This is a genomic window from Ruegeria sp. CG3, assembly GCF_056537205.1.
In genome coordinates this window covers 897,458-953,778 of record NZ_JBQFRC010000001.1, presented here as the reverse complement: position 1 = coordinate 953,778, position 56,321 = coordinate 897,458, and the positions used below count along the sequence as shown (strand labels likewise).

The following is a 56,321-nucleotide window of genomic DNA, read 5'->3' as shown; positions in this document are numbered from 1 at the left end:
CTGCCGACGGCGCTTCTGGCGCTTCCGTTTGCGATCCTGGGGTGCATCCTTCTGGTGCTGATCACCGACAGGCTGGTCTATCGGTTCTACCGCGAGCAAAAGGCCAAACCTGTGATCCTGGTGATCGTGTCCATGGGCGTGATGTTCATCATGAATGGGCTGGTGCGCTTCATCATCGGCCCCGATGACCAAAGGTTCTCGGATGGGGCACGGTTCCTGATTTCTGCGCGGGATTTCAAAAAGATGACCGGGCTGGATGAGGGGCTTGCGATCAAGACCTCGCAGGGTATCACCGTGATCGTCGCCGTCGTTGCCGTCGCCTTGCTGTTCTGGTTCCTCAACAAGACCCGCACCGGTAAGTCGATGCGCGCTTATTCCGACAACGAGGATCTGGCCTTGTTGTCCGGCATCAACCCGGAACGTGTGGTGATGATCACCTGGATCATCGTTGCGGCACTGGCCACGACGGCCGGGGTTCTCTATGGGCTGGACAAGAGCTTCAAGCCATTCGTCTATTTCCAGCTGCTTCTGCCGATCTTTGCCTCGGCCATCGTGGGCGGATTGGGTAACCCGATTGGGGCTATCGCAGGCGGATTCATTATCGCCTTTTCCGAAGTCACGATCACTTATGCCTGGAAGAAGGTGCTGACCTACCTTGCCCCGGAAAGCCTCGAACCTTCGGGCCTGGTGCAGTTCCTTTCCACCGATTACAAATTCGCCGTCAGCTTCGTCATTCTGCTGATCGTGCTTCTGTTCAAGCCAACAGGTCTGTTCAAGGGGAAAGCGGTATGAACGAAGCAGTCAAAAACACCCTGCTTTTCGTGATTGTCGGCGGGCTGATCCTGCTGACCGGTTTCGTTCAAAGCTGGAACACGGCGATCTTGATTCTGAACATGGGTCTGATTTCCGCGATCATGGCGATCGGTGTGAACCTGCAATGGGGCTTTGCCGGACTGTTCAATGTCGGCGTCATGGGTTTTGTTGCGCTGGGCGGACTTGCGGTTGTGCTGGTCTCTACCCCTCCGACACCCGGAGCCTGGTCCGCGGGCGGATACGGGATCGTGCTGGCGCTTCTGCTGGGGGCGGCGACCGTTGTCGCAGCCGTGATGGCCGCGCAAAAAATGCCCAAGGGCCGGGCACGAACGCTGGCGATCATCGCAATCCTCGTCGTCGGGTTCTTCGTCTATCGCGCGGTGTTCGACCCGAGCATCGCAGCCGTCGAAGCCATCGACCCAGCCATTGCCGGAAATATCGGCGGGCTGAATCTTCCAGTGCTGCTTGCATGGCCGGCGGGAGGGCTGTTGGCCGCGGGCGCTGCCTGGCTGATTGGCAAGACGGCGTTGGGTCTGCGCTCGGACTACCTTGCGATTGCCACGCTGGGCATCGCCGAGATCATCATTGCGATCATGAAAAACGAGGACTGGCTGGCCCGAGGGGTCAAGAACGTCTACGGCATCCCCCGCCCCTCACCTATCGTGGGCTATGAGATTGACCTGCAGAGCGACCCGTCCTTCGTCGAACGTGCAGCCTCATTCGGGCTGGACCCGGTGACCGCTTCGACCCTGTGGGTGAAACTGGGTTATGCATTCCTGTTCCTGATCGTGCTTCTCATCCTGCTCTGGATGGCTCAGATGGCGCTCAAAAGCCCGTGGGGCCGCATGATGCGCGCGATCCGCGACAACGAGGTCGCCGCCGAAGCCATGGGTAAGGACGTCACCCGCCGTCATCTGCAGATCTTCGTTCTGGGCTCGGCCATCTGTGGCATTGCCGGGGCGATGATGACGACGCTGGACGGCCAGCTGACACCCAGCGCCTACCAACCGCTCCGGTTCACCTTCCTTGTCTGGGTGATGGTGATCGTCGGCGGTTCCGGTAACAACTTCGGCTCGGTCCTGGGGGCCTTTCTGATCTGGTTCCTGTGGGTCGAGGTCGAACCGATCGGTCTGTGGCTTATGAACCTGATCACTTCCAGCATGCCAGATGGCAGCGCGCTTAAGGCCCACCTGATCGAAAGCACGGCACATATGCGCCTGTTCACGATGGGGCTTATCCTGCTGATTGTTCTCAGATTCAGCCCAAGGGGCCTGATCCCCGAGAAGTAGACATCTTTCATCACGAAACCGTCAGGCCGCGCCATGCGAATGGCGCGGTTTCTTGATTGCGGCTTGAAAAATCAATAGACGCATTCACACTCTATGAACCATATCGGCGCATATTGTTCGAAACACCACTCACCTGATGCGCCGATCTTAACGAGTAAACTCTGACCCAGAAGAAAAGTTCTTGCACCATGAAGACTTCCACAAAGAAAATTGCCCTTATGGTTCCGGTACTGGCTGTTGTGGCCGGATGTATCCCGAGCCCACGTGAACTGGAAACCACACCCGTCCAGGTACAGACGCCCAAGGGCGTCGTGACCTGCCAACTGTATCGTCAGGATCGGGTTGACTGGGATCGTGCGATTGATTTCCCGGCCACCAAGATGTCGGTTCCCGAAGCTGACGCCTATTGCCAGCAGGAAGGACAGCGGCGCCTCAAGCGCTGACGCGGCACGCCCCGCCAGTTCCGGCTGGCAGGGCGATGAAACTCAACGGTTGCGAAACAGCCCGCCCAGAATGCCGCGAACGATGCGGCGTCCTGTGGTTCCTTTCAGCTCTTTGATGACTGCCTCGCTCATGGCAGAGGCAAAGCTGTCCTGCTTTCGGACCGATCGCGCAGACGATCGCCCTACCCTGCTGCCGCTGTATCTGCGCGCCGCCGAATACTCCCGCTCGGACACCGACCGGGTGTCGTCTTGCTCCTCGGGTTCGGCTTCCTCGGCCTCGGCCGCGGCCTTCGCCGCGCGCGCCTGCAGGATTTCGAATGCCGATTTGCGATCTAGAAACGTTTCGTACTTTCCGGCCATCGGAGACGCCGCCATCACAGCCTTGCGCTCGGCGTCGGTAATCGGGCCCAGTTGTGAACCCGGCGGACGTATCAATGTTCGCTCGACCATACCGGGGGCGCCCTTTCGTTCGAGCATCGAGGTCAACGCCTCGCCCACTCCGACCTCCCGGATCGCGGTTTCCGTGTCGAAGGCCGGGTTTTCCCGATAGGTTTCCGCGGCCAGCCGCAAATTCTTGCGATCCCGCGCGGTGAAGGCGCGCAAAGCATGTTGGACGCGATTGCCCAACTGCCCGAGGATATCTTCGGGAATGTCGGCCGGGTTCTGAGTAATGAAGTAAACCCCAACGCCTTTGGATCGGATCAATCGCGCGACCTGCTCGACCTTGTCCACCAGAACCTTGGGCGCATCGTCGAACAGCAGATGAGCTTCGTCGAAGAAAAAGACCAGCTTGGGCTTGTCGGGATCGCCGACTTCGGGAAGTTCCTCAAACAGTTCGCTCAGCAGCCACAAAAGGAACGTGGCATACAGCCCGGGCGCGCCCATCAGCTTGTCAGAAGCCAGGATGTTGACCATCCCGTGGCCGTTTTCATCCAGGCGCATCAAATCCGACAGTTCGAGCGCGGGCTCACCAAACAGCCGTGCGCCGCCTTGGTTTTCCAACACCAGCAATCGTCGCTGTATGGCACCGATCGAAGCGGTCGAGACATTTCCATAACGCAAGGACAGCTGCGACCGGTTTTCACCAATCCAGACCAGAAGAGCCTGCAGGTCCTTGAGATCCAGCAGCGGCATCCCTTCTTCATCCGCAACCCGGAAGGCGATGTTCAGCACACCTTCCTGCGCTTCGCTCAGGTCCAGAAGCCGGGAAAACAACAGCGGCCCCATCTCGGTAACCGTTGTCCGGACAGGGTGGCCCTGCTCACCAAACAGATCCCAGAACGTGACTGGGCACGCGGCATAGGAATAGTCGGCAAACCCGATGCGCTGGGCGCGGTCCATGAAGGCCTGGTGCAACTTGTGATCGGGGCTGCCGGGACGCGCCAGTCCGGACAGGTCACCTTTGACGTCAGACAGGAAAACAGGAACGCCCTGCTGCGAGAACCCTTCGGCCAGGATCTGCAGGGTCACGGTCTTGCCCGTCCCCGTTGCACCGGCAATCAGACCGTGCCGGTTTGCATATTTCAGCGTCAAACCCTGCGGCTGCTTGTATTCAACACCGCCACCGCCGACAAAAACGTTTTCCGTCATATTGATACGTCCCAAAACTTAGCGTCCCGGCACCACCATACAAACTTAACCTTTGACTGCGATAGTGATTTTGCCCGCCTCGCAATTCCCTCGTGTGGTGGGCAAACTTCCTCCCTGTCGACTGGCTGTGCTTTCGGGCACAGCCCTTTTTTTGAAATTGCCAAGTTTCTGCTTGTGGAAACATTAAATTTCGCTGTTAGCAGTTGACCACTGGGTTCGCCTCTCGTAACGTTCGGGCATAACTAAGTCGGCCAGTCCGACGGGGAGATACATTGATTGAAGGGAGCCGTACGTACGGCTCCCTTTGTCGTTTGTACTCAAAGGCTTCTCGGCGTCACTTCAGGTGGCCTATGATGGGTCGGCGAAAATCCGTCCAATCCCGCGTGCAGCGCGCGCTTTGCAACTGACATGGCCGAGCAGGAATGCTAGAGACGTTTGAAAAAGCTGTATCAGCACAATGAGGCACTGATGATCACCAAACTTGTTCCAGCCACCCTGGTAACGGCTGCATTGCTGGGCTCAGGCGCGTTCGCCCAGGAAGCCACGACTGAAACTCAAGAGCAGAGCCAAGCCGGTCAGACCACGGATACCGGCTCCGACTTGGATCTGGGTCAAAGCGGCCCGCGTGTCGGCGAGCAATATGTCCGCGAGAAGTCGGGCGACTGGGAGATCTCCTGCATCAAGGCGCAATCCGGCGATGACCCCTGCGCGATGGTTCAGATTCTCAACGGTGCGCAGAATGAACCTTTGGCCGAAATTACCGTTGGCAAGCTGCCCGCCGGTGGTGCCGCCGCAGCCTGGGCAAACGTCATTGTTCCGCTGGAAACCCTGCTGCAGGCACAACTGGCCATCTCGATCGATGGCGCACCGCGCAAGCTGTACAACTATCACCATTGTGTTCCGGTCGGTTGCGTTGCACAGCTGGGTCTGACCCAAGGCGACATTGACGCGATGAAAGCAGGAACGAAGGCTACCATTTCACTGGTGCCCGCACGCGCGCCCGATCAGGTTATCAACATGGATCTGTCGCTGAGCGGATTTACCGCTGCCTTTGACGGCCTGGAGGTCAACACCAACTGATCACGCCAAGATGAATGACCAAAGCCGCCATCCCCCGATGGCGGCTTTTTTCATACCTTCTTGAGGGCCAACACCGCGTTCAGACCGCCAAACGCAAAGGCGTTGCTCAATGCCACATTCACCTCGGCCTCGCGCGCCTCGTTTGGTACGACGTCCAAAGCGCATTCCGGGTCGGGTTCTTCATACCCGATGGTCGGAGCAATCACGCCGTCACGGACGGCCATGATACAGGCCAACAATTCAACCGCGCCGGTTCCGCCGATAAGGTGGCCGTGCATGGATTTGGTCGATGAGATCATCAGATCGTCGGCATGGCGTCCGAACACATCCGCGACTGCTGCGCATTCGGTCTTGTCATTGGCGGCGGTTCCGGTGCCGTGGGCGTTGATATAGCCCACGTCACTTGCGTTCAGCCCGGCGTCCTTCAAGGCCCCTGCCATGGCACGGGCCGCCCCCTGCTTGCTGGGCATTACGATATCCGTCGCGTCCGATGACATCGCATAGCCCGCAACCTCACACAGAATTTCAGCGCCGCGAGCACGCGCATGTTCGTATTCCTCGAATACGAACACACCGGCGCCCTCGCCCTGAACCATGCCATTGCGATTTGCGCTGAACGGCCGGCAGGCGTCCTTCGACATAACCCGAAGGCCTTCCCAGGCCTTGACCCCGCCAAAACACAACATGGATTCCGACCCGCCGGTAATCATCGCCGGGGCGGCGCCACTGCGCACCATCTGGAACGCCAGCGCCATCGCGTGGTTGGACGATGCACAGGCCGTCGAAACGGTGAAGCTGGGGCCTTTGAGGTTGTGCTCCATCGAAATGTGGCTTGCTGCCGCGTTGTTCATCAGCTTCGGCACGACGAATGGATGGACCCGGTTCTTCCCGTCTTCGTAGACAGAGCGGTAGTTGTCATCCCAGGTGGAAACACCACCGCCGGCCGTTCCCAGTACGACCCCCGACCGCACTGCCAATTCGCCGTGAAACTCCAGCCCCGACTGGTCGATCGCCTCTTTGGCCGCAGTCAGCGTGAATTGCGTGAACCGGTCATACAGCGCCATTTGCTGGCGATTGAACCGGCCTTCGGCCTCGAACCCGCGAACCTGGCCACCAATTTTGATGCTCAGTCGGTCGACGTCACGAAATTCAAGCTCGGAAATGCCGCAACGGCCTTCGCGCATCGCTTCCAGGGTGTCGGGCACGGAATGGCCCAGCGAATTGATCGTGCCAGCGCCGGTGATGACAACCCGTTTCATGACCGCGGATCAAACCTTTTCCGCGACCAGCTTTTCGATCCCGGCGATGATCGCCGCAACATTCGAAATGTCGAAATCACTTGCCGTCGGTTCGTTGGCGTTGAAGGGGATCGAGATGTCGAATTCTTCCTCGATGGCAAAGATGCTTTCAACGAGGCCCATGCTATCGATCCCGAGATCTTCCAAAGAGCTTTCGGGCGTCACGTCGGACGGCTCCAGCACGGCCTGCTCTGCAATGATTGCGATGACGCGGTCGCTGATGCTCATGTCGTTCCCCTGATTGTCGCGTTGCGGTTGATTTAGTCGCTCGACGAGGGTTTGAAAACCGTCTTTTTAAGCGCCTCTACGTCACGGGCCATGCGTGGAAGCCGACGCTGCGCCTTGTAGATTTCGGTGTGCGTTTCCATTTTCACGCCCGGATAGCCCATGATCACACGACCTGCCGGGACATTCGAAAGTATCTTGGTTCCACCGCCCGCGATCACGCCGTCACCGATGAAAATATTGTCGACGACTCCGGTCTGGCCACCCAAAACCACGTTGTTGCCGATCTCGACCGAACCGGACACTCCGGTTTGACCGCACAGCAGACAGTCTTTGCCGACCTGGGTGTTGTGCCCGACATGAACAAGATTGTCCAACTTGGAACCGTCTCCGATGACGGTGTTGCGGATAGTACCGTTGTCGACGGTGCAGTTCGCGCCAACCTCGACATCATTGCCGATCTGGACCGCACCGAGCGAATGGATGCGCAACCAGCTCTGCGCCTTGGCGTCTCCGGCGTCGCCCATGGTCTTGCGCACGTTTTCTACACCCGACACCTCGGGCGTGACAAAGCTGAACCCATCCCCGCCGATCCTGGCTCCGGGTTGCGCAATAAAGCGATCGCCGATGATGGAACGCGCGCCGATGCTGACCATTTCGCGCAACAGGCAGTTCTCGCCCAGCACGACATCCATACCCACGTGGCACTGGGCGCCGATCACCGTTCCGGACCCGATGCGGGCCCGGGGGCCGACAACGGCCAGAGGCCCGACGGACACATCTCCGGCGATCTCGGCCGTCGGGTCCACGACCGCCGAGGGATGGATCCCGGGCGCGACACCCTGCCCCCGGTCCAGCATCGTGGTAATTCCGGCCATTGCCATACGGGGGCGGCCAACGAACACGGCGCCCTCCAGACCCAGTGCGCGCCAGTCGGCACCCTCCCACAGAACGGCACAACGCGCCTGACCCTCAGCCAGGGCTTCGGCGTATTTCGGAGCCATCGCCATAGCCAAATCGGTCGGACCGGCATCCTTGGGCTCGGCCGCCCTCAGAATCGTCAGGGTGGTGTTTCCCTCGGCCGGCGCCCCCAGAGCATCGGCGATTTGCTGTAAGGTGAACTGCATCGCGGGCTTCCTTGTCGCAGGATTTTGCGCCCTGTGCTTACCCCTGAACGTTCGGCAGGGCCACCCCTGCTTTTTGCAGGGCATCCCAAATCTTCTGATCCCGCCCATAGACATCGCGCCGATACTGCACGTCGCCCTTCGGCCCGACGAACGCGGTGCGGTAAATCAGATGAACCGGAACCGGCTGTTTGAGGTCAACCTTGGTTTCACGTCCAGTACCCAGCACCCTGTGGAAAAAGGCCTTGGGATCCTCTTCCTGTTTTGCCAGCAAAGCATAGGCGAAATCAAAAGGTTGCGCCAAACGAATGCACCCGTGAGAGAAGGCGCGCACTTCCCGTGCGAACAGGCTCTTCTGCGGGGTGTCGTGCAGATAGATGTTGTACTTGTTGGGGAACATGAACTTGACCAGCCCCAAAGCGTTGCTCTGCCCCGGAGGCTGGCGCATCGCAAACGGGAAGCTGCGAGCCGTGAACTGGTTGAAGTCCACCGCATTGCGGTTCACCTGGCGCCCGCGCCGATCGGTGATCTCAAGATGCCGGACGGCATTGGGGTTGGCCCGCAACTTCGGCAGGTATTCCTTGGTGATGATCGAGCGCGGCACATGCCAGCTGGGATTGATCACCATGTGCTCCATCACATCCGAAAACTCGGGGCTTTGACGATCGCTGGTGTTTTTGCCGATCACCGCACGTGTTTCAAATGTCACCCGACCATCGTCGACGATTTTCGCGGAAAAGTCGGCCTGATTGACCAGAACATGCCGTGCCCCCCTCTCGCGAGGGAGCCAGCGTTCACGTTCCATCGCAACCATCACCGCCTTGAGCCGGTCAGAAGGTGAACGGTTGATTTCGGCAATCGTTCCCTGGCCAGCGACACCATCTGGTTCAAGTCCATGGGCGCGTTGGAAGGCTTGCACCGCTGCCACCATGGAGTCGTCATATTCCGGGCTGGCCGTGGGCTTGAGGAACCCCATCGCAACCAGACGGTTACGCAGCTTTATGACGCTCGGCCCCGTATCGCCGCGTTCGTATTTTCCGGTTGGTACGGTCGGCCCCCATTCACCGTGTTCGTTAAGTGACTGCAGCGCCATCTTCTGCTTGAGCAGCGCCCGGTACTGACTGGACTGCGGCGGAAGCTGCGCGAGATAAGAGCCGTCAGTGGATCTCATCATCGCCGCAAGATGATCCGAAGCCGGCTTCCGTTCGACCGCACGCACGAGGCCGGCATCGATCTGAGCCGGGCGCAGCAGCCCGGACTGAATATCCTGCGCATAGCGGACAAACGCCTCGCTCAGAGCCGCCTCAAGCGCCCCGAGATCGCGGTTTGACCGAGCGCTTTCCATCTTCGCCATCAGGCCGTCGACGTCATATCGTTCGGCCGGAAGCCCGTGCATCTGAGCATGGGACAATGCTTTGATAAGTGCCGACCGACGCGCCGCATGATCAGAGGTAGGACCGACCCAAATCGGCGCGAATTCCTGTTCTCGATAAAAGGACGCGATATCCGGGGTTGTCTCTGCGCTTTCCGCGACAGCCATCCGAAACGCGAAACTCTCAGCCTGGGTCGGAGCCGCCTGAACGGATGTGGCCGACACGGCGATGCTTGCGGCAAACAGAAAAATCGTACAGGTCCGACGGACAGAATTCATGGGATAGCCTTGGTTTTCAATAACTTGGAACACTAGTTTTCGCGCCCGACAATTATGTTTCACGCCTCGGGGGATTGTCCACTCACATTTCCAACAGCACATCACACCGCTGGCCCCCTGATGCGCGTTTGCATCGTCTGGAAAAAACGAAAGGGATTCAGGCCTGTCCGCCACATTTTTTGTCACTTGCGCAGATTTTCGCCGAAAATTCCCCGTAAGAAAGCACAAGACCAAAAGATCACTTGGCGCAAGAATCCCTCTGTGGCATAAAATCCGCATCTGGGATGGGAAAGAATTAAGAAAGCGCACGTAACATCGTGTGCAGGCAGGAACTGTACGGGACGAAACACGCTATGACCAAGAGCAGTACCTCGGGGATGACCCGGCGTGCCCTATTGGGCGCATTCGCGGCAACGGCAGTTGTTGCAGCACCAACCTACTCAAACGCAGCAGGCTTCCTTCGCGGGGGCGGAGACATCCGCAGGATCCGTATGTACTCGGGTCGTACGGGCGAGCGTTTGGATATGATCTACTGGGTCGATGGCAAATACGTCAAAGACGCGGTCAAGGAAATCAACCACTTCATGCGTGATTGGCGCACCGATCAGTCAAAGGACATGGATCTGCGCACGATCGACATCATGGCCGCGGCCTACAACCTGCTGGATGTGAACGAGCCCTACATGCTGTTGTCGGGCTACCGCTCTCCGCAGACCAACGCCATGCTGCGCCGTCGGTCGCGCGGTGTCGCCAAGAACTCTCTCCACGTCAAAGGTCAGGCTGCGGACCTGCGGCTTGCCTCCCGCTCGGTCTCACAGATGGCCAAGGCAGCCATTTCGTGCCGTGCCGGCGGTGTCGGCCAATACTATGGATCAAATTTCGTGCACATGGATTGCGGCGACGTTCGCTCCTGGCGCGGCTAATACACTACCACTCACCAACCCCGCAAAAAGCCCCGGCGCATCACTGCCCGGGGCTTTTTGCTGCGCAGCGCCTATCTGGCAATGACGGACACAGGCGCAGAAGCGCTACGCCTTGAAACGCTGGAAGAAAGTGGCGCACCTGAGAGGATTCGAACCTCTGGCCTCTGCCTTCGGAGGGCAGCGCTCTATCCAGCTGAGCTACAGGTGCGTTGGCCGTTAGCTAACCTTGTTCCGATCCGGGTGCAACTGGATTTTGCATGTCGGAACTCGGTTTAGCGACGAACAATCAGGCAAACAATTCGTGCGCCAGTTCCAGCGCATCGATCAGTGTGTCGACCTCATCGGTTGTGTTGTACAGACCAAAACTGGCGCGGCAGGTGGCCGTAACCCCGAGATGATCCATCAACGGACCGGCGCAATGGTGCCCCGCCCGAACGGCGACGCCCTTCTTGTCGAGAATGGTGGATACATCGTGCGCGTGGCCCGCACCATCCAGCGTAAAGCTGAAGATAGCGGCCTTGTCGGGCGTCGTCCCCTGAACCTGCAGCCAGTTCAGCCCGGTCAGGCGCTGCATTGCATAGTCGCGCAAGCCCGCCTCATGGGCCGCGATGTTGTCCATCCCCAAACTCATCATGTAGTCCAGCGCAACGCCCATGCCGATTGTCTGGACGATACCCGGAGTGCCGGCTTCGAATTTCATCGGCGGATCGTTGTAGATCACCCTGTCTTTCGACACTTCCTTGATCATATCGCCTCCTCCGATGAAGGGGCGCATCTCGGCCATGCGTTCCGATTTGATAAAGATCGCGCCGGATCCCGACGGGCCGTACAGCTTGTGTCCGGTAATAGCATAGAAATCACACCCGATATCCTGCAGATCCACCGGCATGTGAACCGCGCCCTGGCTTCCGTCGACCAGCACAGGCACGCCTTTGGCATGGGCGCCTTCGGTGATCGCCTTCACGTCAACCACGGTACCCAGAACGTTGGAACACTGGGTCACCGCCACCAGTTTGGTCTTGGGCCCGATGGCGTCGATCACGGCCTGCGGATCCAGCGCACCACTTGCATCCACGTCCACCCATTTCAAAACGACGCCCTGTCGTTCGCGCAGAAAATGCCAGGGTACGATGTTGGCATGATGCTCCATGACGCTCAGAACAATTTCGTCGCCGGCCTGCATCCGCGGCATGGCCCACCCATAGGCGACTAGGTTGATCCCCTCGGTCGTCCCGGAATTCAGGACGATCTCATCCTCATTCGCGACATTCAAAAACCGGGCGACGGTTCCGCGCACGGATTCGTACTTTTCGGTCGCCAGGTTCGACAGATAGTGCAATCCGCGATGCACGTTCGAATACTCGTGCGCATAGGCATTGGTGACTGCATCTATCACCACCTGAGGTTTCTGCGCCGAGGCCCCATTGTCGAGATACGTCAACGGCTTCCCGTTCACCTCACGCGAGAGGATCGGGAAATCGGCGCGGATTTTCTGGACGTCATACATGAACGAATTCCCTAAACAGGCCCGCTTGGGGTCATCAACAGGACGAAAGGTATCGCCAGCAATCCCGAGATGAGGATGACCACGAAGGATTTGCCCAGCGAGTTGAAGTGATGCGCCTGATTGATGAAATGCAGGCTGATGTAGAGGCTGTACAGGCTCATCCCCAATACGAGGATCAGGAACATCGTCGGCGCAACCATCACCATGACGAAGATGATCAATTGGCCCAGAATCTGCAGAAATTGCAGCCAGACCATTAGCAACATCATGCCTTCCAGGCTACCGGTGCCGCCAAGAATCCTGCCGACAAAATGGAACGCGAAGATGCCCAAGAGAACGGCCCCGGCCGAAGTCGCCAACGACTGCACAACCGGTTCAAACGCCATATCCAGCGATGGATCAAGCGCCGGAAACACAAGGGTCGACAGTGATTGAGACAAAGCGTTCAGGACAACGACCAATGCCAGCGCTGTCCAAAGCACATCCCGACCGGGTACACTGGTCAACAGACGCCTTGCCGCCTCGGCCGGATTTGCCAGTGTCAGAACGGCCAGATGTCCCAGAAATGCGGCGTTCATGCCGGCGCCCTTCGTGTTTGAGAAAACCCGGAAAACCAGAACCAGACGAATACCGCAACCCACAGGGCCCCGGTCAGCGTCTGGACAGGGCCCGGACCGATGAAACCCGCCACCAGCCCGTTCAACAACACCAGCGGCGATGAGGCGAGCAGAGCCCAGAACAGCGCAAGCCGCGCCTGATAGGACGTGGTTGCACCGCCGAACATGCGAGAAATCAGATAAGTCCCCCAGGCAAGGACGTAAAGCAGTAACGGCAGAATGAAGACCGACCCCAGCAAGGCCCCACCCATCAGCATGTTCAGGTCCAACCCCTCAAGATGGGCACGGCGCGCAAGGCCCGGCAACTGTGCGATAAAGCCAATCACACAGAACGCCATGACAAAGGCCAGCGCGCGGTCTTCGCGCGGGCCCATGTCCAGCAGTCGACGCACCACCCGACCGGGCCCGCGATACGAGGCGACGATATCGGTGGTCACCGGCATCAGCTGTGCCGCGCCAACCAGCCTTCCAGCCGCGAGACGATGTCCTCGGCCAGCGCTTCGTCTTCGATCTCTTCCACGGCTTCGGCCAAAAAGGCCAGCGTCAGCATGTTGGTCGCCTCCTTTGCCGGAACCCCGCGCGAGCGCAGGTAGAACAGCGCGGTCTCGTCGATCGCACCCGAGGTCGACCCATGCGAACAGGCCACGTCGTCGGCATAGATCTCAAGCTCGGGCTTGGCCAGGAACTGACTGTCGTCATCCAGCAGCAAAGACTGGCTGATCTGGTAGCCATCGGTCTTCTGAGCGCCTTCCTTGACCAGGATCTTGCCTTGGAACACGCCGGTCGCGCCGTTGCGCAGAACCTTCTTGAACACCTGACGGCTTTCGCAGTTCACCGCGTCATGGGTGATGAACACCGTGTCGTCATGGTGGAAGTCGCCATCGCCCACGCAGGCGCCGGCCACATGCGCCACCGCATCGTCGCCGGTCAGCTCGACCACCTGTTCATTGCGCGTCAGCACACCATTCACGGTCAGGGTGAAAGACTTGTAGACGGAGTCCTTGCCCAGCCGAGTGAACATATGCGTCGCGGCACGGCGCTGATGGTCCCTGCCCTGCGCCCGGACATGGTGCAGCCTGCCGCCATCGGCGATGTCGATCTCGATGCACTTGTTGAACCGCGAGGCCGCCGGGCCATTCTCGAGAATCGTCACCTCGGCGCCGCTTTCCACGCGGATCACGTGGTGCAGGATCGCGTCCGAGGTCTCGGAGTCGTGGCGATAGATCAGACTGATCGGCTTGGACGGGTTGCCGGTCACATTGATCGCCACGCCGTCCTGCGCAAAGGCGGTGTTCAGCGCCGCCAGCGGGCGTTGAACCGGGGTCTGGCCCCGCTCCTCGAGCACGCCGTACAGTTGCTTGGCCCAGTGGATGTCCTTGCAGCAGATATCCTCGAGCCGGTCGATGCTCACGCCTTCCAGCGTCAGGTCATCGCTGTCCTCGGGGCTGAACACGCCATCGACGAAGACGATTTTAAGGCGGTCGAACCCGTCAAAGACCATCGGTTCGTCGGTGTGGAATACCTCGGCCGTTGGGGCCTCGGGCGAGGTAAGCGTATCGGGACGCGTGTATTTCCAATACTCGTCGCGCCGCCCGGGCAAACCCGTGGCGCGCAGCCGGGCCAGGGCCGCCTCGCGTGCGTCGCGGGTGCAGCCGGCTTCGGGCATGCGCAGCGTGGCTAGCCGCGCCTCGGTCGCGGATTGTTTCACGTCGGGCAAGGCCATCAGTTCACCTCGGCAAGAATGTCGGCGTAACCGTTGTTTTCGACTTCCAGCGCCAGCTCGGGCCCGCCGGTCTTGACGATCCGGCCATCGGCCATGATGTGCACCACGTCGGGTTTGATGTGGTCCAGCAGACGCTGATAGTGGGTGATCACCAGGAATCCACGGCCTTCGTCGCGCAGCGCGTTCACGCCTTCTGCAACAAGTTTCATGGCATCGACATCCAGACCCGAGTCGGTCTCGTCCAAGATACACATCTTGGGCTCGAGCATCGCCATCTGCAGGATTTCGTTGCGCTTCTTCTCGCCGCCCGAGAAGCCCACGTTCACCGGGCGTTTCAGCATGTCGGCGTCAATCTTCAGCGACTTGGCCTTTTCGCGCACCAGCTTGAGGAAATCCGCGGCCGAGAGTTCTTCCTCGCCGCGCGCCTTGCGCTGGGCGTTCACGGCGGTGCGCAGGAACGTCATGTTGCCCACGCCCGGGATCTCGACCGGGTACTGGAACGCCAGGAACACGCCGGCGGCGGCACGCTCTTCCGGCTCCATCTCCAGCAGGTCGGCGCCATCCAGAGTCGCCGAACCCTCAGTGACCTCATACCCGTCACGGCCCGACAGCACATAGCTGAGCGTCGATTTGCCCGAGCCGTTCGGCCCCATGATCGCGTGCACCTTGCCGGCCTCGACCGTCAGATCCACGCCCTTGAGGATCTGCTTTTCCTCTTCCTCAAGTTTGACGTGCAGGTTCTTGATTTCCAGCATGATTTGTCCTTTTGCGTATCGTCGGGACGCGCCGGCCCCGGTCTGTTCCTATCCCAGCATCCTGCGCAGCAGCCGCGCCGCGATCCATCCCAGGACCGCCCCGCCGCCGATTGCCCAGACCGGGTTGATGAAATCGGTGTAGTTGACGTTGACATAGGCCACGCCCAGCAAGCCGCCCAGAACAGGCAGCGCATAAGACGCCGCGGTCAGGACATCATCCCTGCGGGTGCGCGGCGAGCGAGCCATCAGCCGACCGAGCCTTCCAGCGAGATCGCGACCAGCTGCTGGGCTTCCATGGCGAACTCCATCGGCAGCGCCTGCAGCACGTCCTTGCAGAAACCGTTGACCACCAGCGCCACGGCCTCTTCCTCGTCCATGCCGCGCTGGCGGCAATAGAACAGCTGATCGTCATCGACCTTCGAGGTTGTGGCCTCGTGCTCGACCCGGCTGCTGTTGTTCTTGACCTCGATATACGGAACGGTGTGCGCCCCGCATTTGTCGCCGATCAGCAGGCTGTCGCATTGGGTGTAGTTCCGGCTGTTCTTGGCCTTGGGGTGCATCGACACCAGCCCGCGATAGGTGTTCTGGGCCTTGCCCGCGCTGATGCCCTTGGACACGATGCGCGACTTGGTGTTCTTGCCCAAATGGATCATCTTGGTGCCGGTATCGGCCTGCTGCATGTTGTTGGTGATGGCGATCGAGTAGAACTCGCCTTGGCTGTCATCGCCCCGCAGGATGCAGGACGGGTATTTCCAGGTCACGGCACTGCCGGTCTCGACCTGCGTCCACATCACCTTGGACCGGTCGCCCCGACAATCGGCACGCTTGGTCACGAAGTTGTAGATGCCGCCCTTGCCGTTCTCGTCACCCGGGAACCAGTTCTGGACGGTCGAGTATTTCACCTCGGCGTCTTCTTCGACGATGATCTCGACCACTGCGGCGTGCAGCTGCGCGGTATCACGCTGCGGCGCGGTGCAGCCTTCCAGATAGGACACGTACGAGCCCTTGTCGGCGATGATCAGAGTCCGCTCGAATTGGCCCGTGTTTTCCGCGTTGATGCGGAAATAGGTGCTCAACTCCATCGGGCAGCGCACGCCCGGCGGCACATAGACGAACGACCCGTCCGAGAACACGGCCGAGTTCAGCGTGGCATAGAAATTGTCCGACACCGGAACAACCGAGCCCAGATATTTCTTCACCAGTTCGGGGTGTTCCTTGATCGCCTCGGAAATCGAGCAGAAGATGACGCCGGCCTTCTTCAACTCGGCCTGGAAGGTCGTGCCCACCGAAACCGAGTCGAACACCGCATCCACGGCGACCTTGCGGCCCTCGGCCGGGGCATCCTCGGCGCCTTCGACGCCTGCCAGAATCATCTGCTCTTTCAGCGGGATACCCAGCTTTTCGTAAGTAGCCAGCAGCTTGGGATCGACCTCGTCCAGAGACTTGGGCTTGGTCTCCATCGACTTGGGCCGGGCATAGTAATACTGGTCCTGAAAGTCGATTTCGGGATAGTGGACCATGGCCCATTTGGGCTCTTCCATCTGGGTCCAGCGCTCGAAGGCCTTCAGACGCCATTCGGTCATCCACTCGGGCTCTTCGTTCTTTTCCGAGATCAGTTTGACGATATCGGGGTTCACGCCCTTGGGCGCGTATTCCATCTCGATATCCGTATCCCACCCGTATTTGTAGGTTCCGACCTCGCGCACCGCGTCAACGGTTTCCTGATCGACACCTTCTTTTACCTGGGTCTGGTCCAAAGCGGCCATGTTCCACCCTCCGTCAGATCACGCGGCCCGCGCGCGATGCTTTTTCTCTTTTTCCAGCCACGTTTCGGCGAAACGTAGCACGTCTTCTTCACTCGTCTCGGGGCCCAGCGAAACGCGTACTGCGCTGGCTGCCGTGGCCTCGTCATATCCCATCGCGGTCAGTACCGCGCTTGCCTTCACCTTGCCGCTGGAGCAGGCCGAACCGGCGCTGATCGCAAAGCCCGACAGATCCATCTGCATCACCTGCGTTTCGCCCTTCCAGCCGGGCGTCGCAAAGCACAGGGTGTTGGGCAACCGATCCTGATCTTTCCCGACAAAAATAGTAGATTTAGAACCAGCCTCAAGGGCCTTTTCTAGAATATTTCTAAGTTCTGCAACCTTTTCCCAAACCCCGTTTGCCAGATCCCGCACCGCCGCTTCAGCCGCAGCGCCGAACCCCGCGATTCCAATGACATTTTCCGTCCCCGACCGGCGACCCATTTCCTGCCCGCCGCCCTTGATCCGGGCCTCCAGATCCGTACCGCGTTTCATAACCACGGCGCCCACACCCTTTGGCCCGCCCAGCTTGTGCGCCGAGACCAACGCGATCTGCACATCCAGCCAGTTGAACGCGATCGGCAGTTTCCCGAACGCCTGCGTTGCATCGGTGACGGCCAGACCCTTGGGCAAGGCCTGAATGATTCCGGTTTCCGAATTGGCAAGTTGCAACGTGGACCGGGCCGGGTCGGCAACGGTAACAGCGCCTTGGTTCGAAACCGGCAAATCCTCAACGGTCCAGGCCCTTACGGCATCATGTTCGATCGCCGCGCCATGCAGGTCGCGCCCTTCCAAGACCAACGCCGCGCCTTCGGTGGACCCGGATGTGAATACGACATCGGCCCCATCCGCGCCAAAGGCCGCGGCCACCTGAGCACGCGCCTTTTCGATGACGGCTTTGGCCGCTCGCCCCTCGGCATGGACCGAGGAGGGGTTGCCGCAGACCTCCATCGCGGCGATCATTGCGTCGCGCGCCTCGGGGCGCAGCGGGGTCGTGGCGTTGTGATCCAGGTAAACACGTTTCATGGACTCACCTTTTCATCCACGGCCACACCCTTCGAGATTCCCAATCCACTCACCGGTCAATCATCCACGACCGAGAACAGCCCCGGCACCGCTGGACACGGCGCAAGGTCGTTCTGGATCACATCGGACAAGCGTGTCTGGTGCAGGAACACGTAGACATGCGCGCTGAGACTTTCCCACAGGCGGTTGGTCAGCGACTGCGCCCGGCTGCCCGAGGATCCCCCCGAAGCCCCGGCCCCCTTGTGCATGGCATCAACTGTTTCATCCACGGCTGACAGAATCTCGACCACGCGGATCTCCGACGCCGGCCGCGCCAAACGGTAGCCGCCGCCCGGCCCGCGCACGGATGCAACCAGATCGGCACGGCGCAGCTTGACGAACAGCTGCTCCAGATAGGGCAGCGAAATGTCCTGACGCTCGGAAATCTCTCCCAGGGTCACCAGCGTGTCGGCGGGTTGAAGCGCGATGTCCGCCAACGCCACCATCGCGTAACGGCCCTTGGTTGACAGCTTCATTCTTCGATCCTCGTGGCTTGAACCGCGTGAAAACATTGACGTCGCCGCGGTCAGTGCGTATCTCCGACTGACAGCGTGTTCACGCTGCGATACTCAATTAGAACCGTTCTAAGGTGCCTGACGATAACCGTCAAGTATATCCCGGCGCCCGCGAGAAAAAGACAGGACAACCGCACACATGCCCGAGGTGATTTTTCCCGGACCAGAAGGCCGACTGGAAGGCCGTTACCACCCCCAAAAGGAAAAAGACGCACCGATCGCCATTGTGCTGCACCCGCACCCCCAGTTCGGCGGGACCATGAACAACAAGGTCGTCTACAACCTGCACTACGCGTTCTACAACATGGGTTTTACGGTCCTGCGCTTCAATTTCCGGGGCGTCGGCCGCAGCCAGGGCGAGTATGACCAGGGAGTCGGAGAACTCAGCGACGCGGCATCGGCGTTGGACTATCTGCAGTCGATGAACAACAACTCGAAACATTGCTGGGTTGCAGGCTTTTCGTTCGGAGCCTGGATCGGCATGCAGTTGCTGATGCGTCGCCCCGAGATCACCGGCTTCATCAGCGTGTCGCCGCCCGCGAACATGTATGATTTTTCGTTCCTTGCCCCCTGCCCCTCGTCCGGGCTGATCATCAACGGAACGGCTGACCGGGTGGCACCGCCGGCGGACACCACCGCACTGGTCGGAAAGCTGCACGAACAGAAGGGTATCACCATCACCCACACCGAGGTTGAAGGAGCCGACCACTTCTTCCAGGGTGAGCACATGGATACGCTGATGACCAACGTGACCGACTACGTCAAACGCCGCCTGACCGAGAACACACGCTGATGTCCGACACCATCACCATTCTCGCGGCGAAACTGGCCGAGGATACGATGAAGGTCATGGACGAAACCGGCCAGGATCGGTTCTATGTCGAAGTCGGTGACGTGCTGGGCGCGGCCTCCCAATCGCTTGAGGAGGCTTTCCTTACCGAAATCCGCGTCCGGTTGGCCGAGCGCAAGGCGCGGCAGTTCCTGATCAAGAGGCTGTCGGATCACCGGTCCAAGGTAAAGGCGATCGAAAAGCAATAGGCGCACAAAAAAGGAGCCCGCAGGCTCCTTTTTCGTTTCATTCGTGGCGTTCAAACTGTTGTTGCGCTTGACCTATCAACCAATTTGGCTGCGTCAGTATCGACGGACCCCCCGTCAGCAAGCCACCCAATCGCCACGATTATTGCCGAAGCAAACACGACCGTTTTTGCAAATGTCGTCATGAAACACACTCGTTAAAAAAGTAATCGAAAACGTGGAGTAGTTTACACGCTTTCCGGCCTTGCCATAGTCGGGTTTACCTGACCCTAGGTGAACCAACGAAAGGGGCGGCTGCCTGAATTTCCTTGCGCCGTTTCTGAATTCTGTGCTCAACGTCCCAGCAGATGCATCAAGGGTTCAAGAACCATGCCCCACGCCTACCTGATCCTCCTTCTCGCCGTTATTGCCGAGACAATCGGAACGACCGCATTGCAGGCCAGCCAGCAATTTACCCGGTTCTGGCCCTCGGTGCTGGTGGTGGTGGGCTATGGCTTTGCCTTCTACCTGATGGCGCTGACGCTGAAGGTAATGCCCGTCGGCATCGTTTATGCGATCTGGTCCGGGCTTGGCATCGCTCTGATTGCGCTGATCGGCTTTGTGGTTTTCGGCCAACGGCTGGACTGGCCCGCGGTTCTGGGCCTTGCGATGATTCTGGGCGGCATTCTGGTCATCCACCTCTTTTCGCAAACTGCGGGCCACTGATCGCGCGTTAGGGCTGGTAACTTGTGCCGCGCCGCGTTATGCGCGCGGCAACTTCCCGTTCAAAGGCTGACCTCATGGACATGCGCAACATCGCAATCATCGCTCACGTGGACCACGGTAAAACGACCCTGGTGGACGAGCTTCTGAAACAATCCGGTGCATTCCGGGAAAACCAGGCCGTGGCCGAGCGTGCCATGGACAGCAACGATCTCGAACGTGAACGCGGCATCACCATTCTGGCCAAGGCCACCAGTGTGGAGTGGAAAGGCACGCGCATCAACATCGTCGACACCCCCGGACACGCCGATTTCGGCGGCGAGGTCGAGCGTATCCTCAGCATGGTCGACGGTGTTGTGCTGCTGGTTGATGCCGCCGAAGGCCCGATGCCTCAGACCAAGTTCGTGACCTCGAAGGCGCTGGCGCTGGGCCTGCGCCCGATCGTGGTGTTGAACAAGGTCGACAAGCCCGATGCCGAGCCCGACCGCGCCCTGGACGAATGCTTTGACCTGTTCGCCAACCTCGGCGCCGACGATGACCAGCTGGATTTCCCGGCCATGTACGCCTCGGGGCGGTCGGGCTGGGCCGACATGGAACTGGACGGCCCGCGCAAGGACTTGTCCGCTCTGTTCGACCTGGTAGTCGACCACGTTCCCGCCCCCAAACAAGCTGAGCGCAAGGATGAACCCTTCCGCATGTTGGCGACCACTCTGGGCAGCGACCCGTTCATCGGTCGCATTCTGACCGGCCGTGTGGAAAGCGGTACGCTCAAGGCGGGTGACAGCCTCAAAGCGCTCAGCCGTGACGGCAAGCTGATCGAGAATTTCCGGGCCACCAAGATCCTGGCCTTCCGTGGTCTCAGCCAGCAACCGATCGACGTTGCCGAAGCGGGCGACATCGTAACCATCGCGGGCATGAGCAAGGCCACCGTCGCGGATTCGCTGGTGGCGCCCCAGGTGGTCGAGGCCCTGCCCGCCCAGCCGATTGACCCGCCGACCATCACTGTGACCTTCGGCATCAACGACTCGCCCTTGGCGGGGCGTGACGGCAAGAAGGTCCAGTCGCGCGTCATCCGCGACCGCCTGATGAAAGAGGCCGAATCGAACGTGGCGATCCAGATCACGGACACCCCCGGCGGCGAAGCCTTCGAGGTCGCGGGCCGCGGTGAACTGCAGATGGGCGTTCTGATCGAGAATATGCGTCGCGAAGGGTTCGAGCTCAGCATCTCGCGCCCGCAGGTTCTGTTCCGCGAGGAAGACGGCCAACGCCTGGAGCCCATCGAGGAAGTCACCATCGACGTGGATGACGAATTCTCGGGCGCAGTCATCGAAAAGGTGACAGGCGCGCGCAAGGGCGAGCTGGTTGAGATGCGCCCCGCCGGAGTTGGCAAAACCCGCATCATTGCGCATGTCCCGTCGCGTGGCCTGATCGGCTATCACGGTGAATTCCTGACCGACACCCGCGGCACCGGCGTTCTGAACCGCGTGTTCCACGGCTGGGCACCGCACAAGGGCCCGATCCCCGGACGGCGCGCCGGCGTTCTGATCTCGATGGAGAACGGACAGGCCGTCGCATACGCGCTGTGGAACCTGGAAGAGCGTGGGCGGATGTTCGTCGGCCCCCAGACCGATGTGTATCAGGGCATGATTATCGGCGAACATTCGCGGGACAATGACCTTGAGGTGAACCCGCTGAAAGGCAAGAAACTGACCAACGTGCGGGCCAGCGGTTCGGACGATGCCGTTCGCCTGACACCGCATGTCCAGTTCTCGCTGGAGGAGGCCATTGCTTACATCGACGACGATGAGCTGGTCGAAGTAACCCCGAACGCGATCCGACTGCGAAAGCGGTTCCTTGATCCGCACGAACGCAAGCGTATGGCCAAGTCAGCCTGACCCCCGGTCCGTTCGATTTTGGACGGGTCGGAAACAATGGCGCGAATGTGACATTTTTGCGTCCATCTGAAACGGTGTTTTCTCAGGGAAGCCATGAATGGTTCATGGCTTCCCTTTTGTTTTACCTGCAATTTCGTCCATAAGATGAGTTAATTCCGCATCGCTATCGCGGTGTTGCCCTTGAAAATGCGACGTGATAGGGGTGTATTTGTGTTCAAAGTGTGTCATCGCCAGGTTGTTCGGTGATGAGTTTAACGAGTTTAAGGAGGCGCGATATGCGCATCAAATCCCGTCTACTGACAATAGTATTTGCTTCAGCTTCATTGCCTCTGATGTCCGGTGGACCTGTTGTCGCCGCGGACAAGTGTACGATCCAGACAGCCCGGCAGTCGGTTTCCACAGAAACCCTGTGTGCCTGTACGGTCGTGGATGCACGGATGCTGCGTTACATCCAGCGTCGTGCCGATTTCGAAGATATTCTTGCCCGCACTTTGCAGACCTGTCCTGCCTTTGCGGCCGTACTGACGGATTTCCCGACCGCGTCGATTGGTACGGTTGATCAAAGATCCGGCGACGGCCCTTCGGAACAGAGCGGGAGCTCAGGCGGTGGTAGCTCCAGCGGCGGTAGCTCCAGCGGTGGCGGTTCCAGTGGTGGCAATCCTCCACCGGCGGCACCTCCGGGAGGTTCAGGCGGTAGCTCCAGTGGTGGCAGCTCCAGCGGTGGTAGCTCCAGCGGTGGTAGCTCCAGCGGTGGTAGCGCCAGCGGCGGCAGCTCCAGTGGTGGGTCCGGCGACGGCGGTGGCAGCTCCAGCGGCGGCAGCTCCAGCGGCGGTTCTGGCGATGGTGGAAGCTCCAGCGGAGGCAGCTCCAGCGGCGGTTCTGGCGATGGTGGAAGCTCCAGCGGAGGCAGCTCCAGCGGCGGTTCTGGCGATGGTGGAAGCTCCAGCGGAGGCAGCTCCAGCGGCGGGTCCGGCGATGGCGGTGGCAGCTCAAGCGGCGGTAGCTCCAGCGGTGGGTCCGGCGATGGTGGTGGCAGCTCAAGCGGCGGTAGCTCCAGCGGTGGATCTGGTGACGGCGGCTCTGGTGGTGGCGACGGCGGTGACGGCGGCGGCTCCGGCGATGGCGGCTCGGGCGGTGGCGACGGCGGTGACGGCGGCGGCTCGGGTGATGGCGGCTCGGGCGGCGGCGACGGTGGCAGCTCAAGCGGCGGCAACGGTAACGGCGGCGGCAACGGTAACGGCGGCGGCAACGGTAACGGCGGCGGCGTTAACGGCAATAATGGCGGTGGAAATGGATCGGAAGGCGCAAGCCCTGGTCAGGGCAACAACGCCAACAACGACGAGGACTAACCGCCTTTGGTCGTGATGCCACGTTTGAGTGGCAGTCTGGCATACAAATGACAAAGGGCGATGAATTCATCGCCCTTTTTTGCTGGAGCCTTCAAGAAACTCAAATTCGCTGTTGCTTCTTAGCTTCGCCCGTAGATCCCAACCCAACGCTGGGGCTGTTTCGGGTCCTGCATCCGCAGGAACAAATAGCGTGTGGCCGACCAGGGTTTGATCCGATTGGTCAGGTTGTCCAGCACGAGATCACCTTGATTGGAGCGGTAAACCAGAACCGCGTGAGGGCCGCGGCGGGTGTCCAAAACGGTCGCCAGCAAAAGCTTGTTGGGATCAATTCCAGCCTTGATCAGGTCACGCTTTTTCAGCAGCGCAAAATCCTCGCAATCACCGCCGCGCGATGTTGGCAGGGCCCAACGCTCCCGCGTCTTGTACTGCACTTGGTCCGTGACCTCACGCGTTGTCGCATTGACCTGGGCATTGATTTGCTTGACCAGTCGCAATTCCTGATGGCTGGGCAGCGAAACCGATTTCTTGTTCGCACAGGCCCACGCATACTGTCGGCACAGTGTCCGTGCGCCCGACGGCGGTGGCGAAGCCGAAAATCCCGAAATGAAAGCTGTCTCTGAAGCGCTGGCTTGTCCTGTCGTAAGAACGGCACCGCCGATCACTCCCAACACACCCAGAGCCAATGTGGCCTTTCTGGCTGCGCGACTTGCCACTGCGTTGAACCTGTCCAAAACCCGATTCATGCCTGTCCCTCGATCCCATACGTTCGACTGACTGCCGCTTCTGAGGACCATATTCTGCTTTTGGAAACTATCCGTTAACAGACTGGCTCTGGCAATCCTCGGTCAGGTTGTCGGCAAAAAACGGCGGAAATTCGTAACTCAATATGACCTTTTCTGCGCAAGAAAATGGCGAAGCCTGACACAATTAGAGGTAAAGCGTCATAATTTCACCGCCACAAAAAATCTCAACCAATTGAAAACATGAGGAATTTTTATTGCGGGACGTGATCACCGGAACAATTTTGGCCCAATTCCCGGATCGGCGTCGCAGCTTTGTCTGACGTTGCGTCATCCAAAGCGGGTTCCGGAGCCGATCCAAAACCGGCTCCGGTTGATTCTCACTCAGTCGTTTCGACGACCAGCAATTCACGTTCGCTTGCGCCCCGGGCGTGGCTCAGGGCTTCTTGGTATTCAGCCGAGTTGTAACAGGCGACGGCGGCTTCAACCGACGGGAACTTGGCCACGACATTGCGGGGCCGCTCTTTGCCTTCCAGTTGGACGTAGCGTCCTGCACGGGCAATGAACGTGCCCCCGTGTTTGGAAATGGCCGGGCCAGCAAGCTCGGCGTATTTGCCATAAGCTTCGGCATCAGTAACCGTGACATGTGCTATCCAGAGTGCTGGCATCTTATCCTCCCAAAACCTCTTCCGCGGCCTTGATGGCCGCCGCGGCGTTGGCGGCGTCGCGACCACCGCCCTGCGCCATGTCGGGACGCCCGCCGCCGCCCTTGCCGCCCAGTTCCTGCACCGCAGCCTTGACCAGATCGACGGCCGATATCGACTGCGTCAGGTCGCTTGTGACACCGGCGGCGACTGCAGCCTTGCCCCCCGTGTCGGCGATCAGAAGAACGGCGCCCGATCCCAGCCGCGCTTTGTGCTCATCAATGAGGGCCGGCAGATCCTTGCCCGACACACCATTCAGAGCCTGTGCCAGGAACTTGACGCCATTGATCTCTTTGGCCTCAGCGCCGCCGCCTTGACCGGCTCCACCGGCCATCGCCAGATCGCGGCGCAACTGCGCCACTTCGTTCTGCAACGACTTGCGCTCGTCCAGCAGAGCTTTGATGCGATCGACGACATCATCCGGCTGCGCCTTCAACTCGGCAGCAATCTGGCCAAGCCGCCGATCCTGCTCGGTCAAGTACCGCAATGCAGAGTCCCCGGTCAGAGCCTCGATCCGCCGCACGCCCGCGCTGCTTGCACTGTCACCCAGAATGACAAAGGTCCCGATATCTCCTGTCTGGCGCACATGCGTACCGCCACACAGTTCGATCGACCAGGTTTGGCCGTCATGGCCCTTGCCGGTCTGGGCCTTGCCCATCGAGACGACCCGGACTTCGTCGCCGTATTTCTCACCGAACAACGCCTGTGCCCCCAAGGCGCGGGCATCGTCCGGGGTCATGATACGGGTTTCGACCGTCGAGTTCTGACGAATGAACTCATTCACCTCGCGTTCCACGGTCTGCAACTCAGCCTGTGTCAGCGCTTTGGCGTGGCTGAAATCAAACCGCAGACGGTCGGCAGCATTCAACGATCCGCGCTGTGCAACATGATCGCCAAGCGTTTCTCGCAGCGCTTCGTGCAGTAGGTGGGTCGCCGAGTGGTTCGCTCGGATGGCCGAGCGCCGGGCGTGATCGACTTCGAGCTCGACGGCATCACCTTTGGCGATCGCACCGCTGTCCACGACGATCTTGTGTGCATAGACCTTGCCATCCGCGAACTTCCGGGTGTCTTCGACCGTCGCGCTCTGGGTGCGATCTTCAAGACGGCGGATGCTGCCGGAATCGCCAACTTGGCCACCGGCCTCGCCGTAGAAGGGTGTCTGGTTTACGACCACCCAGCCGGATCCGCCCTGCTCGATACGGTCCACAAGGTCACCGTCGACCACCAAGGCCACAACCTGACCCTCAGCCATTTCGGTTTCGTAGCCCAAGAAATCGGTCGCACCGCTTGCGTCCAGTATGTCGAACCAGACCGCCTGATCTGCTGCCTCGCCCGAACCAGCCCAGGCGGCGCGCGCCTTCGCCTTCTGCTCGGCCATGGCGGTATCGAACCCGTCGGTATCAACCGTCCGACCTTTTTCGCGCAGGGCATCCTGGGTCAGGTCAAGCGGGAAGCCATAGGTGTCATACAGCTTGAAGGCGGCATCCCCGGGCAGTGGCGCCCCGTCCGGCAGGCCCGCCACTTCGTCATCCAGCAGCTTGAGCCCCCGGTCCAACGTCTGCTTGAACCGGGTTTCCTCCAACAACAACGTCTCTTCGATCAGAGCCTGAGCACGACCCAGTTCGGAATACTGCGCGCCCATCAATTGAACCAGTGTCGGAACAAGCTTGTGCATGACCGGATTCTTGGCGCCCAGAAGATGCGCGTGGCGCATGGCCCGGCGCATGATCCGGCGCAGGACATATCCGCGACCATCATTCGAAGGCATGACCCCGTCAGCAATCAGGAAAGAGGTCGACCGCAAGTGGTCGGCAATCACCCGATGGTGCACATTCTGATCGCCATAGGGGTCCACATGCGTGACTTCGGCCGAGGCCTCGATCAGTGTCTTGAACAGGTCGGTGTCATAGTTGTCATGGCTGCCCTGCAGCAACGCGCCGATCCGTTCCAGCCCCATGCCTGTATCGATCGACTGCATGTCCAGTTCACGCATCGAGCCGTCTTCGAACTGCTCGTTCTGCATGAAAACGATGTTCCATATCTCGATGAACCTGTCACCGTCTTCCTCGGCTGATCCCGGAGGTCCGCCCCAGATGTGGTCGCCGTGATCATAGAAGATCTCGGTACAGGGGCCGCAGGGGCCGGTCGGGCCCATCTGCCAGAAATTGTCGCTGGTGGCGATGCGGATGATCCGGTCTTCGGGAACGCCGACTTTCTTCCATATCTCGAACGCCTCGTCATCGGTATGATAGACCGTCGTCAGCAGACGGTTCTTGTCGATCCCGAACTCCTTGGTGATCAACTCCCAAGCGAACGGAATCGCTTCCGATTTGAAATAGTCGCCGAACGAGAAGTTGCCCAGCATCTCGAAGAACGTGTGGTGGCGGGCCGTGTAGCCGACATTGTCCAGGTCGTTGTGCTTGCCGCCGGCGCGCACGCATTTCTGCGCCGTGGTGGCACGTGTGTAGTCGCGGGTCTCAAGGCCGGTGAACAGGTTCTTGAACTGCACCATGCCCGAGTTGACGAACATCAGCGTCGGGTCGTTGCGCGGCACAAGCGGGCTCGACGCGACCACTTCGTGCCCTTGTTTGGCAAAGTAGTTCAGAAAGGTTGAGCGGATATCGTTCAGCGTGGGCATTGGGCTCTCTCAGCGCGCATTCATGATCTATCGCGACGGTTTAGCCCCCTGCCCGCCGATAGTCCACAGGATTGCTGCACCGCAAACGAAACAAGGTGAACCCGAAGGCTCACCTTGCCAGTGTTCTCTCGGATCTTCCGATCAGGCTTCGAGGATATCATCCTCATCCGCCGCAGGCGGCATGTCGAAATCAAGCCCGTGCGCGGCACGGATCTTATCCTCGATTTCCAGCGCAACCCGGCTGTTGTCCCGCAGGTATTGCTTGGCGTTTTCACGCCCCTGCCCGATCCGCTCATCCCCATAGCTGAACCACGAGCCGGACTTTTCGACCACTCCGGCTTTGACGCCAAGATCCAGCAGTTCGCCCATCTTGCTGATGCCCTCACCATACATGATGTCAAATTCCACCTGCTTGAACGGCGGGGCCACTTTGTTCTTGACCACCTTCACGCGGGTCTGGTTGCCGACCACCTCATCGCGGTCCTTGATCGCGCCGATCCGGCGGATGTCCAGGCGGACCGAGCTGTAGAATTTCAGGGCGTTGCCCCCGGTCGTGGTTTCCGGGCTGCCGAACATGACGCCGATCTTCATGCGGATCTGGTTGATGAAAATCACCATGCAGTTGCTGCGGGCGATCGAGCCTGTCAGTTTGCGCATCGCCTGGCTCATCAGCCGGGCCTGCACACCCACGTTGCTGTCGCCCATGTCGCCCTCCAGCTCGGATTTCGGCGTCAGCGCCGCCACCGAGTCCACCACGACCATGTTGACCGCCCCGGAACGCACCAGCGTATCGGTAATCTCCAGCGCCTGCTCACCCGTATCGGGCTGCGAGATCAGAAGCTCGTCCAGATCCACCCCAAGCTTGCGGGCGTATTGCGGGTCCAGCGCGTGTTCCGCATCGACGAATGCACAGACGCCGCCGCGTTTCTGCTGCTCGGCGATACAATGCAGGGTCAGGGTCGTCTTGCCCGAGCTTTCCGGGCCGTAGATTTCGACAATCCGACCCATCGGAAGTCCGCCGATGCCAAGGGCAATATCCAGCCCAAGCGACCCGGTCGAACTGGCTTCGATCTCCTGCCGGGCGCCATCTCCCAGTTTCATGATCGAGCCCTTGCCGAACTGCCGCTCGATCTGCGCCAACGCGCTGTCCAGCGCCTTTTGCTTGTCGGGGTTTTTCTTGTCGTTCATTGTCAGAAGATCCGCCATTGTCCTGTCGCCTTCCCTTTTGTCACACCCATCACCGGGCGGCAATCGCTGCTTTGTTCGCCTCTTGTTCCTTATGAGATCAAAAAGAGAACATTTCAACAAAAACTTTCATTCCTTACCTTTCGATGAAGAGGTTAAAGAGTCGTTTACTCTGATCTCGAAACTTCTCAATCATGCCCAAGGCTCTGTCTTTGCAATGAAACTTTGCTTGCACAGGCTGGCGATTTTGTGCGGAAGCAATTGACCTCGGCCGCCGGGGCGGACAATCATGTGGCACGACAGCCTTCGGCGCAGGAAAGACATGAAATGCTGATCTTCTTCAAGGAACGCCTTGCGCTTCTGTCCCTGCCCAAAACCGGAAGCACCGCCTATCAGGTCGCGTTGCGGGACCGGGCGGATATCGTGGTGTCGGGTCCACCGGATCTGAAACATGCGCCGGTGCGTCGCTACGACCGTTTCTTCCAGAACATTTTCCGCAAGATGTACGACACGGAAATGGAAATCATGGCCGTCGTGCGCGAACCCGTCGATTGGCTGGGCAGCTGGTACCGGTACAGGACGCGCACCGAATTGACGGGCCACCCGCATTCGACCGACGGCATGTCTTTCGACAAGTTTGTCCAGGCCTATATGCAATCGCCCCGTCCCGCGTTCGCCGATGTCGGCAGCCAAACTGAATTCTTCCGGACCCGCAGCAATGGCGCCGGTGCTTCGCATATCTTTCGCTACGAACACCAGGACGAGATTCTGGACTTCCTTCAAGATCGACTGAACGCCCGGATCGATCTGACCCGCGAAAATGTATCGCCCAAGCGGGAACTGATACTTTCGGACCAGACCATGGATACATTCCGCAAGGCTCATGCCGCCGAGTTTCGTCTGCATCAGCAGGCGCGTTAGTTGAGGTGCTGAAACACCGCCTCGGTCAATTGTGTCAGTGAAAAGGGCTTGGGCAGGAAGGTCGAGTGTCTGATCTCAGGCCCAGCTTCCCCAAACGCGCCTTCGGTATAGCCCGACATGAAGACCACCCGCACATCGGGCCGACTTTCCAGCGCCTTGGCAACCCAGGTTGGACCATCCATTCCGGGCATGACCACGTCCGTAACGAAGACGTCGACGTGCAGGTTCTGATCCTCGAGAATGCGCAACGCGTCCTCGGCCGAGCCCGCCTCAAAGACGGTATAGCCCTTGAGGCGCAAGGCACGGGTGGCAAAGGCGCGTACCGGCGCCTCGTCCTCGACCAGCAAAACGACACCTTCGCCTTGATGCGCGTTCGGTTCCGGTTGTGCCGGCGGTTCGATCGCAACCTCGGTGTCCCGTGCCAAGCAGACCGGCAGCATGACGTTGAACTCGGTCCCACGCCCTTCGGTGCTGTCCACGAAGATGAAGCCGCCGGTTTGCTTGACGATGCCATAGACCGTCGACAAACCCAGCCCGGTCCCCTCGCCTGTCCGTTTGGTTGTGTAGAATGGTTCGAAAATCTTCTGCAGCTTGTCTGACGGAATACCCACGCCACTGTCGATGACCTTGACCGAAACATATTCACCCACCGGAACCGTCGCCCTGTCCCGCATCAGCGGCTCGGTCAAAGAAAACACCTCGGTTTCGATACGGATTTCTCCGCCGTCGGGCATCGCATCGCGCGCGTTCACAACAAGGTTCATGACGACCTGTTCCAACTGCCTTTTGTCTGCGCGGACGGGCTTGAGAACCGGATCATGACTGAGGATCAGCTTGACCTTCTCGCCCACCAGGCGGTTCAACAAGTGGATCAGGTCGGAAATGGTATCGCGCAGATCCAGCACTTCCGGTCGCAGAGTCTGTTTTCGGGAAAAGGCCAGCAACTGGCTGACCAACGCAGCGGCCCGGTTGGCATTCTGGTTTATCTGGACGAGATCGCCGTAGTTCGGATCACTTTGATCATGGCGCAGCAGCAGCAGGTCGCAATGTCCGGAAATGGCGGTCAGCAGGTTGTTGAAATCGTGCGCCACGCCGCCCGCCAACTGCCCGACCGCCTGCATCTTTTGCCCCTGGACGAACTGAGCCTCCAGCGTCTTGAGTTCGGTCGCGTCGTTCAACACGGCAACAAGGCGCACCTCACCGTTCTTGACGATGCGGGTCAGGGTCAGTTGCACGAAGACCTCTCGGTCCTTTCCACCCAGCCGCAGGAATTCGGAACGTGGTGGCCCATCACACGCGGCGACCTGAAGCAGCCAGTCCCGCAAGGGATGCCCCAATCCGCTCAGAATCGTGTCGATATTGGTCTGACCAGGTTCAACATCACCGATCAGCTTGCGCGCCAATCGATTGGCATCCAGAATCTCTCCGGCAGGAGCAAGGTGCATCATGGGCACCGGGACGTCAGCGAAAGTCGTGGTCCACTGATCTACAGGCGCGTCGTCAAGCACGATCAGCGCTATATCCCGGCCCGCGCTGGTTTTTTGAACCTCGCAGACGAGTACTCGCCGCGAACCTTCTTGAGCAGGCAGGCGCAGAACCGTTTCACCGGATATGACCTCCGGCGTCAGAGCCTCGGCCGCGCCAACCTCGCTGCCTCGGAGCATCGCCTCGGCCGCAGCATTCATGTTCAGGACCACGTCATTTCGCCCGAGCGTCACGATCGGAAGCGAAGTATACGCCCAAGGTTGCCGACCCGAGGCCTTGATCCGCCACAGGTACAGATCATCGCCAAGGTCGATCGCCAGAACTGGAATTGTCGTACCCTTTGTCACGATGTCTTCTGCCGCGCGCCCTTCGACTTGCGCCAATGACTGCATCCGAACCAGTATCGCCGCAGGATTGGCGAAAACGGACCGCAAACACATGTCCAGCCTTGCGCCTGTCGAGGCGTTGAACCTGTCCCGCGCTGCGGAGTTCACGATCAGCACCCGCCCGTTGGCATCCGTGATGAAACCCGGAGCGGGCTCTTTTTCCAGAAACGACGCGAGAATGGTCTGCGCCTGTTTGTCAACGCGATACGAGAACCATCCGCGCAACAGAACAAACGCGCCAACGGCCAGAAAAGACCCTCCAACCGCCAGCAGGCCCGAAACCAACTGGGGCGAGATCGGAAAGAGCTGTGCGAGAATGACCAACAAAAGCGCGACACCGACCAGAGAAATGGCCCGCGACCAGCTCGGAAAATGTCGTCCGGTCAAACTTGGCGTAAATTGAGCGACTTCGGTCATCAACAACTCGATTCAAAATCAATCCACGGCATATCGTGGCACAAAGAGTTAATATCCGCTTAAGGAATCCAGCGGATATTCTCCTTTAAGTTGTTTTCAGCGTATCAGCGTCGCGTCAAGTGGGCGGAGTAGAAGCCGTCGGTGCCGTGTACAACCTGCCACAATCGGCTGAACGTGCATTGCCATTCCGGATGCGACGACAGGAACGTGTCTATGACGCCTCTGTTTTCGACATCCAGCATCGAACAGGTGGCGTAGGCCAATACACCGCCATCACCGACGAGGGGTGCGGCTGCGTCCAGAATGGACAATTGTGTCTGAGGCAACTGGGTCAATTGCTCGGGCGTCAATGCCCATTTGCCCGCAGGTGCGCGCCGCCACGAGCCGCTCCCGGAACAGGGGGCGTCAGTCAGCACCACGTCAAACGGGCTGAGTTTTTCCAGGTCATCTGTGGACAGGATTGTAATACGCGCTCCCGCCCGTTGCGCTCGGTCAGGTAGGTCACGCATGCGCCCGGGGTTGGCGTCATGGGCGAAGACTTCGACACCGCCAGAGGCGGCCATGGCCAGCGCCTTGCCGCCACCCCCGGCACAATAGTCCAAAACCCTCATGCCGGGTCTAAGGTTCAATGCGGCAACGACAGCCTGGCTAGCCGCATCCTGCAACTCGACCAAGCCGTCACGATAGCTTTGGGATTGCGAAATCTTCCGGGCACCATCGACAACTTCAAGCGCCGTCTCGCAGGCCGGGTGCGGTGCAGTGGAAATCCCTTCCCGCGCCAGCGCATCCATCGCCTCTTGCATGCTCGTGCGGGCCAAATTGACCCGCAGGTGAACCGGAGCGCGTGATTGCAGCGCGGCCGCGGCCTCTCTGGCATTTTCACCAAGCGACCGCTCGAAGACCGGCCAAAGCCACTCGGGTATGTCAAACTGCTCGGCTTCCGTTTCGATTGGACGTCCGACCTCGTCCGCCGTTACGGGGTATGGGGCGTGACCAACTCCGTTGAACAGATCGACCGGGTCCTGGCCCCGGGACCGCAGGGCGCCCAACATCAGGCCTCGCCCGGTCCTTGCACCGCCGATCGCAGCGAAAGACCGAAGATGCCGAAGCACGTCAAAGACATGGTCGCGGATCGCCGCCCTGTCTTTCGATCCCGCAAAACGGCTGCGCCGCGCCCAGCCCGTCAACGCTTTCTCGGCGGGAGTTCCGCCCAGAAAATCGTCTAGGATTTCGATAGCGGCCTGAACGCGCGCGCCTGGGGTCATGTCGAGGTCCTGAGTCCGACGGAAACCGTCACATCACGCGGTAATTGGGGCTTTCGCGTGTGATCTGCACGTCATGCACGTGGCTTTCTTTCAGACCCGCTCCGGTGATCTTCACGAACTGACAATTGCGGCGCATTTCATCAACGGTCGCGCAGCCGGTATAGCCCATGGCCGCACGCAGACCGCCGACCAGTTGATGAACGACGGCGCTGGCCGAGCCTTTGTAGGGCACTTGGCCCTCGATCCCTTCGGGCACCAGCTTGTCATTCGCGGCGTCTTTCTGGAAATAACGATCGGCCGAGCCGCGCGCCATCGCGCCCAGGCTGCCCATGCCGCGATAGGATTTGAACGAGCGCCCCTGATACAGGATCACCTCGCCCGGGCTTTCATCGGTGCCGGCGATCATCGAGCCAACCATGGCGCAGGACGCGCCCGCCGCGATGGCCTTGGCGAAATCGCCCGAGAACTTGATGCCGCCATCGGCGATGACCGGCACGTCACCAGCCGCAGCCGAGCAATCCATGATTGCCGTCAACTGAGGCACGCCGACACCGGCCACCATGCGCGTGGTGCAGATCGAGCCCGGCCCGATCCCGACCTTGACCGCATCGGCACCGGCGTCGATCAGGGCCTTGGTCGCGTCGCCCGTTGCTACGTTGCCTGCGATGATCTGCACTTCGTTCGACAGGGCCTTGATCCGCTTCACCGCGTCCAGCACCCCTTGGGAATGGCCGTGCGCCGTGTCGACCACGATGATGTCGACACCAGAGTCGACAAGCTGCTCGGACCGTTCAAAGCCAGCATCGCCAACCGACGTGGCCGCCGCAACCCGCAGCCGACCCAGATGGTCTTTGCATGCCGTGGGGTTCAGCACCGCTTGTTCCGTATCCTTCAAGGTCAGCAGACCGGTCAGTTTGCCCGATCCATCGACGACCAGCAGCTTTTCAATCCGGCGAGCCTTCATCAGGCTTTTTGCCTCTTCCAGGTCGGCCGGTTCCTGCAGCATCGCCAGATTGTCCGTGGTCATCATCGCGCGGATCGGCTGGTCGTCCGACGTGGCAAAACGCATGTCGCGGTTGGTCACGATGCCTACGACGCGCCCGTCGTCATCCACCACCGGGAATCCAGTGAAGTTATAGCGCTCGACCAGGGCCTTGGCATCGGCCAGCGTTTGATTGGCGCGCAGGGTGACGGGGTTGTAGACGATGCCGGATTCGAAGCGTTTGACCCGGCGCACCTCACGCGACTGCTCCTCGACGGTCAGGTTCTTGTGGATCACCCCGATGCCCCCGGCCTGCGCCATGGCGATGGCCATGCGCGCCTCGGTCACCGTGTCCATGGCCGAGCTGAGCAGCGGTATGTTCATTGTGATCGCGCGCGTCACGCGCGTGGACGTGTCCGCCGTTGCCGGCAGCACCGACGAGGCCGCCGGAACCAAAAGAACGTCATCAAAGGTGAGTGCCTCACGAATCTGCATCTGCTAACCCCATGCAAAACCCCGTTTGGCGGTGACCCTATTGCATGGTTTCGACCAAAGGAAAAGCCCCTGCCCCCAACTTGTTCGCCCACAAACCGCCGCGATGGCGCGGAAAACGACGCAAGCCGCGCAAAACCTGCCGCGGATTGGCCTTTCCCTTTGCTGGGAAACCCATATCTTGCCGCCATACGCGCGAATATCGAAAAGGCAGGCCATCCATGACCACCGATCCCCTTGTCGTCTTTACCCCTTCGGGCAAACGCGGACATTTCCCCGTTGGCACTCCGATCCTGACGGCGGCCCGGCAGCTGGGGGTCGATCTGGATTCGGTCTGCGGTGGGCGCGGAATCTGTTCGAAATGCCAGATCACGCCCAGCTATGGCGAGTTTCCCAAACACGGCGTCACGGTCCGCGAAGACGCGCTGAGCGAATGGAACGCGGTCGAGCAGCGCTATGACGACAAGCGCGGGCTGAAACCGGGCCGGCGGCTGGGCTGTCAGGCCACCGTTCAGGGTGACGTGGTGATCGACGTTCCGCCCGAAAGCCAGGTGCACCGCCAGGTGGTGCGCAAGGCCGCCGCCGCGCGGGCCATTACCATGGACCCGGCCACGCGCCTGTATTTCGTGGTGGTCGAAGAACCCGACATGCACTCGCCCACCGGCGATCTTGAACGGCTGGAGCGTGCGCTGCGCGAGCAGTGGCAGATCGACGCCGTCACCGCCGACCTGTCGCTTCTGTCCAAACTGCAGCCGACCCTGCGCAAGGGCAAGTGGGAGGTCACGGTCGCCCTGCACAAGGGCCACAAGGACAGCGTGGCGCGCATCGTCGAAATCTGGCCCGGCCTGCATGAAGGCGGGTTGTACGGGCTGGCCATCGATTTGGGCTCGACCACCATCGCCGCGCATCTGACCGACTTGGAAACCGGCGAGGTGAAGGCCTCGTCGGGCCTGATGAACCCGCAGATCCGGTTCGGCGAGGACCTCATGAGCCGCGTCTCGTACGCGATGATGAACCCCGGTGGTGATCAGGAAATGACCCGAGCCGTGCGTGAGGCGATCAACGATCTGGTCACCTCGATCGCCGACGAGGCCGGGATCGACCCGGCCCTGATCGTGGAAACCGTTTTCGTGTGCAACCCGGTCATGCACCACCTGCTGTTGGGCCTGGATCCAGTTGAACTGGGCCAGGCGCCGTTTGCGCTGGCCACATCGGAAAGCGTCTCGCTGCCCGCGCGCGAGATGGAACTGACCACGATGAACCCCCGTGCGCAGGTCTACATCCTGCCATGCATCGCGGGCCATGTGGGGGCCGACTGCGCCGCCGTGGCGCTGAGCGAAGAGCCGGGCAAGTCGCAGGATCTGGTCCTGATCGTGGACGTCGGCACCAACGCCGAGATTCTGCTGGGCAACACGACCCGCGTGCTGGCCTGTTCCTCGCCTACCGGACCGGCCTTCGAAGGTGCGCAGATAAGCTCGGGCCAGCGTGCCGCGCCCGGCGCGATCGAGCGCATTCAGATCGACCCGGTGACCAAGGAACCCCGGTTCCGGGTGATCGGCTCGGACAAGTGGTCGGACGAAGAGGGTTTCGACGCCGACATCGCCACCACCGGCATCACCGGCATCTGCGGGTCGGGCATCATCGAGGCGGTGGCCGAACTGCGCATGGCCGGCCTGCTGGACGAGAGCGGCCTGATCGGCTCGGCCGAGCAGACCGGAACCAGCCGCTGCATCCCCGAGGGGCGCACCCATTCCTACCTGATCCATGATGCCAGCGCCGAGGGCGGCCCGCGCATCACCGTGACACAGGGCGACATCCGGGCGATCCAGCTGGCGAAATCCGCGCTCTATGCCGGGGCGCGGCTGCTGATGGACGAGATGGGCGTGGACAAGGTGGATCGCGTGGTGCTGGCCGGGGCGTTCGGCGCCCATATCTCGACCAAACATGCGATGGTTCTGGGCATGATCCCCGACGCGCCGCTGGACAAGGTCCAAAGCGCGGGCAACGCCGCCGGCACCGGCGCACGCATCGCGCTGTGCAACATCGCCGCCCGGGGCGAGATCGAACGTGTGGTACGCGAGATCACCAAGGTCGAAACCGCGATCGAGCCGAAATTTCAAGAGCATTTCGTCGCCGCCAACGCGATCCCGCACAAGACTGATCCGTTCCCGGAACTGGCCAAGATCGTCACCCTGCCCGCCCCGTCCTTCAACACCGGCGGCGACGCGGAAAAAACTGGCCGCCGCCGCCGCAGAAAGGCATAGTCCGAAAAACTGCGGAGGACCCCCATGCAAACAGCAAACGAAGATCAGGCTGAGTACTGGGGCAACTCCGAATCCGGCACCAAGTGGCTGACTTTTGAGGACAAACTGGATCACATGCTGGCCCCGGTTCTGGACCTCGTTCTGGAACAGGCCGAGCTGGATTCTGGAATGCGCGTGCTGGACATCGGCTGCGGGACCGGCGCCAGCACCATCGCGGCCGCCCAGCGTGTCGGACCGCAGGGCCATGTTCTTGGCGGCGACATTTCTGAGCCGTTCCTCAATCGAGCGCGGGAAAGGGCCTTGTCCGCAGGTGTTGAAAACGTCGATTTCCAATGCGTCGACGCTCAGGTCGCCCCGTTCCCCGTGGGCGCGTTCGACGCTGCGATATCGCGCTTCGGTGTGATGTTCTTTCAGGATTCGGTTGCGGCGTTCGCCAACATCGCCAAGGCTCTGGCCCCCAGCGGACGGATGACCTTTGCCGCGTGGGGACCGCTGGCGGACAATCCCTGGTTCAGGATTCCCCACATGGCCGCCACAGCGCATCTGGGCCAACCGCCAAAATACGGTCGGTTCGCACCCGGGCCACTGGCCTTTCATGATATCGATCATGTGACCGGGATGATGGAAACGGCAGGTTTGGATGACATCTTCGCCAACCCAGTAAGCCTCCGACTGCCGGGCCTTGGATCGGTGGAGGCCACCGCCGAGCTATGCACCCGGGTCGGGCCGGCCGCGCGCGTGATAGCGCATTTTGAAGGCGATGAGACCGACGAACGAAAAATCCAGAGCGCCGTGGCCCAAGAGTTTTCGAGTTTTCAAACGGCAGATGGGTTTGGCATCCCGGCGGTCATCAACGTCTTTCAGGCCCGCAAGCCCTCCTGACACACCAGAGCGTGTCGCCCTTGACCAATCATACCCGCTGACAGCCATTGTTTCTGACCGCCTGCTCTTTGCAGCCTTTTGGGCCGAATTGTCTGCGTTTTACGTGTGTTTTTCTCCACATCCGGAAACTTAATAAGATTCTTGGTGATTTTTGCGTAAAAATCGTAAAATATGAATGTATTGGGCAGAGTAATTCAAATCTACAGAAGCCGCTGAACCGGCTCGCTTTAGTGAGTAAGACGTTTACCAGTTGGTGCTATATGGACAGGGGGATGGGCCGTGCAGGTGCGTGGCTACCGAACACGCAACACACACGCGCATTGATCAATTTCATTCAATGGAGCCAGGGCGGAGTGGTTCTGGACGCTGCGTTGACCGAAGTTGTCAACGCGTTTGGAGCCGATTGCGGTACCCTCAGCCGTGTCTGGCTCAATAAAGGTGGCAGCCGAATAGCTGCGCGCGCAGATACCCGTGACCAGACAATAAGTCGGCCGCTTTTCCTTTCCTTCACGAATGACGTGATTGGTCCGTTTGCGAGCAAGCCAAAGAAAGGCGTCGTCTTCAGCCTCAAGGATCATGGGAAACCCGTAAACGAGCTTTCTGCCGTTGTTCTGGACTGGATCTCGCACCGCAAACTGCACGATATTCTGTTTGTCTGTCTCGACAACCAAGGCTGCGAAATCGATTTTCTGGAGCTGCATTTCGCCAAAGGCCTCGAACCCGGCTGGCGCGAAGCGATAGAGACAGTCGCACCCGAAATTTCCGAAATCTACCGCAACAGACGCGCCGGTCTGATTACCGAAGCAATTTCCCGCCAATCCGTAACGACCATCCAAAGGGCGGTGAATGACGCGCCGCTGATGAGCCTCGAAAACCCAGCGGGCCTGACACGGGCCGAATGGCGGGTCTGCGTTTTGATTTCCCGGGGACTGTCGCAACAGTCCATTGGATCCGAACTCGAGATTGGTCCCGCGACTGTGAGAACGCATCTCAAGCATATCTACGGCAAGACAGGAATGGAGAACTTCCACATGTTGGCCAGACGGCTGGTTTCGATCGAAGAACGCGATGCCTTGCACGGCAGACACAATCAGGCACGCGCATGATGATTGATCTGCCTTGGCATATCTGGGTACCACTGTGGTTGATGGTGCCGCTGTTCATGGCGGTGGCGTGGACGGACCTAACCGAATACCGGATACCGAACCTGTACTGCCTTATAGGGTTTGCCCTGTTTCTGGTCGGGTCCCCTGCCCTCGGTTTGCATGAAATTGGATTGCGATTGATTGCCGCCGGGCTTTGCTTTGGGATATGTTTTGCCCTTTTCGCCGCTGGTTGGCTGGGAGGCGGAGACGCCAAAATGCTACCGGTGATCTTTCTGGCGATACCGACCCAAGCCCTTTCGACATACATGCTGCTGCTATCTGCCGCGATGGCGTTTGGACTGACCAGCTTGACCCTGCTGCGCCTGTTCGTCCGGCAACCGACAGGAAAGCTTGCAGCAACGCTCAGCGGACGTGAGTTTCCTCTTGGGATTGCCATAGGCCTTTCAGGCCTGATCCTGGCCGGCTGGTCGATGCTGCTTTACAGCGCCTGAAAGAGCGCGGCCCAAGTCGGGAACGCACAGTTGACCTCATGCGGACCCGGGAGCGCCGCACCTACAAAAACAGCGTCATTTCACGAAGGTTTCGACGTATCGAATGATGATCGGTGCAAGGATCAGCCCCGCGATCGAGGGCAACATCAGGCTAGCCATAACCGCGGACATCTGCACCGGCAACTTGTTGGCTTTCTCCTGCGCGCGAAGCTCTCTCAGTTCGCGCATTTCTTCGGAATACGTAGTCAAGGCGGCCGACAACGGGACGCCGAACCGGGACGACTGGAGAACGACGCTCACGAACGAACTCATTTCGTCGATCCCCGTCCGGCGCGCCATTCTCATCAACGCAACTTCACGATCGCGCCCGGCCTGAATCTCGCTCAGGGCAATCAGAATTTCCTCGGACATTTCGGGCGATACAGTCTGCATTTCCACTGCAACTTTGAGAAGCGCCTGGTCAAAGCCCATTCCCGCCTCGATCCCAATCTGGAGCAAGTCCAGCATGTTCGGGAACGCATTTTCCATCCGACGTTTACGCTCCTTGATCCGAGCGCTCATCCAAAGTTGGGGGATGAAGAACCCGATGCCGCAGAGGATGCCAAGGTTCCGCAAAATCTGAAATGAATTCAGACCAGACACATATTCGTTGATCGTGGCGCCGATACTGGACGCAGGCTGCCAAGACATGAGGACAAGAAAGACAAGCGGCAGAAACGTCGCCAAGCCCAAACGGATCAGATAGAAATTGGCGATTGCATTCCGGCCGCGAAACCCTGAGCGCGCAAGCACTTGGCCAACTTCGAACCTGACACTTGCATCGCTGGGGATAAGTGCGGCGCTCAGCCCGGTCGGTGTATCGCCCTCCACCTTTTCCGGCACAAGACGTGCAAGGCTCTGGCCCCTTGTTCGTTTGGGCAGCATCCGTTCGGCTGCTGTAGACCGATCGCCGAGCGACGATGATATCCCAAAGAATGCAACGATCGCGCCGGCGGCAACAACGCCCAGGATCATAAGTTGGGAAAAAAGACCGGTGTCGAGTAGCGAGTTCACGATTTCCATTTCGACAACCCTCCCTCAGATCCGGAAATTGACAAGCTTGAACAAAACGATGGCGTTCAGAACGATGGCCGCTGAAATGACGCTCATGACGGGCCAGAAAATCGGGTATTGCACCACGCTTCCGTAATAGTCCGGCGTCATGACCGTCATCACGAGGGCAATCCCGACAGGAATGAACGACAGGATATAGGCGGTCATCCGGCCCTCGGCAGAAATGGCCTTGATCTTGCGCCGCAGGGACATTCGGGCACGGATGACGCGCGCCAATGTCCGCAGAATGCCGGCCAGATCGCCGCCAGTGCCGTGCTGCATCGTCAGCGCGACCGAGAGGTACTGGATATCTTCTTCATCTACCCGGTCTGCCATGTTGCGAATGGCGGTCGTCAACTCCTCCCCATAAGCGACTTGGTCGACGACCAGACCGAATTCAGTTCCGATCGGATCGGGCATTTCGTTTGCCACGCTCTGCAAGGTCGTGTTCAAAGGATGTCCGACCTTCAACCCACGCGACATCAGGTCCAACGCATCCGGCAACTGCTTGATCAGCGCGGCCTTGCGCCGTCTGAGGTTGGCGCCAAGGTAGACCAACGGGGCCAACAGGAAGCACACAGCGCTCACAGGTATGACCGTCAGTGGGTTGGCCACCAGTGAGCCTCCGATCGCCGAAACCAGAAAAGCACCCCCACATCCCAACAGGAACATTTCCGGCACCATGTGCAGGCCCGATGCCGCAAGGGCACCCGGCAAGTCGCCGACCAGCGGAAACGACTTCATGAGTGGTTTGCTCTCCCGCGGTTTGAGCAATTCCAGAACGTCCTCGCCAGTCTTTCCCTGGTTCAGCATCTGGATGCGCCGGTTTATCGCCTCTTCCCGGTTTTCTCCGCGCTTCAAAAGCTGACGGACCCCTTCGAAAGCAATCAGGGCGCCGAGAAATATCAAGAGTGACAGAACAAAGCGGACATCGTAACCGCCCACTTCCATCTCTGGTCCGATCAACGAGTCTATGCTGTGCGTCGAAAAGAAGGATCTGAGATCTTCCAACATGGCTGGGTCCCTCAGTTGAACTTGATCGATGACAGGTCGACACCCGCCGCCGCCAGCGCATCGCTGGATTTCGGTCGGATACCGGTCGGCATGAAGCGCCCGAGGATGTTGCCGGCCTCGTCCTTGCCTTCACGTTTGAAGACGAAGATGTCCTGCATGGTCACGATATCGCCCTCCATGCCGGTGATCTCGGCAATCGAGGTGACACGGCGGGTACCATCAGACAGGCGGTTCAATTGCAGAACAAAGTGAATTGCCGAAGCGATAGTCGCGCGGATTGCTGCATGCGGCAGCTCCAGCCCGCCCATTTGCACCATCTGCTCGACCCGGGAAAGTGCATCGCGTGGGCTGTTGGCGTGTACCGTCGTCATCGACCCGTCATGGCCGGTATTCATCGCCTGCAACATATCGAATGCTTCGGAGCCGCGCACCTCGCCGATGATGATCCGATCCGGACGCATCCGCAGCGCGTTTCGCACAAGGTCTCGTTGGGCAACGGCGCCAGTACCGTCGAGGCCAGCAGGCCGCGTTTCCATGCGCAAGACATGTTCCTGCTGAAGCTGAAGTTCGGCCGCGTCTTCAATCGTGACGATCCGCTCCCGAGGGCTGATATACGACGACAATGCATTCAGCATCGTGGTCTTGCCCGATCCGGTTCCGCCCGAGATCAGCACGTTCATCTTGGCTTCAACCAATCCCCGCAGCAGTTTGGCCGCGCTTTCGTTCAAGGCCTCGTTTTTGATCAAGCGTTCCATCGTCAGCGGAACCCGCGAGAATTTTCGAATGGAAAGCGCCGGCCCGTCCAGTGCGCAGGGCCGAATGATCGCGTTGACGCGGCTGCCATCTTCCAACCGCGCATCCACCCACGGTTGCCGTTCATCAATACGGCGACCGATCCGGCTGACGATCTTGTCGATGATCCGCAGCAGATGACGTTCGTCACGGAAACGTGCCGATGTCTTTTCGAGGATGCCCGAGCGCTCGACAAAAATCTGCGTGTGGCCGTTCACGAGGATATCGTTGATCGTGGGGTCGGCCAACAACGGTTCCAGCGGGCCCAAGCCAAGCACCTCGTGCATCAGCTCTTCGACAAGCTGCTTGACCTCCTCGCTGCGCATCGCACGGCCTTCGGCGCGCAGCAGTTCGGTGACATGTCGCCCAATTTCGCCCCGCAGTGTTTCTTCCTCGACCTTTTCGATAACGGCGAGGTTCAGCTTGTCCAGCAACGAGTTATGCAGTCGTGCCTTGAGATCTATCCGATCGTTCTGGATGTCATGCATCAATACGAGGTCATCGCCGGAGCCATGAACCGGCTTGCCGATCTGAGCAAACTGCTTGGTGTCCAACGGCACAACTTTCGAAGCGTCCGGTTTTTCCTGGCCTGGTCGGTCGAATTCTCGAAACATCTACTTAACCTTCTGCAAATATTTAACTATTCTGAAACACTCTGACTCAGTGCTGGCCGACCCGAGGCGGCAAAGACAGGCATGTCTCGTGTGCCAGCTTTCGGATTGCGCGTGTCATCGGTGCGCGGGATGAAACATCTTCCAACGGCACGCCCCGATCGACCGACTCGCGTACTGTGCGCTCGTCGCGAGGCACCCAAAATGCAAAGTCCTTTTCAAGGAGTTTTGCCGCCGCTCTGTGGTGCGCCGCCGGAATGATGGGTTTCTTTTCAAGGTTGGCGACCAGTTGAATTTCCAGTGCTGGGTTTTCCGCTTGGTAGAAATCCATCAGCTTGCGGGCCGAGCGAACGGACGGAACGGCAACGTCCGTCACCAAATATAGGCGGTCCGCTTGCGTCAGGACGGGCGTAATCCATTCCACCAGCGCCCGCGGCAAATCCACCACGACGTAGTCATGGGTACGTTTCAGGGAATCCAGAATGGCCGAAATCTGCTCTTCCTTGATCGCAGTCAACGGACCATAGCGCGACGGAGCCGCCAGGATATCGACCCCGCAGGGCGACTTGACCATCGCCTGTTCCAAAAAGGCACTGTCGGGAATGCTGCCTTCCATGGCCATGCGCCACATCGCGTCGCTTTCGGCGACATCCATCAAGGCAGCAATCGAGCCGAACTGAAAGTCCAGATCCACCAGCGCAACCGAGTTCGACGCCGTCTTTTTCAGGAAGCCGGCCTTGGATTGAAGCTCGTTCGCCATATTGGCGGCAACCAAGGACGATCCGACGCCACCGCGAGATTTGCCAACCGCGATCAACTTGCCAAGTGTGGCTTGTCCACCCCAAACGGCGGGAAGCTGCGCCTGCCGTCGGGCACGGATCGCATCCACCTGCGGAATGATCTCCTCATGGATTGCATTGCGCGGCAGCACGTCATCGACTCCAAGCTTTTTGAGCTGTCGGGCCTTCTCAAGCGGCAGATCTTCGGACGCCAAGGCGATAATGATCGCATTGGGCATGCGCGCGTCACAAATTTGCTGTGCGGTCTGCAACAGCTCGGGCGAACTGTCATCCACATCGAACAGGACCACGTCATGACGCGCTGACAAGGCAACGGCCGTCCCGTTGACCCGCGCGACAGTGTCCTTTCGGCCCGTAAAGCGGCAATTGCTCAGCCCCTCCAACGAGGTTTCGATTGCCGCGAAAATCTCTTCGTCCGGTGAAATCAACAGCACTGAAATCTGCTTGGCACTCATGACTCTTCTCCTTACTCAACGGCACCGATGGCAAGATCCTCGGCCGGGACGGATGTGCTCATCGTTGGGATTGAAATGGTGTTGGGGCTGCTGGCGGCTATGGCAGGGTTGCCTGCAGCAAGGGCGACCAGCGGCCCAATTGGCAGCGCGAAATCGTAGTCCAGGTTTACCAGTTCGGCTGTAACCACCGGCGTATAGGGTCCACCAAGAAAACCAAGACGAGGATCGTGCGAATAGGTAATTTGCACATTTGCCGCGGTGGCCCCGGGTGGCAGCAGCATTTCGATCTCGTCCCAGATCCGGCTGCCATAGGCGGTTGATGCGTCAAGCTGACATGGCGCCGGCAGGTTCGGAGTGGCGCAGATGCTGCCGCTGCGGCACAGCGCGCCGAACTTGGTTGTTGCAGGGGCGCCACCGGCCAGCGTGTGCGTATTTGGCATCGCACCACACAGTGGCGGCCCGACCGTAGCAAGCCGAGAGGCTTTTTGCATCGCTTTCTGCGCCATCGTCGTGGACCAGTAGAGCCGTCCGTACTCGAGAATTCCAAACACGAGCACCAGGAACAACGGAACGACCATGCCCAGCTCGACCAGTGCCGATCCGTTTTCACGCCGCCAGAAAGAGCGCAGCATATGCAGGTTACCCGTCATACCCCAAACACCCGGCTCTGATCCGAGATCTCGGTGTCAAGAGGCCCCAGCGCTGCCCCGAAAAGGCTGAAAACGTTTCCAAACAGGTACTCGATCCGGATCTGAGCCGTGACCTCGACCACCGAAGTCGGATTGATCCGGTACACGCCAGCCCGCGAGATACAGCGCGGCGTGACGTCGATGACGGTTGTGCCATGCGGCATGATCGACGAACCGCCCAACTGGTTCTGGACGATGTCCGTGGCCAGCGCGTCATAGCTCCCGACCCCGCCCGCTGCGCACAAGTCCAACGGCGCGATCCGCGCGATCATACGCGAGGCATCGCGCACCCCGGCCGAAGTTGCCTGATGGATCCAGGTGATACGCCCACCTTCGATGATCACGGCAAAGAACAGCAGGATCAACGGCAGTACGATCCCGAACTCGACCATCGGGGCGCCGGCCTCGCACGACCGCAACCGTCGGATATGCCGAACAAGCCGAGTCATCGATACAACCTCACGACATCGCGAAAGATGCCATCATCGCTGCTGCCACCGACTCCACCGCCGACCTGCTCGACCACCTCGACATAGATGTCAAAATCAGTCCCCGAGGATTCTTCGAGCGGCTGGATCAGGAAAACCTTTACAAACTCCTGCACCGGAACGTTCTCCGCGCGTCCCGCGACCGGATTGGCACCGCAGTTTATGGCGGCTGCGATAAATGTGCGGCGGTCAGGGTCGTCCAGCGTTGTGCTCGCGCATTGCGGGCGGCCGGACTCGCTGCGCCCAAACAGCACATCACCCGTACCAGCCCTGGTGATCTCGTCGAGATACATTTCGTATCGCGTGTTACCCGTCGGGTTGCCCAGCGGGTGCGGCGTCAGATCATTGGCCGGACCGTCGCCATAGTTCATGTCCAAATAAGCCGCTTTGCCGGAGGTCCAGACACCGTTTCCAAAACGGCCGCCATGCGCGCAGGTGCCGGCGGCGAAGCAATCGTCGGGCGGAAACGGCATCGAGTCGGTCGAAACCTCGGGATTGTTCTTCAGACAGCTTCCGCCAGAGTTTTCCCAGCCCGCGATGACCTGCGGTCCGGGCGCATAGTCTTCATCATTCTTGAGGTTGCTCATCGTCGAGTGGAAAATATCGAACCGTGAATTGTAGATTGCGCTGCCAATGCCATTGCGCTGACCGGGCTCGGTATCGACCCCGCGCTGAGACACGCATTGCGTCAGGTTTCCATGCGCCGCGATCAGGCAGATATAGAGTTTTGATCCGGTCTGCCCCGCGCAAGGACCGTTGGGGTTTATGCCGATGTCCGTCGGGTCGAGAAAACCAAAATTCCCCGGCCCCCAAGCGGCACCGTTGCCTCCAGTGCGCAACTTGATGGTCGATCCCTTGTTTGCATTCGCTGTCCAGCCGGGAGGGATGCAGAACATCAACGGCGTCACATCACAGGCATATTGGGTGTAACCCGCAATCGCGACAGCCTCGACATCCTCATCCGGGCGAGTCACGCCCAACAAGTCAGCGAGCGCCCGACCGAACGGAAGGAAAACGGCTCTAGGGGTCGCGGTCACCTCAACCAGAACGGCCAGAGCGGGATCGGTCGTAACAAACCCATCGACTGGATCATTGTCATCCGGATCGGCGGCAGGATCGGGCAGTCCCGACAGAAACCGCAGCGAATAATCTGCGGCCGTCCCCAGATCTTGGCTGCCCTCGGCAAAGAACTGGGAGTCTTCGATCATTCCGGCTGCTGCAGCCGTGGCGCGTGTGATCGCGTCACTGCCGCCATCCAGTTCTCCGGCGGCGGCCAGAGCCACGTGATCGGTATAAGCCTGCAGGTCGGTCTGCGTAGAAGCCAGTCGCCCAAGATCAAAGGTCAACGCCGCCATGCCAACGATCACGGTCATGCAAATTCCGACGAAAACCAGAATGGTCCCCTGTTCGTCGTCCTTTATGTTGCGCAACGTGGGCATGAACAGACCTCGCGAGCGATCAGTTGGACACGGTTGCATTCGAGGGGTTGCCGGCAACAGGAACTTCCTGGACGTCCGTGGTACCCCGACGCACCTTCACGATCGGCTTGGGCGCGCCCTCTGCAACCGGCGACTTTTCAAGCAGAATGTCGCTGAGGCGGATGGCCTCCAACGGCTTGTCTTCCTGGATTTGCAGGGACCGCAGTGACAGGCTGAGTTGCCCGGCCTTCTGAGCCAATGCCAACCGCTGTCCCTGGTCCGGCGTGACTTCGACAGTCACCGTTCGGGCAATCCCGGGCTGGTCGACATCTTCATCAGCCGTCTGATCAACACCAATGACACGGATGTTTTGCAGGATCGTCACCGCCCGCAGCGACTCGTTCTTGCCCTGCGTCAGCACGATATCAACAAAGTCACCTGGTGTGACGAACCCGCCAACACCGGTCTGCGCATCCACATTGATGGCCATTGCACGATTGTTCTCGCCCAAGGTCTGAACGATGGTGACCTTCTCACCGAAGTCAGAAACCTTTGACGCCAAAAGGATTTCACCCTGCGCCAACGCGCGCTTGGCGCGTCGCGGATCGACACCTGCTGTGGGCAGAACATCTTCGAAACTTGTAAATACACCTGCCGGCACGGAATCCGCCGGCCAGTCGATGGCGGTCAACTTGTGACCTTCAATCGGAGATCCGAACGGGATCTCTTCTGCTGCGGCGACCACGCGAACGATCGTCGGATCAGCGGCGGCCTGGCTGCGTCTCAGCTGCTCCTGCGCAATCATCACGGCGCCACCCGCCAGACCCACGCCAAGAATAGTCATCATCAAGGATTTCAATCGCATAGATCCCTCCAAATAGCCGGGGCGGTCATTTTGAAAACGTGGGGCCAAGCCTCGGCCGAAACTGAGTCACGCGGGACACCGAATGCCGTGACTGGACTGGTTCTGGCTTCCCGCCCTCTCCGCGGCGGAAAACCAGTTGCTTTTAAGGCCAAAACAGCAGGATTACGGCCGTGTTGCAGCCGTGTTGGCGTCATTGAAGTTGGTGTTGGTTGTGCCGCCCAGACCGGTCAGCAGGGTCCCGCCAACAGCGATCGCAATGAACAGTGCGATACCGTATTCGACAAGAGTGGCGCCACGCTCGTCACGGCGCAGACGAATGAAAAGACTACGAATTGCCTTCGACATGATTTGAACTCCAGTTTGTACTCATTAATGTGCGAATTTCGCACAGGAACGAGGGTTCCCCCGTCAGTTCAAATCGTAGCGAGCCCGCATCTGGCAAACCTCCCCACAAACGAAAAGGATTTCCCGTTTAACGCGAGAATTCGTTCATTTTGGCATTTTTGTGGCGGAATTTTGGCGCGAAATGGCCCCAGTCCACCTCAGCTTTTGAGCTTCAAGCGGGCCAATATCAAAGTGCTTGGAGCGGGTAGCGGGAATCGAACCCGCGCGTTCAGCTTGGGAAGCTGACAGGCTACCATTACATCATACCCGCCTTGGGCACCTCGGTAGCATCGCAGTTGAGGTTTGATCAAGCCGATTCCCTACACTACTTTACAACTCAATCTGCATAGGCAGGCTACTCGTCGCTCGGCCTGCAATCCATAGGCTCGCGGAGTTCCAAGGAAACTATAAATGCGGCATTCGATCCCTTCGAAATTTGTCCGAAACAAAAACGGCATCGCCGAACCGGCGCTGACCATTCCGGAAATACCTGCCTGGAAATATGTCGAACATCGAGTAACCGTGGCTGTGCAGTTCAGTCCACAAATCCAGAAGTAGGGGACAGTTTTCATAGTGTTGAACTGCGAACCATTCGAACATGATCATGTCGACGCTTTGCGAGCCCAACATTCTGGAAGCCCCGCGGAATATGTTCAACTCGGATCCCTGAGCATCGATTTTCATACACGAAATCTTCGAGATGCCATGTTCTTCGCAGAAAGCATCAACTGTATTCAAGGTGACCGGTATCGAATAGTCTACCTCTGCCTCGGGATGCGCCGCCAAACTTTCGTCATTCATGCGCAACAGTGAAGAAGTGCCAACCCGTTTGCCGACAAAAAACTCCGCAGACCCCGCCTCGTTACTCAGCGCCTGTTGGATGATCCGGACATTCGGAAATTCCGAGAAACGTTTCCCCACGTAGGTCGCCTGCTCGGGCAAAGGTTCAAAAAGATAACATGTGTTTCTTGGGAACATACGGATTAAGTGGCGCGCGATCGTTCCGCGATTAACCCCGACGTCAAATACCACCCCGCTTTCGTCGGAAACCGCCGACAGTTTCGCCAAAGCCCCCACGGGTCCGCCCTTTCGGGCCAATACATTCGCGCGTCTAGTAAGTGGTTTTTTCATTGAGTGTGCATTGGCCTTCAAGTTTTGTGTTTTCGATCAGTTGAATCGTTTTGGCTGTATACTTGACCCAAACCGCTGGAAAAAAGAGGCCGAGCACCAAGCCCGGCTTCTTTTTAGATGATCGTAAATAAATTGTTCAGGCCCGGCGACGTCGGGCACCGCCCCGGCGGCCGCGTGCGCTCTCGCCTTCGGCGCCTGCAGCATCGGCCGGTTTGTTGAACTTGATCCACTCGCCGCCATGCGGGTCGTTGTTGGTCAGCAGGTTGGCGGCGCGAATGGCCTCCATCTCCTTGCCGGCGCGCGGCTTGGTCGAGCCCAGGCCGAACATCTGAACGAAGGTTTCGTCGTCCATGCCGTCGGGCAGGATGATGCCCGCCGCCGCAACCTCGGCCTTTTTCTCGGCGATCTTCTTCTGCGTCACCGGCAGCGCCACCGGGTTCATGATGGCCGAGGTCATGCCCGCGCCCATCGCCATCGGCAGGAAGGCGTTGTTGATGCCGTGACGGTTCGGCAGACCGAACGAGATGTTGGACGCACCGCAGGTGGTGTTCACGCCCAGCTCCTCGCGAAGGCGGCGTACCAGGGCAAAGACCTGCTGGCCGGCAGTAGCCATCGCGCCAATCGGCATCACCAGCGGGTCCACAACGATGTCGTGGGCCGGAATGCCATAGTCAGCCGCGCGCTGAACGATCTTCTTGGCAACCTCAAAGCGCACGTCGGGGTCTTCGGAAATGCCCGTATCGTCGTTCGAAATCGCTACGACCGGCACGTTGTATTTCTTGACCAGCGGCAGCACCAGTTCCAGGCGGTCCTCCTCGCCAGTGACCGAGTTCAGCAGCGGGCGGCCTTCGGCAGCCTCCAGCCCGGCCTCCAACGCACCCGGAACCGAGCTGTCGATGCACAGCGGCACGTCGACTAGACCCTGCACCAGCTGGACGATCTGTCGCATCAGCGGCGGTTCAGTCTCATTGGGGTTGGGGTTCGAGTTGTAGACCACACCCGCGTTGATATCGAGCACGGTCGCCCCGGCCGCGACCTGCGCCAGCGCGTCCTGCTCGACGGTCGAAAAATCGCCCGCTTCCAGCTCGGCGGCCAGCTTCTTGCGGCCGGTCGGATTGATCCGTTCGCCGATCACGCAGAACGGCTGATCGAAGCCGATGATCGCGGTTTTGGTCTTTGATTCTACGACTGTACGGGTCATGTCCGGTCCTTAGGAGTTTGCAGGCTTCGCCGAGGCGCCGCCGTTTTCGATGGCCCAGTTGGCATTGGTCTTGATGCCGCCAAGCGGGAAGAAGTGCACGTTGGTGATGTTGAAGTCGGGGTTGGCCGCCTTGTGCTCGGCCAGCGCGGTGATCACGTCGGTCGGCTCGTAGGGCAGCAGCAGCTTGGACACGTCCATGGCGCGCTTCTGCAGCACCTTCAGCGACGGGCCCACACCGCAGGCGATCGCGAATTTGATCAGGGTCTGCAGCTTGGCCGGACCGGCGATGCCGATGTGGATCGGCAGTTCGATCCCGGCCGCCTTCAGGCCGTCGGCCCAAGCGATGATCGGCTTGGCGTCAAAGGCAAACTGGGTGGCCAGCGCCATTTCAGCGTCAGTGGTTTCGCTGAATTTCTGCTTCCAGCGCAACGCCTCGTCCACGTTTTTGGTCGAACCGTCCGGGTCAATGTCCTTGTTGCCCTCGGGGTGACCCGCGACGTGCAGGCGCTTGAAGCCCGCCTTGTCGAGCAGCCCCGTTTCCAGCAACTGCATCGAGCTGTCGAAGTCGCCATGCGGCTTGTCCACGCCGCCTGCCAGCAGCAACGCCTGCTCGACGCCGGCCTCGCCCTGATACATGGCGATCCAGTTTTCCAACGTCGCCGCGTCCTTGATGATGCGGGCCGGAAAATGCGGCATGACAGGATATCCCTCGGCCGCGATCCGCTTGGCGGTCTTGACCATATCCTCGATCGGGGTACCCTCGATGTGGGCAATGTAGACGCGCGTGCCTTCGGGCAGCAGGTCGCGGAAATCCTCGACTTTCTCGGCAGTGCGCGGCATGACTTCGATCGAATAACCCTGCAAAAAGGCTTCGACGGTCGGGTTCACCGGGGCCTTGTCGGCCGCATCACGTTTCTTGAAGTTCAGCAAAGCCATTGCGGCCTCCCATAAAGATCTGGGGCTCATGCCCAACCGTCATTTGCGATCAGGGCCTTGATGCGGTCCTGATCGTATTCCGTTTCCAGGCGTAGCGCTTCAGCCTCGGCGATTTCGGTCGGGTCACCCTCAACCTCGAACGGCTCGGCTTTGCGCCACTCGGCCAGATAGGCATCACTGTCCTTGGCGTTCACCTTCATGGCGGCGCGGTCGATGGCTTGCTCGAACCGCATATCCAACTGTCGCTTTGCGCCACGGCGGCCCTTGCCCACGATGACCTGAGCGGGGATGTCGCGCCAGTAAACGATGGTGACGTCAGGCATTGATCTTGATTCCTCCTAACCAGATGGTCCGGTTCTAAACGGCTATGTGGGGGCGGGTCGGTCGGATTTCGACACCCGGGGCTTTTACAGCGACGTTTTGCAGTTCGGGATACAGGCCCTGCACCGGTTTCTCCAGTGTCGGGGTCCATCAAAATCCTCATGACTTTAATGAGCGTCTTGCACGACGCGCGCCCGCGACCTAAGGTCGGGGTAACTCGAAAATCGGAGGGCGTGACGATGGCGCCCAAGCGTCCCAAAGGTGCGGGCGCGTTCCCGAAGGTGGTCGAAAGCCCCGCGCCGGCAAGACCCGATCCAGATGCCCTGTATGCCGCGCTGGATTTGGGGACTAACAGTTGTCGCATGCTGATCGCCCAGCCCAAGGGCAGCGGCTTTCATGTGGTCGACAGCTTCTCGAAGTCCGTGCAGCTTGGTGCCGGGCTTGAAAGGACCGGACGGCTGTCGCGGTCCTCGATGGCGCGCACCATCCAAGCCCTTCGGATTTGCCAGCAAAAGCTGAAACGGAACAAGGTCAAGCGTATGCGGCTTGTGGCGACCGAAGCCTGCCGCCGCGCCCGAAACTCACGCGACTTCATACGTCAGGTGAAGCGTGAGACTGGCCTGACCCTTGAAATCATCCAACCCGAGGAAGAAGCCCGTCTGGCGGTCATTTCCTGTGCTCCGCTGGTCAGCACCAAGACCGAGCAGTTGCTGGTCGTGGATATCGGCGGCGGCTCGACCGAGCTGGTCTGGATCGACCTGTCCTCGGTTCCGCGACGCGACCGTTCAACGGCGATCATGCGGCTGCACAACGGGTTTCACACGGTCGACAGTCCTTTTCCCGCCGCCAAGGTGGTGGACTGGATCAGCGTTCCACTGGGCGTTGCCACACTGCGCGATCAGTTCCACGATGTCGAAGACGATGCTGCCCGCTTTGCCCTGATGAGTTGGTTTTTTGAAGAAAACCTCGCAGATTTTGCGCCCTATAAGGACGAACAGGCCCGCGAGGGGTTTCAGATCGTTGGCACCAGCGGCACCGTCACAACAGTCGCTGCCTCTCATCTGGGCCTGAAACGCTATGACCGGACCAAGGTGGACGGCCTGCGCATGACCAGCGATCAGATTGACAAGGTCATTCGCGGCTATCTGGAGCTTGGCCCTCAAGGCCGCCGTCGCGATCCGCGCATCGGCGAGGACCGGCAGGCGCTGATCATGTCCGGATCTGCCATCTTGCAGGCGCTGTTGCGCTGCTGGCCGACCGACCGCCTATCGGTGGCGGACCGCGGGCTGCGCGAGGGTTTGCTTTATGCACAGATGAGCGCCGATGGCGTCCTGGAAGACGGGCCGTTTTGAGAAAGCTCTGCGCTGCATGCCGCTTGCGACCATAGCGATCGCCTACCGGGTTTCGACGGCCGCAACCACGATCTGTGCGCTTGAGGCTGCCGGGTTCAAGGTATTCAGCCCGGGTTTTCACATCGCCAATACCGTTCCGCACTATGCTTTGGCGATTGGCGGCATTGGGATCGCCGTGCCAGCGGTCGACTCGGCAGAGGCGCTAGAACTGCTGCACTGTTTTTCGGCGTCACCGCCGACATCTGGCGACCTCGGCGGGAAGCTCTTGAACGGTCTCGGATGGGTGGCATTTGGTGTTTCTACGCCCTGGCCCGATCTGCTATTGAGGGAGCGGTCGATATCATCGGCTTGATGCCACATGAACAAGCGGGTAAAGGCCTCGCAGTCTTTAGGAGACCTTTTCAATGGCCAAGAAACCCAGCGGCAAAAACACTTCGGGACGCGGGCAGCGTGACCTGAAGGTCAAGGTCAAAACCGCGCGCGGACGCAAGCTCAGTTCGACCCGCTGGCTCGAGCGGCAGCTGAATGATCCGTATGTTAAGCGAGCGCAGGCCGAGGGGTATCGGGGTCGCGCGGCCTACAAGATTCTGGAGTTGGACGACAAGTTCCGCTTTCTGGTTCCTGGCGCACGCGTGGTCGACCTTGGCTGCGCGCCCGGTGGCTGGTGCCAGGTCGCGGTGAAACGCGTGAATGCGCTGGGCGAGAAATCGGGCAAACGGATCGGGACGGTTCTGGGCATCGACCTGCAAGAGGTCGAGCCCGTGGCGGGTGCCGAAACCCACGTTCTGGACTTCATGGAAGACGATGCCGACGAGAAGGTAAAACAGTGGCTTGGCGGCAAGGCCGACGTTGTCATGTCGGACATGGCCGCCGCGTCCTCCGGGCACAAGCAGACCGACCACCTGCGGATCATGGCGCTGTGCGAAACGGCCGCCTACTTCGCCTTTGACGTGCTGGAGGTCGGAGGAACCTTTGTCGCAAAAGTTCTGGCCGGTGGCGCCGAAGGCGATCTGCAGAAACTGCTGAAGCAAAAGTTCGAGAAAGTGGCAAACGTCAAACCGCCAGCTTCACGGTCGGACAGTTCGGAAAAATTCGTGGTGGCAACCGGTTTTCGGGGCTGATCAATCGTCGTCCAGCGCGATCTTGTCGGCCACAATACGCTGCGGCCGCAACGACGCCGCCGCCATCCCCTGCAGCAGCAACGCCTCGCCATGGTTGAGATACGTGGCCGGCTTGTTGCGCAACTCTTCGATCCGCTGATCCAGCGAGACCCGGCGCGTGGCCACAGGTTGGTCGAGCTTTGTCGACGGGCGTTTCAAATACAACATGGATTACCACATCCTGAACTGGTCAATGCCTTGACCATGGATGTTGGCCGGTAAATGGGACTGCAAAATGGCGCAACTGCGTCGCTTCGATGCCGGTTTACCGGCCCAGTTGCCGCGCAAGATCCTGAAGCGCTGGGCTGTCCGGCAGAGTCCGAAGACCCTCATCCAATATCTGTCGGGCTGCGTCCGTGCCGCGGTTGATTTGGGCCAGCTGGATCAACATGGGCCAAGCATCCTCGCGCTGGGGATCCATGGATACCACCTGACGAAAGGCCTGTTCGGCGGCGACAGGGTTTCTCAGCGTCAGCGCCATCCCCCCAAGGACCAGGTGGGTTTCCGGGAAATCCAGACGGTTGGACAACGAGCGCTGCCAATCCGCCATGTTCTCACGCGCGTTGTTGCGCTGCAGGGGCGTCAAAGCCGCGGCGGGAATGGGCAGGAACTCCTTGGCAGCGGCAAGGCGTACACTTCGCACTGGGTCGGACAACAGCGGCGACAAACGGGCCACCCTGTCGTCCAGCCCTGCCGCCCGCTGCAACACCGCCGCGTTGGCGCGAACCAATGGGTCTTCGTCCGTCAGCATCGTTGCTGTTTGCTCGGCCATTTCGGGGGTCGCGAAGGGTTGCAGCAGATAGGCGGCCGTCGCCCGCACGATGCCGGGTTGCGCACCGTCTTGAGCAATAGCCAGCAACGCGGCCGGGTCCTCGACCTCTCCGGCGAATGCGGGGGCGAATGAGGTCCCGAAATGGGGCGTACGATGATCGGAGTTCGGGAACCAGTCATTGATGGCGGCGGCCGCCCATGGCTGATCCTGATCGGTGTGGCAATCAGTGCAGGCATCCTCTCCCAAGCCCAGATCGGGGCGCGGCACACGGAAACTGTGATCGCGCCGACCATCCACGCCCATATAGAGGCGTTCGATCATGTGGCAGCTTTTGCACTGCGCCCCCTCGCCTCCCTCCGGGTGGTGGTGGTGTGAGGGATCGTCGTATTGCGCCTTTCGCAGTGACGGAAAATCGGGATTGCCAGCCGGGGAATGGCACTGCGTACAGACCGCATTGCCCTCGGCTTTCAAGGTTGCACTGTGCGCCTCATGGCAGTTCAGGCAGCCGACGCCTTGCGCATACATTTTGGACTGCAGAAACGATCCATAGACATAGACCTCGTCCAGTATCTGGCCGTCGGGCTGGTACAGACCCGGACGCAGAAGCGCCAGATTGTAGGCATCGTGGAATGGCGTGCCAGGCAGCGGGTTTCCGTCCTCCATCGCTTCGCGGCGGGAATGACAGCCGGCGCATTGCTGAATCTCGACCTCGGTGTCGCCCGTACCCCAGATGGCAGGAAAGCCAAACTCGTTCAGCCCGGCAGGCGCGGGCTGACCTTTTGTCCAATCCAGATGGGCCGAGCCGGGGCCGTGGCAGGCCTCACAGCCCACGCCGATCTCGACCTGGTCGGAAGCAAAGGACTGGGTCTGCGGCTGGAAGTTCTTTTCGAACCCTGTCGCGTGGCACTCCGCGCAGCGGCCGTTCCAATTCTTGTAGGGGCCGGTCCAATGCAGCCCATCGTCTGGCGGCAAGTCCTGATCCGGATACAGGTGGTACCAGCGCTCGGCCTGCGTGTCCCAGACCACATCAAAGCTCTGCAATCGGCCGGGCTCGGTTTCAAACAGATATTGCTGCAACGGCTCAATCCCAGCGACGGAATGAACCCTGTATTGCTGGCTTTGGCCGTCCTTCTCGGTCACGTCGGCAAGATAGTCCGACCCCTCCCGCCGAAACGTGACGGTCATGCCATCATGAGAAAAGGTCGTATCATCGAAATCGGCCACAACGGTGTCTGACGTGGGCTCTGTCCAGGCCAAGGCGTGGTGGGATCCCGCCCAGGCTTGCACCTGTTCGTCATGACAATCACGACAAGCGTCCGAGCCGACATAGTCCTGCGCCCACGCCCAACCGCTGTTTTGCAAGAGGGCGCATCCGGAAAACGCAATGATCCAGGCGATGCGGTGCCAATTTCTCATGAAGGTCCGACCTCGCCCTGGTTGTCGATGTCCATCAGCGCGCCGTTGAACTCTGCGCCGAAAAT

Annotated in this window: 54 protein-coding genes and 2 tRNA genes (2 of these 56 running past the window's edge); 17 read left to right on the top strand and 39 right to left on the bottom strand. The window is 59.8% G+C overall.

Annotated features, from left to right (window positions below; all coding sequences use genetic code 11):
- The 3 genes from ACR0NB_RS04730 to ACR0NB_RS04720 all read left to right on the top strand — a co-directional run.
- On the top strand, positions 1-792 hold the 3' portion of the coding sequence (locus ACR0NB_RS04730; RefSeq protein WP_093962081.1) for a branched-chain amino acid ABC transporter permease. The gene continues 219 nt to the left of window position 1, outside the view; 792 of the gene's 1,011 nt are visible here — the last part of the coding sequence; its start codon lies beyond the left edge, outside the window; the stop codon is at positions 790-792.
- Positions 789-2,102 carry a branched-chain amino acid ABC transporter permease gene (locus tag ACR0NB_RS04725; RefSeq protein ID WP_170357869.1) on the top strand — a complete coding sequence of 438 codons (1,314 nt, stop codon included), beginning with the start codon at positions 789-791 and terminating at the stop codon, positions 2,100-2,102. Before ACR0NB_RS04730 ends, ACR0NB_RS04725 begins: the two co-directional genes overlap by 4 nt.
- Before the next feature lie 188 nt (positions 2,103-2,290).
- A complete protein-coding gene (locus ACR0NB_RS04720; RefSeq protein WP_093962083.1) occupies positions 2,291-2,545 on the top strand; it encodes a hypothetical protein in 255 nt (84 codons plus the stop codon).
- 42 nt (positions 2,546-2,587) lie between these two features.
- Here the strand turns inward: ACR0NB_RS04720 and ACR0NB_RS04715 are convergent, their stop codons facing one another.
- Positions 2,588-4,135, bottom strand: coding sequence for a helicase HerA-like domain-containing protein (locus tag ACR0NB_RS04715; protein WP_480775061.1), 1,548 nt, complete (start codon positions 4,133-4,135; stop codon positions 2,588-2,590).
- Between the two features lie 468 nt (positions 4,136-4,603).
- Here ACR0NB_RS04715 and ACR0NB_RS04710 point away from each other — a divergent pair, with 468 nt between their 5' ends.
- A complete protein-coding gene (locus ACR0NB_RS04710) occupies positions 4,604-5,215 on the top strand; it encodes an invasion associated locus B family protein (protein ID WP_170339137.1) in 612 nt (203 codons plus the stop codon).
- Positions 5,216-5,265: 50 nt separating this feature from the next.
- Here ACR0NB_RS04710 and ACR0NB_RS04705 read toward each other — a convergent pair whose 3' ends face one another.
- The 4 genes from ACR0NB_RS04705 to ACR0NB_RS04690 are packed head-to-tail and all read right to left on the bottom strand — an operon-like array spanning position 5,266 to position 9,513.
- Positions 5,266-6,474: a beta-ketoacyl-[acyl-carrier-protein] synthase family protein gene (locus ACR0NB_RS04705; protein ID WP_093962085.1), complete on the bottom strand. Its 1,209-nt coding sequence runs from the start codon at positions 6,472-6,474 to the stop codon at positions 5,266-5,268.
- A 9-nt stretch (positions 6,475-6,483) separates the two neighbouring features.
- Positions 6,484-6,741, bottom strand: coding sequence for an acyl carrier protein (locus ACR0NB_RS04700; RefSeq protein ID WP_093962086.1), 258 nt, complete (start codon positions 6,739-6,741; stop codon positions 6,484-6,486).
- 32 nt (positions 6,742-6,773) lie between these two features.
- Positions 6,774-7,865, bottom strand: coding sequence for a UDP-3-O-(3-hydroxymyristoyl)glucosamine N-acyltransferase (lpxD, locus tag ACR0NB_RS04695; RefSeq protein WP_480775060.1), 1,092 nt, complete (start codon positions 7,863-7,865; stop codon positions 6,774-6,776).
- Positions 7,866-7,902: 37 nt separating this feature from the next.
- Positions 7,903-9,513, bottom strand: coding sequence for a L,D-transpeptidase family protein (locus ACR0NB_RS04690; protein ID WP_480775623.1), 1,611 nt, complete (start codon positions 9,511-9,513; stop codon positions 7,903-7,905).
- A gap of 353 nt (positions 9,514-9,866) precedes the next feature.
- On the opposite strand from ACR0NB_RS04690, the gene mepK reads away from it, so the two are divergent.
- Complete coding sequence (gene mepK / locus ACR0NB_RS04685; protein WP_480775059.1) at positions 9,867-10,436, top strand: peptidoglycan L,D-endopeptidase MepK; 570 nt, start codon at positions 9,867-9,869, stop codon at positions 10,434-10,436.
- A gap of 131 nt (positions 10,437-10,567) precedes the next feature.
- On the opposite strand, the gene ACR0NB_RS04680 is transcribed toward mepK, so the two are convergent.
- The 10 genes from ACR0NB_RS04680 to iscR all read right to left on the bottom strand — a co-directional run bounded on the left by ACR0NB_RS04680 (position 10,568) and on the right by iscR (position 18,381).
- A tRNA-Arg gene (locus ACR0NB_RS04680) sits at positions 10,568-10,644 on the bottom strand.
- A 78-nt stretch (positions 10,645-10,722) separates the two neighbouring features.
- Positions 10,723-11,943, bottom strand: coding sequence for a cysteine desulfurase (locus tag ACR0NB_RS04675; protein WP_170523694.1), 1,221 nt, complete (start codon positions 11,941-11,943; stop codon positions 10,723-10,725).
- Between the two features lie 11 nt (positions 11,944-11,954).
- Positions 11,955-12,521: a Yip1 family protein gene (locus ACR0NB_RS04670; RefSeq protein WP_480775058.1), complete on the bottom strand. Its 567-nt coding sequence runs from the start codon at positions 12,519-12,521 to the stop codon at positions 11,955-11,957.
- Positions 12,518-13,003 (bottom strand): YIP1 family protein, encoded by a 486-nt coding sequence (locus tag ACR0NB_RS04665; RefSeq protein ID WP_170357884.1) that lies wholly within the window; start codon positions 13,001-13,003, stop codon positions 12,518-12,520. The genes ACR0NB_RS04670 and ACR0NB_RS04665 overlap by 4 nt, the downstream gene beginning before the upstream one ends.
- The gene (sufD, locus tag ACR0NB_RS04660) at positions 13,003-14,283 is read right to left on the bottom strand and encodes a Fe-S cluster assembly protein SufD (RefSeq protein ID WP_480775057.1); all 1,281 of its coding nucleotides are present in this window, start codon (positions 14,281-14,283) and stop codon (positions 13,003-13,005) included. The genes ACR0NB_RS04665 and sufD overlap by 1 nt, the downstream gene beginning before the upstream one ends.
- Positions 14,283-15,038, bottom strand: a complete 756-nt coding sequence (gene sufC / locus ACR0NB_RS04655) for a Fe-S cluster assembly ATPase SufC (RefSeq protein ID WP_170357887.1) — start codon at positions 15,036-15,038, stop codon at positions 14,283-14,285. The genes sufD and sufC overlap by 1 nt, the downstream gene beginning before the upstream one ends.
- A gap of 48 nt (positions 15,039-15,086) precedes the next feature.
- Entirely contained in the window at positions 15,087-15,284 is a 198-nt protein-coding gene (locus ACR0NB_RS04650) for a hypothetical protein (protein ID WP_170363443.1), read from the bottom strand.
- Complete coding sequence (sufB, locus tag ACR0NB_RS04645; RefSeq protein ID WP_170339113.1) at positions 15,284-16,804, bottom strand: Fe-S cluster assembly protein SufB; 1,521 nt, start codon at positions 16,802-16,804, stop codon at positions 15,284-15,286. Before sufB ends, ACR0NB_RS04650 begins: the two co-directional genes overlap by 1 nt.
- 18 nt (positions 16,805-16,822) lie before the next feature.
- Positions 16,823-17,866 carry a cysteine desulfurase family protein gene (locus ACR0NB_RS04640; protein WP_480775056.1) on the bottom strand — a complete coding sequence of 348 codons (1,044 nt, stop codon included), beginning with the start codon at positions 17,864-17,866 and terminating at the stop codon, positions 16,823-16,825.
- Positions 17,867-17,922: 56 nt separating this feature from the next.
- Positions 17,923-18,381, bottom strand: a complete 459-nt coding sequence (iscR, locus tag ACR0NB_RS04635) for a Fe-S cluster assembly transcriptional regulator IscR (protein WP_093962098.1) — start codon at positions 18,379-18,381, stop codon at positions 17,923-17,925.
- A gap of 178 nt (positions 18,382-18,559) precedes the next feature.
- On the opposite strand from iscR, the gene ACR0NB_RS04630 reads away from it, so the two are divergent.
- From ACR0NB_RS04630 to typA, 4 genes are all read left to right on the top strand, one after another.
- A complete protein-coding gene (locus ACR0NB_RS04630) occupies positions 18,560-19,213 on the top strand; it encodes an alpha/beta hydrolase (protein ID WP_093962099.1) in 654 nt (217 codons plus the stop codon).
- Positions 19,213-19,458 (top strand): hypothetical protein, encoded by a 246-nt coding sequence (locus tag ACR0NB_RS04625; protein ID WP_093962100.1) that lies wholly within the window; start codon positions 19,213-19,215, stop codon positions 19,456-19,458. The genes ACR0NB_RS04630 and ACR0NB_RS04625 overlap by 1 nt, the downstream gene beginning before the upstream one ends.
- A 366-nt stretch (positions 19,459-19,824) precedes the next feature.
- Positions 19,825-20,160, top strand: coding sequence for a DMT family transporter (locus tag ACR0NB_RS04620; RefSeq protein WP_170339109.1), 336 nt, complete (start codon positions 19,825-19,827; stop codon positions 20,158-20,160).
- Between the two features lie 74 nt (positions 20,161-20,234).
- Positions 20,235-22,052, top strand: a complete 1,818-nt coding sequence (typA, locus tag ACR0NB_RS04615; protein ID WP_170363441.1) for a translational GTPase TypA — start codon at positions 20,235-20,237, stop codon at positions 22,050-22,052.
- 1,468 nt (positions 22,053-23,520) lie between these two features.
- Here typA and ACR0NB_RS04610 read toward each other — a convergent pair.
- From ACR0NB_RS04610 to recA, 4 genes are all read right to left on the bottom strand, one after another.
- Complete coding sequence (locus ACR0NB_RS04610; RefSeq protein ID WP_170338554.1) at positions 23,521-24,144, bottom strand: transglutaminase-like cysteine peptidase; 624 nt, start codon at positions 24,142-24,144, stop codon at positions 23,521-23,523.
- Positions 24,145-24,521: 377 nt separating this feature from the next.
- Positions 24,522-24,809 (bottom strand): DUF1330 domain-containing protein, encoded by a 288-nt coding sequence (locus ACR0NB_RS04605; protein ID WP_093962104.1) that lies wholly within the window; start codon positions 24,807-24,809, stop codon positions 24,522-24,524.
- Between the two features lies 1 nt (position 24,810).
- On the bottom strand, positions 24,811-27,483 hold the full coding sequence (alaS, locus tag ACR0NB_RS04600; RefSeq protein ID WP_480775055.1) for an alanine--tRNA ligase: 2,673 nt from the start codon (positions 27,481-27,483) through the stop codon (positions 24,811-24,813).
- A 141-nt stretch (positions 27,484-27,624) separates the two neighbouring features.
- Positions 27,625-28,689 carry a recombinase RecA gene (gene recA, locus ACR0NB_RS04595; RefSeq protein WP_170339099.1) on the bottom strand — a complete coding sequence of 355 codons (1,065 nt, stop codon included), beginning with the start codon at positions 28,687-28,689 and terminating at the stop codon, positions 27,625-27,627.
- Between the two features lie 306 nt (positions 28,690-28,995).
- Here recA and ACR0NB_RS04590 point away from each other — a divergent pair, with 306 nt between their 5' ends.
- A complete protein-coding gene (locus ACR0NB_RS04590) occupies positions 28,996-29,589 on the top strand; it encodes a sulfotransferase family 2 domain-containing protein (RefSeq protein WP_170403035.1) in 594 nt (197 codons plus the stop codon).
- Here ACR0NB_RS04590 and ACR0NB_RS04585 read toward each other — a convergent pair.
- From ACR0NB_RS04585 to guaB, 3 genes are all read right to left on the bottom strand, one after another.
- Positions 29,586-31,877, bottom strand: a complete 2,292-nt coding sequence (locus ACR0NB_RS04585) for a hybrid sensor histidine kinase/response regulator (RefSeq protein WP_480775054.1) — start codon at positions 31,875-31,877, stop codon at positions 29,586-29,588. The two genes, ACR0NB_RS04590 and ACR0NB_RS04585, sit on opposite strands and share 4 nt — an antisense overlap.
- Before the next feature lie 104 nt (positions 31,878-31,981).
- The gene (locus tag ACR0NB_RS04580; protein ID WP_480775053.1) at positions 31,982-33,142 is read right to left on the bottom strand and encodes an RsmB/NOP family class I SAM-dependent RNA methyltransferase; all 1,161 of its coding nucleotides are present in this window, start codon (positions 33,140-33,142) and stop codon (positions 31,982-31,984) included.
- A gap of 28 nt (positions 33,143-33,170) precedes the next feature.
- Positions 33,171-34,619 carry an IMP dehydrogenase gene (gene guaB, locus ACR0NB_RS04575; RefSeq protein WP_170338542.1) on the bottom strand — a complete coding sequence of 483 codons (1,449 nt, stop codon included), beginning with the start codon at positions 34,617-34,619 and terminating at the stop codon, positions 33,171-33,173.
- Between the two features lie 218 nt (positions 34,620-34,837).
- Between guaB and ACR0NB_RS04570 the strand changes: the two genes are divergently transcribed.
- From ACR0NB_RS04570 to ACR0NB_RS04555, 4 genes are read left to right on the top strand one after another with little or no spacing between them, the layout of a single operon-like run.
- Entirely contained in the window at positions 34,838-36,880 is a 2,043-nt protein-coding gene (locus tag ACR0NB_RS04570; RefSeq protein ID WP_480775052.1) for an ASKHA domain-containing protein, read from the top strand.
- 24 nt (positions 36,881-36,904) lie between these two features.
- Positions 36,905-37,762, top strand: coding sequence for a class I SAM-dependent methyltransferase (locus tag ACR0NB_RS04565; RefSeq protein ID WP_480775051.1), 858 nt, complete (start codon positions 36,905-36,907; stop codon positions 37,760-37,762).
- 47 nt (positions 37,763-37,809) lie between these two features.
- On the top strand, positions 37,810-38,868 hold the full coding sequence (locus tag ACR0NB_RS04560) for a helix-turn-helix transcriptional regulator (RefSeq protein WP_480775050.1): 1,059 nt from the start codon (positions 37,810-37,812) through the stop codon (positions 38,866-38,868).
- On the top strand, positions 38,865-39,359 hold the full coding sequence (locus tag ACR0NB_RS04555) for an A24 family peptidase (RefSeq protein WP_480775049.1): 495 nt from the start codon (positions 38,865-38,867) through the stop codon (positions 39,357-39,359). The genes ACR0NB_RS04560 and ACR0NB_RS04555 overlap by 4 nt, the downstream gene beginning before the upstream one ends.
- 75 nt (positions 39,360-39,434) lie before the next feature.
- On the opposite strand, the gene ACR0NB_RS04550 is transcribed toward ACR0NB_RS04555, so the two are convergent.
- The 14 genes from ACR0NB_RS04550 to ACR0NB_RS04485 all read right to left on the bottom strand — a co-directional run bounded on the left by ACR0NB_RS04550 (position 39,435) and on the right by ACR0NB_RS04485 (position 51,558).
- Complete coding sequence (locus tag ACR0NB_RS04550) at positions 39,435-40,421, bottom strand: type II secretion system F family protein (protein ID WP_480775048.1); 987 nt, start codon at positions 40,419-40,421, stop codon at positions 39,435-39,437.
- Between the two features lie 15 nt (positions 40,422-40,436).
- The gene (locus ACR0NB_RS04545) at positions 40,437-41,465 is read right to left on the bottom strand and encodes a type II secretion system F family protein (RefSeq protein WP_170359187.1); all 1,029 of its coding nucleotides are present in this window, start codon (positions 41,463-41,465) and stop codon (positions 40,437-40,439) included.
- A gap of 11 nt (positions 41,466-41,476) precedes the next feature.
- The gene (locus ACR0NB_RS04540) at positions 41,477-42,871 is read right to left on the bottom strand and encodes a TadA family conjugal transfer-associated ATPase (RefSeq protein WP_170338532.1); all 1,395 of its coding nucleotides are present in this window, start codon (positions 42,869-42,871) and stop codon (positions 41,477-41,479) included.
- Between the two features lie 46 nt (positions 42,872-42,917).
- Positions 42,918-44,123: a CpaE/TadZ family protein gene (locus ACR0NB_RS04535; protein WP_093962116.1), complete on the bottom strand. Its 1,206-nt coding sequence runs from the start codon at positions 44,121-44,123 to the stop codon at positions 42,918-42,920.
- A gap of 11 nt (positions 44,124-44,134) precedes the next feature.
- Positions 44,135-44,773, bottom strand: a complete 639-nt coding sequence (locus tag ACR0NB_RS04530; RefSeq protein WP_480775047.1) for a TadE/TadG family type IV pilus assembly protein — start codon at positions 44,771-44,773, stop codon at positions 44,135-44,137.
- Positions 44,770-45,261 carry a TadE/TadG family type IV pilus assembly protein gene (locus ACR0NB_RS04525; protein WP_170338526.1) on the bottom strand — a complete coding sequence of 164 codons (492 nt, stop codon included), beginning with the start codon at positions 45,259-45,261 and terminating at the stop codon, positions 44,770-44,772. The genes ACR0NB_RS04530 and ACR0NB_RS04525 overlap by 4 nt, the downstream gene beginning before the upstream one ends.
- A complete protein-coding gene (locus tag ACR0NB_RS04520; protein ID WP_480775046.1) occupies positions 45,258-46,739 on the bottom strand; it encodes a pilus assembly protein TadG-related protein in 1,482 nt (493 codons plus the stop codon). The genes ACR0NB_RS04525 and ACR0NB_RS04520 overlap by 4 nt, the downstream gene beginning before the upstream one ends.
- A 19-nt stretch (positions 46,740-46,758) precedes the next feature.
- Complete coding sequence (cpaB, locus tag ACR0NB_RS04515; RefSeq protein ID WP_170367139.1) at positions 46,759-47,583, bottom strand: Flp pilus assembly protein CpaB; 825 nt, start codon at positions 47,581-47,583, stop codon at positions 46,759-46,761.
- A 162-nt stretch (positions 47,584-47,745) separates the two neighbouring features.
- Positions 47,746-47,928, bottom strand: coding sequence for a Flp family type IVb pilin (locus tag ACR0NB_RS04510; RefSeq protein ID WP_093962121.1), 183 nt, complete (start codon positions 47,926-47,928; stop codon positions 47,746-47,748).
- Positions 47,929-48,164: 236 nt separating this feature from the next.
- A tRNA-Gly gene (locus ACR0NB_RS04505) sits at positions 48,165-48,238 on the bottom strand.
- 134 nt (positions 48,239-48,372) lie between these two features.
- Entirely contained in the window at positions 48,373-49,098 is a 726-nt protein-coding gene (locus ACR0NB_RS04500; protein WP_480775045.1) for an FkbM family methyltransferase, read from the bottom strand.
- A 136-nt stretch (positions 49,099-49,234) separates the two neighbouring features.
- Positions 49,235-50,299: a methyltetrahydrofolate cobalamin methyltransferase gene (locus ACR0NB_RS04495; protein WP_170338520.1), complete on the bottom strand. Its 1,065-nt coding sequence runs from the start codon at positions 50,297-50,299 to the stop codon at positions 49,235-49,237.
- A gap of 9 nt (positions 50,300-50,308) precedes the next feature.
- The gene (locus ACR0NB_RS04490; protein ID WP_170359172.1) at positions 50,309-51,235 is read right to left on the bottom strand and encodes a methylenetetrahydrofolate reductase; all 927 of its coding nucleotides are present in this window, start codon (positions 51,233-51,235) and stop codon (positions 50,309-50,311) included.
- Between the two features lie 26 nt (positions 51,236-51,261).
- Positions 51,262-51,558, bottom strand: a complete 297-nt coding sequence (locus ACR0NB_RS04485) for a virulence factor (protein ID WP_170359170.1) — start codon at positions 51,556-51,558, stop codon at positions 51,262-51,264.
- Positions 51,559-51,795: 237 nt separating this feature from the next.
- Here ACR0NB_RS04485 and ACR0NB_RS04480 point away from each other — a divergent pair, with 237 nt between their 5' ends.
- From ACR0NB_RS04480 to ACR0NB_RS04470, 3 genes are read left to right on the top strand one after another with little or no spacing between them, the layout of a single operon-like run.
- Positions 51,796-52,908, top strand: coding sequence for a Ppx/GppA phosphatase family protein (locus ACR0NB_RS04480; RefSeq protein WP_170363420.1), 1,113 nt, complete (start codon positions 51,796-51,798; stop codon positions 52,906-52,908).
- Positions 52,880-53,260, top strand: coding sequence for a hypothetical protein (locus ACR0NB_RS04475; protein WP_480775044.1), 381 nt, complete (start codon positions 52,880-52,882; stop codon positions 53,258-53,260). Before ACR0NB_RS04480 ends, ACR0NB_RS04475 begins: the two co-directional genes overlap by 29 nt.
- Before the next feature lie 52 nt (positions 53,261-53,312).
- Positions 53,313-54,029 (top strand): RlmE family RNA methyltransferase, encoded by a 717-nt coding sequence (locus ACR0NB_RS04470; RefSeq protein WP_480775043.1) that lies wholly within the window; start codon positions 53,313-53,315, stop codon positions 54,027-54,029.
- Here the strand turns inward: ACR0NB_RS04470 and ACR0NB_RS04465 are convergent, their stop codons facing one another.
- The 3 genes from ACR0NB_RS04465 to ACR0NB_RS04455 form a co-directional block, all read right to left on the bottom strand.
- A complete protein-coding gene (locus ACR0NB_RS04465; RefSeq protein WP_170528623.1) occupies positions 54,030-54,236 on the bottom strand; it encodes a hypothetical protein in 207 nt (68 codons plus the stop codon).
- Between the two features lie 97 nt (positions 54,237-54,333).
- Positions 54,334-56,256, bottom strand: a complete 1,923-nt coding sequence (locus ACR0NB_RS04460) for a multiheme c-type cytochrome (RefSeq protein ID WP_480775042.1) — start codon at positions 56,254-56,256, stop codon at positions 54,334-54,336.
- Positions 56,253-56,321 carry the 3' portion of a YihY/virulence factor BrkB family protein gene (locus ACR0NB_RS04455; RefSeq protein ID WP_170359160.1) on the bottom strand. It continues 798 nt past the right edge of the window, so only the last 69 of its 867 coding nucleotides appear in the window; the start codon falls outside the window, past its right edge; the stop codon is at positions 56,253-56,255. Before ACR0NB_RS04455 ends, ACR0NB_RS04460 begins: the two co-directional genes overlap by 4 nt.

Bases quoted from the DNA above. Each gene is read 5' to 3' on its own strand.
- ACR0NB_RS04725 (WP_170357869.1), top strand. From the start codon at position 789: ATGAACGAAGCAGTCAAAAACACCCTGCTTTTCGTGATTGTCGGCGGG.
- ACR0NB_RS04720 (WP_093962083.1), top strand. From the start codon at position 2,291: ATGAAGACTTCCACAAAGAAAATTGCCCTTATGGTTCCGGTACTGGCT.
- ACR0NB_RS04715 (WP_480775061.1), bottom strand. From the start codon at position 4,135: ATGACGGAAAACGTTTTTGTCGGCGGTGGCGGTGTTGAATACAAGCAG.
- ACR0NB_RS04710 (WP_170339137.1), top strand. From the start codon at position 4,604: ATGATCACCAAACTTGTTCCAGCCACCCTGGTAACGGCTGCATTGCTG.
- ACR0NB_RS04705 (WP_093962085.1), bottom strand. From the start codon at position 6,474: ATGAAACGGGTTGTCATCACCGGCGCTGGCACGATCAATTCGCTGGGC.
- ACR0NB_RS04700 (WP_093962086.1), bottom strand. From the start codon at position 6,741: ATGAGCATCAGCGACCGCGTCATCGCAATCATTGCAGAGCAGGCCGTG.
- lpxD (WP_480775060.1), bottom strand. From the start codon at position 7,865: ATGCAGTTCACCTTACAGCAAATCGCCGATGCTCTGGGGGCGCCGGCC.
- ACR0NB_RS04690 (WP_480775623.1), bottom strand. From the start codon at position 9,513: ATGAATTCTGTCCGTCGGACCTGTACGATTTTTCTGTTTGCCGCAAGC.
- mepK (WP_480775059.1), top strand. From the start codon at position 9,867: ATGACCAAGAGCAGTACCTCGGGGATGACCCGGCGTGCCCTATTGGGC.
- ACR0NB_RS04675 (WP_170523694.1), bottom strand. From the start codon at position 11,943: ATGTATGACGTCCAGAAAATCCGCGCCGATTTCCCGATCCTCTCGCGT.
- ACR0NB_RS04670 (WP_480775058.1), bottom strand. From the start codon at position 12,521: ATGAACGCCGCATTTCTGGGACATCTGGCCGTTCTGACACTGGCAAAT.
- ACR0NB_RS04665 (WP_170357884.1), bottom strand. From the start codon at position 13,003: ATGCCGGTGACCACCGATATCGTCGCCTCGTATCGCGGGCCCGGTCGG.
- sufD (WP_480775057.1), bottom strand. From the start codon at position 14,283: ATGGCCTTGCCCGACGTGAAACAATCCGCGACCGAGGCGCGGCTAGCC.
- sufC (WP_170357887.1), bottom strand. From the start codon at position 15,038: ATGCTGGAAATCAAGAACCTGCACGTCAAACTTGAGGAAGAGGAAAAG.
- ACR0NB_RS04650 (WP_170363443.1), bottom strand. From the start codon at position 15,284: ATGGCTCGCTCGCCGCGCACCCGCAGGGATGATGTCCTGACCGCGGCG.
- sufB (WP_170339113.1), bottom strand. From the start codon at position 16,804: ATGGCCGCTTTGGACCAGACCCAGGTAAAAGAAGGTGTCGATCAGGAA.
- ACR0NB_RS04640 (WP_480775056.1), bottom strand. From the start codon at position 17,866: ATGAAACGTGTTTACCTGGATCACAACGCCACGACCCCGCTGCGCCCC.
- iscR (WP_093962098.1), bottom strand. From the start codon at position 18,381: ATGAAGCTGTCAACCAAGGGCCGTTACGCGATGGTGGCGTTGGCGGAC.
- ACR0NB_RS04630 (WP_093962099.1), top strand. From the start codon at position 18,560: ATGCCCGAGGTGATTTTTCCCGGACCAGAAGGCCGACTGGAAGGCCGT.
- ACR0NB_RS04625 (WP_093962100.1), top strand. From the start codon at position 19,213: ATGTCCGACACCATCACCATTCTCGCGGCGAAACTGGCCGAGGATACG.
- ACR0NB_RS04620 (WP_170339109.1), top strand. From the start codon at position 19,825: ATGCCCCACGCCTACCTGATCCTCCTTCTCGCCGTTATTGCCGAGACA.
- typA (WP_170363441.1), top strand. From the start codon at position 20,235: ATGGACATGCGCAACATCGCAATCATCGCTCACGTGGACCACGGTAAA.
- ACR0NB_RS04610 (WP_170338554.1), bottom strand. From the start codon at position 24,144: ATGAATCGGGTTTTGGACAGGTTCAACGCAGTGGCAAGTCGCGCAGCC.
- ACR0NB_RS04605 (WP_093962104.1), bottom strand. From the start codon at position 24,809: ATGCCAGCACTCTGGATAGCACATGTCACGGTTACTGATGCCGAAGCT.
- alaS (WP_480775055.1), bottom strand. From the start codon at position 27,483: ATGCCCACGCTGAACGATATCCGCTCAACCTTTCTGAACTACTTTGCC.
- recA (WP_170339099.1), bottom strand. From the start codon at position 28,689: ATGGCGGATCTTCTGACAATGAACGACAAGAAAAACCCCGACAAGCAA.
- ACR0NB_RS04590 (WP_170403035.1), top strand. From the start codon at position 28,996: ATGCTGATCTTCTTCAAGGAACGCCTTGCGCTTCTGTCCCTGCCCAAA.
- ACR0NB_RS04585 (WP_480775054.1), bottom strand. From the start codon at position 31,877: ATGACCGAAGTCGCTCAATTTACGCCAAGTTTGACCGGACGACATTTT.
- ACR0NB_RS04580 (WP_480775053.1), bottom strand. From the start codon at position 33,142: ATGACCCCAGGCGCGCGCGTTCAGGCCGCTATCGAAATCCTAGACGAT.
- guaB (WP_170338542.1), bottom strand. From the start codon at position 34,619: ATGCAGATTCGTGAGGCACTCACCTTTGATGACGTTCTTTTGGTTCCG.
- ACR0NB_RS04570 (WP_480775052.1), top strand. From the start codon at position 34,838: ATGACCACCGATCCCCTTGTCGTCTTTACCCCTTCGGGCAAACGCGGA.
- ACR0NB_RS04565 (WP_480775051.1), top strand. From the start codon at position 36,905: ATGCAAACAGCAAACGAAGATCAGGCTGAGTACTGGGGCAACTCCGAA.
- ACR0NB_RS04555 (WP_480775049.1), top strand. From the start codon at position 38,865: ATGATGATTGATCTGCCTTGGCATATCTGGGTACCACTGTGGTTGATG.
- ACR0NB_RS04550 (WP_480775048.1), bottom strand. From the start codon at position 40,421: ATGGAAATCGTGAACTCGCTACTCGACACCGGTCTTTTTTCCCAACTT.
- ACR0NB_RS04545 (WP_170359187.1), bottom strand. From the start codon at position 41,465: ATGTTGGAAGATCTCAGATCCTTCTTTTCGACGCACAGCATAGACTCG.
- ACR0NB_RS04540 (WP_170338532.1), bottom strand. From the start codon at position 42,871: ATGTTTCGAGAATTCGACCGACCAGGCCAGGAAAAACCGGACGCTTCG.
- ACR0NB_RS04535 (WP_093962116.1), bottom strand. From the start codon at position 44,123: ATGAGTGCCAAGCAGATTTCAGTGCTGTTGATTTCACCGGACGAAGAG.
- ACR0NB_RS04530 (WP_480775047.1), bottom strand. From the start codon at position 44,773: ATGACGGGTAACCTGCATATGCTGCGCTCTTTCTGGCGGCGTGAAAAC.
- ACR0NB_RS04525 (WP_170338526.1), bottom strand. From the start codon at position 45,261: ATGACTCGGCTTGTTCGGCATATCCGACGGTTGCGGTCGTGCGAGGCC.
- ACR0NB_RS04520 (WP_480775046.1), bottom strand. From the start codon at position 46,739: ATGCCCACGTTGCGCAACATAAAGGACGACGAACAGGGGACCATTCTG.
- cpaB (WP_170367139.1), bottom strand. From the start codon at position 47,583: ATGCGATTGAAATCCTTGATGATGACTATTCTTGGCGTGGGTCTGGCG.
- ACR0NB_RS04510 (WP_093962121.1), bottom strand. From the start codon at position 47,928: ATGTCGAAGGCAATTCGTAGTCTTTTCATTCGTCTGCGCCGTGACGAG.
- ACR0NB_RS04500 (WP_480775045.1), bottom strand. From the start codon at position 49,098: ATGAAAAAACCACTTACTAGACGCGCGAATGTATTGGCCCGAAAGGGC.
- ACR0NB_RS04495 (WP_170338520.1), bottom strand. From the start codon at position 50,299: ATGACCCGTACAGTCGTAGAATCAAAGACCAAAACCGCGATCATCGGC.
- ACR0NB_RS04490 (WP_170359172.1), bottom strand. From the start codon at position 51,235: ATGGCTTTGCTGAACTTCAAGAAACGTGATGCGGCCGACAAGGCCCCG.
- ACR0NB_RS04485 (WP_170359170.1), bottom strand. From the start codon at position 51,558: ATGCCTGACGTCACCATCGTTTACTGGCGCGACATCCCCGCTCAGGTC.
- ACR0NB_RS04480 (WP_170363420.1), top strand. From the start codon at position 51,796: ATGGCGCCCAAGCGTCCCAAAGGTGCGGGCGCGTTCCCGAAGGTGGTC.
- ACR0NB_RS04475 (WP_480775044.1), top strand. From the start codon at position 52,880: ATGGCGTCCTGGAAGACGGGCCGTTTTGAGAAAGCTCTGCGCTGCATG.
- ACR0NB_RS04470 (WP_480775043.1), top strand. From the start codon at position 53,313: ATGGCCAAGAAACCCAGCGGCAAAAACACTTCGGGACGCGGGCAGCGT.
- ACR0NB_RS04465 (WP_170528623.1), bottom strand. From the start codon at position 54,236: ATGTTGTATTTGAAACGCCCGTCGACAAAGCTCGACCAACCTGTGGCC.
- ACR0NB_RS04460 (WP_480775042.1), bottom strand. From the start codon at position 56,256: ATGAGAAATTGGCACCGCATCGCCTGGATCATTGCGTTTTCCGGATGC.